This window comes from Prevotella aurantiaca, from assembly GCF_015262605.1.
GTDB classification, from domain to species: domain Bacteria; phylum Bacteroidota; class Bacteroidia; order Bacteroidales; family Bacteroidaceae; genus Prevotella; species Prevotella aurantiaca.
Genome location: NZ_JABZSJ010000007.1, coordinates 1 through 57671 on the forward strand (window position 1 = coordinate 1; position 57671 = coordinate 57671).

Sequence of the window (57671 nt, forward strand, 5' to 3'; positions counted from 1 at the left end):
CCTTTATAAACTCGCACAGCATCCTGTTAGCATAGCAAAGGTTAGTGTATGTACCTTCTGCCTTAGACTTGCCAACACCTTCCTTTACCGATTGTAGTTCTGCATTGCTAAGTTCCAACAAAGTGGTAGGAGAGGTTGCTATGCCTTGCAATCTGTTTTTAAGCAGTTCAGCACTTATCACCCCGTCTTTTAGGAGCAGTTCCTGATAGGTCTTTTCCACAAGTTCCCTGAACTCATGGAGCCTTTGACTGGTCTTCCTGTCGGTTGTCAAGCCCTGCTTAGAGTTCCACTCGGAGGGATTGCATTCCTCGCCTGTGGTAATGGTGGTACTCTTTCCGTCTATGGTGATACGGCAGAGGATGACTGTCCGCCCGTCTGCCTTTGTCTTCTGTCTGTTGATATAGAACAGTATCTTGAATGTACTTCTCATTGTCTTGATGTTTTGAAAGAAAGGATAATAAATAAAATAATTGTGATAAGGATTAGATAACCAGCTGCATGTCTTCGGTGAAAGAAAGGAAACGTTCAAATTCCTCAAAGAGTTTCTGGGGTGTTACCTTTGCGTAGCGTTCCGTCATGCTTATGTTGGAATGTCCCAACATCTTGCTCACCGTCTCTATGGGTACTCCCTGTTCAAGCGTGATGAGCGTGGCAAAGGTGTGTCTTGCGGTATGCGTGGTAAAGGGAAAGGATATGCCTGCACGCAGCCTGAGGGCTTTCAGGCAACTCTGATAGTTCTTGTACTTGATGAAGGGAAGCAGCGTTTCCCTTTCATCGCTGTGAAACCTTTCTATCAGCCGTATGGCTTCGGGCAGTAGCTTGACGCGACAGAGAACTCCTGTCTTCTGACGGTTGAACTTCAGCCAGAAGCTGCCCTCGTCATCACGGACAAGATGGGACTTGCTCAGTTCCATCAGGTCGCAATAGGCTGCACCGACATAACAGGCAAAAAAGAAAATGTCCCTTGCCGTTTCCATTTCCTCCTCCAAGTCCTCGAAGCGGAGGACCTTCAACTTGTCCAATGCTTCCCTGTCAAGAGCCTTTGGCAGTTTGTTGTCTCCCTTTGATATTTTCGCCTTGTCAAAAAGGAGCGTGTCTGCCAACCCCTCACGGTATGCCAGCCTGCATACCGTTTTCAAGAAGGTGGCGGCATTATAGAACGTACATTCCTGAAAGCCACACTCACCCACAAAGTACTGTCTGAAATCGTAGATAAACTGCTCCGTGAGTTGTGAGAAAGCCAAGTCCGATACCTTGTACTTCCTTTGTATAAATCTCTGCAAATGGATTCGGGTGGAATGGTAGCCGTGTATGGCTCCTTCCTTGATGTCTATGCCAACATGACTTTCCTTCTCCTTGATGAGCATGTCCAGCCTTTCGGTGAGCATGCAGCGTGCCTGTACGCTGCCTTGAAACAGCCCCTTCACATCGGTTGCGTCAAATGGACAACCTTTAGCTAATAAAGCCTGATAAGCAGAATGGATGGACAATAATAAGTTTTCCAGCTTTCCGTTCACTTCTACCGCCTCACGGCTCTTTCCGCCCATTCTACTTTCACGGGGATTCCACAAATCAGGGTTACAGGATAGTTTGCAGCTGAACTGCGCAATACTCCTTCCAAGCGTGATACGTCCCATGATCGGAGCCTTACCCGACTTGTCCAGACCGCTCTTTTTGAGGTAGAGCAGCACCTTCATCTTCTCTGTTTTCATACGCCTTAATTTTTATGGGCAAAGTTACCCGAATTAAAGCGTTCCTCACTTACGCAGAAAACTTCCGACCGAAGCAACAGCCACACGGGGCGAAAATAATTCAGTTACCTGACATTGCTCCGTCGTTACCTATGGCAAAATAGGGTAACGGTTTAGTAACTGAACTTTTGCCTGAATCTGCATATTGCTGCCCTTTGCGAGCAGGGCAATTTTATGCAAATCGTTCCGTTTCGTGCTCATTATCAGTAAGTTTGCACAAACTTAGATTTATCTTCATTTTCCTTGATTAGTTGCATTGCAAAACAGGCGCTTTTGCTTGGTAAAATAGGCACTATTGCAACGCAAAACAAGTACTATTGCAAAGCCAAACAATTTATATCGCTTTTTAGTAGCATTTTTATTTACAAAGCAAAACCTTTAACTACTTCGCCTTTATAAGTATCTATGTGTAGCGCTATGCTATCGCCTTTATGGAAAAAGGTTGTAGGAATGCTCACGAAAGTACGTACTGTATAATATTCGGGCACTTTGTTTTGCTTATGCAACAAACGTAACGTATATTTCTTCCCACCATTTTTCAACGACTCAACCGATTTTATTCCAACAGCCAACGACTGCAAAGGTTGCTTATCAGCATCTATTTTACCCGATTTCATCGCTAATTCTAAGTTAATATACTTGTTTGTTTTAGCAATCCAAGCACTTGTAAAGCCAACTGGATCGGTGGCGATTGTATCTGTTTCAGGCCGCTGAAGAATGGACAAAACATAGACTTTAGAAAGGGTAATAGGCTCAATGCTTACATCTTTCTTTCTGTAATATAATTGCGCCCGATAGGTTGTATCAGCCTTCTCTACCCATTTTACACGCAGGGAAGGAGACAACAAAAGTGTATCGCCATCGTCCGTAATTGCCGAAACGATAACAGAAGTATTGTTGGTGGTAGCCTCAACAAAGTCGGAACGCAAATAAGAATATTCCGAATCGCCCGTTTTAAAAGCGTCGTTGGTACAACCAGCCAATACGAGAGCAACAATAAAGCAGAATAATATATGTCTACGCATTTGCCTTTAAATAGTTACGAGTAGGGTTAGCATACATTTCAAGCATGCGTCGACGTAGGTATTCCTCGTCCTTATTGACTATTTCTATCTTTGCCAACTGCTGTTTAAGATAGGCATCGAACTTTGCTTTATCAGCATCAGTGTACTTATCAGCGTAAGTTGTAGTACCTTCGAGTTCGTCGAGAGCAATATAATTGTTGGCATAAAGATAATAGTTGCGATGTATTTGCTTGTCGATGTGAAGACAAATAGTGTCTAAGAGATCGCCATTCGATATATTTGATTTACTCTTTAACGCTTCCAAATAATCATCAATACAAGGAGCTGCATGGTAATGAATACTGCCTTTGTAACCAAAAATACCAGTTTGCATACTGATAGCATCGTCCATCGCCCCCTTTTTCCAGTTCACATCATCTCGTTTGGCCTGCATTTCAGCCGCCTTTAGATAGTCGCAAGGGTCGTATTCGTATGAAATTGTAAGCGGAACTATATGGAATTGTTGCAGCTTTTCAAGCAAAGTTCCTTCTGCTCCCAATGCAAACATCTTGAGAATAGACTTCTGCGTGAGATCATTAGAATCCTTTGCACGGCCTTCGCGCTGTGCAATCCAAATATTCTCCCGCTTTTCATTCAATGCAAAAATCATATAGTGGGCCATCTTTATACTTGCTTGCATCAGTTCACGAGGTGTCAAACCACGCTTTACTATGAAGCTTTTATTAACTCGTGCTAAGTCACGCACCCATGGTATCGATAGTAAATTATCGCCAATAGCTATTTCACAAGTTGTAGGAAAGCCTTTATCAATCTGCATTACAGACAGGAAAGCAGAGTCAAGCACTATGTCTCGGTGGTTACTTATAAAAGTATGTTGCTTCGAACTATCTATTTCCGATGCATCCATATCGCAGCCTGTGCTCGCTTTAGCAATGAGTTCTTTCAAGAAAGGATAAGCAAAAGCCTTCTGAAACTCAAGACTGGTCTTGCATTTATGCATATTCTGTCCAATAACTTCAATGGGAACACCAGGATAAAGAAAGTCTAATACTTTATGAAATTGCTCGTTTGCAAGCAGTCGGTCATATACTTCGGGCAATTCTTCAGGCGCAAAAGGCCGTATATCGTCAAATTCAGAAAGCGTTTTCATAACTTATTCTATTATGTTTTTACTAATTCTTAGATTTTCGCTATAGAGCAACAAAGGCGCAATCCTTTCGGTTTGCGCCTTATATAAAATATGTAATTAGAATTGATTTTCCACTATATCGCTTAGCACATCCTTTATATCAAGGCCCGCCGCACGCACTTGCTGCGGAATAAAGCTCGTAATTGTCATACCAGGCGTAGTGTTTACTTCAAGCATATTGATAACATCGTTGCCTTCTTTATCCTTCGTGATGATATAATCAATACGGATAATGCCGTTCGCATGGAGTATATCGTAGATTCGAGAGGTTATTTCTGTTACCTTCTCAGCCAGTTCTTTGCTGATACGAGCAGGGGTTATCTCGTCTACTTCGCCATTGTATTTAGCATTATAGTCAAAGAATTCGTTGCTCGTAACCACCTCTGTTATAGGGAATGGAACCGATTTGTCTTTCGTTTTATAAATACCTTGCGTGATTTCTATACCATCAAGGAAACTTTCAACCATTACGTCCGAACTTTCCATAAATGCTTTACGAAGAGCAGGTGCTATTTGATCTGAATTCTTAACCTTTGAAACACCAAAGCTACTGCCATCAGTTGCAGGCTTAATGAAACAAGGCATGCCTATCTTTTCCTCTATTTCCTTTTCGTCATATTCGTCTCCCAGTCGAAGTAAGATACTTTCTGAAACGTTAATACCATACGATTTAAGATATCGATTCAGCACAAACTTATCGAAAGTGAGCGCTGATGTCAGTACATCGCAAGTAGAATAAGGCATGTTAATGAGTTCAAAGTAACCTTGCATGATACCATTCTCTCCTGGACGACCATGTATTGTAATGTACGCATAGTCGAAAAAGATGGTCTGATCACCGCTATTGAACGAGAAATCATTCTTATTGATAGGTGCAACATGTCCATTCTCAAGGTTAACATGCCATTCTGTGCCCTTAATATCCACAATGTAGATATTATAACGCTCTTTATCAAAGAAGGAATAAAGCCCCTGAGCCGAACGGAGAGAGACATCGTGTTCTGAGGAATCACCACCACAAACGATGGCTATTGTACGTTTCATATCTTTCATTTCTATATCCTTTTTTTGTAACCATGCAAGAATTCTTATCGAATAAGCTTACAATAGTTCTTGTTTTCCGTTTATATAATTTCGCCATTTCTCTATTACGGCAGCTAAATCATCGGGAAGTTCACTTGTAAAGTCCATTTGTTGCTTTGTAATCGGGTGAACAAAACCCAGCGTTTGTGCGTGTAAGGCTTGACGATTGCACAACTTTAAGCAGTTTTGTATGTATGCCCTGTATGTACTTGTGCGCTGTCCGCGAAGTATTTCTGTACCTCCATAGCGTTCATCACCAAATAATGGATGTCCAATATGCTTCATGTGTGCACGAATCTGGTGGGTCCTTCCTGTTTCCAATGTACATTCAATGAGCGTAGTGTAGCCAAATCGTTCTAAAACCCTATAGTGTGTAACAGCAGGTTTACCTATTTCGGAATCTGGTGGAAACACATTCATACGCAGTCTATCCTTTGGGTCGCGCCCAATATTGCCTTCTATACGTCCTTCTTCTTCTGTGAAGTTTCCCCAAACCAAGGCAGTGTAACTTCGATGAGTAGTTTTATTGAAGAACTGCTTACCGAGAAATGTCTTTGCTTCAGGGGTTTTAGCTATCAAAAGCAATCCACTTGTATCTTTGTCTATACGATGAACCAATCCAACTGCAGGATCATTAGGATCAAAATCCTTTAGTTCTCGCAAATGCCAAGCTATGGCATTGATAAGCGTTCCATGAAAATTGCCCGCTCCAGGGTGCACAACCAGTCCTGCAGGCTTATTTATTACCATGATTTCGTTATCCTCATACACCACGTTAAGCGGTATATCCTCAGCAACAATAGTATTATCGTGCTTCGGACGATCTAGCATCAAGGTGATAACATCGTTCGGTCGCACTTTATAACTGCTTTTTACAGGAGTCCCATTTACATGAATACATCCAGCATCAGCAGCTTTCTGTATGCGATTGCGGCTGGAATGCTGCATTCTCTCAAACAGAAATTTATCTATTCTGACTGCATCTTGCCCTTTATCCACTTCCATACGAAAGTGTTCATAGAGCTCCTCGTCATCAGTAATATTGGTTTCGTCTGCGTCTAAAAGATTATCGATCAGATCTTCGTCAAAGTATTCCTCTTCGTCTATCATATTTCATTTAATCGGTAGGCTTGGGCGAATGTGGGTCTGGCGGCAAAGCAGGCGACTGTGGTGGAACCGATGGCACGGTACGTGGCGCATTTCCATCTTTAGTCTTTATTTCATTGCCATTTTCGTCTACAGGGACTTCAACCCAATCATAATACTCTTCGTATTTTGGCTCTTCAACTTCAACATCTTCATATTCAAATGCTGGGCGTTGGCTTGTTGTATCGTTAGCATCACGTGTTCCGTCACCTACTTGTAATACAATCAATGCATCGTTAGGCACACGATCTCCTGCTTGAACAGGCTTTCCATTTACTAAAACGCCATAAACCCAGTCCTTTTCACCAGGAACATATTCAGGGTCGCCCACTTTAAATCCCATAGAAAGCAACAAAGCTTGCGCTTCTCTAAGCGAACTATTGTCGGCAAGATCAGGTAAAGGAAGAGTTGGTGCAGAAGCAGCATTGATAGTAACATAGATTACACGCGTAGATTTAACACGTTTTCCACCTGCAGGTGACTGTTCAAGAATACAATCTGGTGGTAAATCTTTCACATATCCTGTATCTGCAACTTCCATTGTTAATCCTACTTTATCCATGATATCGAGTGCATCGTCATATTGTTTATGAATAACATCAGGTACAACAATAGATTCGCCAACATGCGTATAATAGTCAATTCCGTACCTAACTCCTATCGAAAGTATAGTTACAAGAATGCCTATTGCGAGGATATTTCCCCAAATGTATGTGCTAAAAAAGCTGTGGACGAAAGCTTTTGATGTCATCTTACTTTACTAATAACTTTTTATAGGGGCAAAGTTAAAGAAAAAAACGGAAAGAAGCAAAGAATAGTCTCTCCTTCTTTCCGTTTTCAACTCAATTTTCTGCAAGCCTTCCAGATTATTTTCCGTGATGCTCGTCAGATACTGTAAGTTTCTTGCGACCTTTAGCGCGACGTGCTGCCAAAACGCGGCGACCGTCCTTTGTTGCCATTCTTTCACGAAAACCGTGTTTATTTACACGACGACGGTTGTGAGGCTGAAATGTTCTTTTCATTGCTTTATATTCTTTTTATGTTATTATGCGTATAAAACACGACGTTGAGACATAATCCCACGTTATGGGCTGCAAAATTACTCAATCTTTTTTAATTAACCAAGAAAAGAAAGTTTTTTAGCAGAATTATTTATGTTTTTTTCTATATTTTGCTTAACTTTGCACCGCAAAGCAAATTATTCCGTAACTTTAAACAGGAAATTATTTAGCAATAATAAATAAACAAATTATATAAAGATTATGATTAACTCACAAGAAATCAAAATCGGAACATGTATCCGCCTTGATGGAAAGATTTGGACTTGTATTGACTTTCAACACAGAAAGCCAGGCAAGGGTAACACCGTTATGATTACAAAACTAAAGAATGTTTCTGACGGTCGTGTACTTGAGCGTACGTTCCAAGTAGGTTTCAAACTCGAAGATGTACGCGTTGAGCGTCGCCCTTATCAGTATCTTTACCAAGATCCAACGGGCTACATTTTCATGAATCAGGAAACTTTTGAACAAATTCCTATTCCTCTCCACCAAATTACTGGAGCTGACTTTATGAAGGAAGGCGACGTAGTAGAAGTTGTTACAGATACTTCTGATGGCACAATTCTTTCTGCTGAAATGCCTGTTAAGACAACATTAACAATTACACATAGTGAGCCTGGCGTTAAGGGAAATACTGCTACAAATGCAACAAAACCTGCTACACTTGAAACAGGCGCTGTAGTTCGTGTTCCATTGTTCATCAACGAAGGCGAAGTTATTCAGATTGACACACGCGACGGAAGCTATTTAGGTCGTGTAAATTCATAACACTAAAAGGACAAAAAGGTTAGGACTACAAGCCCATCTTTTTGTCCTTTTCTTTTTTCTATACCACCCCGCAACGCCCAATATCTCTTAAAGTATTATGAAATACAGCATCATTGTTCCTGTTTTTAATCGTCCTGACGAAGTAGATGAACTTCTCGCAAGCTTATTGACACAATCTTTTACCGACTTTGAAGTAATTATTGTGGAAGATGGTTCACAAAAGCCATGTGAAGATATTTGCAAAAAATATGCTGACCGCATTAATTTGCACTACTTTATGAAACCTAATTCAGGACCAGGACAAAGCCGAAATTATGGTGCAGAACGTGCAAAGGGAGAATATTTGCTGATTCTTGATTCTGATGTTGTATTACCTAAAAGTTATTTAAATGCTATTGAGGAAGAATTGAAACGAGAACCAGCCGATGCTTTTGGCGGTCCTGACGCTGCACATGAATCGTTTACCGATACACAAAAGGCTATTTCTTATTCTATGACCTCATTTTTTACTACAGGTGGTATTCGTGGCGGCAAAAAGAAATTAGATAAGTTCTATCCTCGTTCTTTCAATATGGGCATACGACGTGATGTTTATATGGAACTTGAAGGCTTTTCTAAGATGCGTTTTGGCGAAGATATTGATTTTTCTATTCGTATTTTTAAAGCAGGAAAACGTTGTCGTCTGTTCCCCGAAGCATGGGTATGGCACAAACGACGTACTGATTTTAGAAAATTCTATCGCCAAGTCTATAATTCTGGCATTGCTCGCATAAACCTTTACAAGAAATATCCAGAATCGTTGAAACTTGTCCATCTCCTACCAATGGTATTCACTGTGGGCATTATTTTTCTTACTTTACTTTTCTGCCTTGGACTTTTCTTCTCTTTTGCACCATCTCTTTTTAATGCTGCAAAAACCTTTGGCACTATCATTTGTATAAGTTCTATTGCTCCTATCTTACTTTATTCTATTCTGATTTGGATAGACAGTGCTATTCAAAATAAAAGCATAAAGATTGGTTTCCTAAGTATTCGTGCGGCATTTGTACAACTTATGGGCTACGGCTTTGGATTTCTCGAAGCTTGGTGGAAACGTTGTGTAAAAGGCAAGAATGAATTTGCAGCTTTTGAAAAGAACTTCTACAAATAATACTTTATATGATGGAAGAAAAGAAACTAACCATCACTCAATGGGCTGAAGAAGACCGTCCAAGAGAAAAACTCATGAATCTTGGAGCCGAAACGCTCTCTAATGCTGAATTATTAGCTATTCTGATTGGTTCTGGTTCGCCGCGTGAAAGTGCTGTAGAACTAATGAAACGTGTATTATCAGACTGCAAAAACAACCTTAATACGCTTGGAAAACTATCGATAACCGACCTAACTTCTTATAATGGTATAGGCGAAGCAAAAGCCATTACTATTCTTGCTGCCTGCGAATTGGGAAAACGAAGACAAGTAGCAGATATTTTAAAACGCCCCACACTTAATTCAGCAAATGCCATATACAATTATATGTGTCCAAAAGTGCAAGATAAAGATGTTGAAGAAGCGTGGATTTTACTCATGAATCAAAAGTTAGACCTTATCGAAGCTAAATGTATCTCGCACGGAGGAATAACTGGAACTGCTATTGATGTTCGTATCATATTAAAAGAAGCGTTATTAAAAAATGCTACTGCCATTGCTTTATGCCATAATCACCCAAGTGGTAATCCTTCACCCAGCAGAGAAGACGACAATATTACGACGTCTGTAAAGAAAGCTGCAGATACGATGTGTATTTATTTCGTAGACCATGTTATTGTAGCCAACCAGCGCTTTTATTCTTATCGTGAAGAGGGAAAAATATAGTTAGCTACACATGTTAAAACATCAAGACATATAGTCATTTAGTAGAATCAGCTCATCAGAAGTTCAGTAATACTCATAAGCAATAACAAGAAGATTAGGATAGTATTCTTTTTCATTCCATATTATTTTATAGTTATCTTATGTGTATGAACCAAAAGGCATTAAGTTCAAAATTAAAATAGTTATTATTCTTACATTCGTAGAACTAATAGATTGTACGAATCTTGTCAAGCATCATTCTAAACTTAAGCAAGTACGCTCCTTCAAAAATCTTTAAATATTATAAGTTGTAAATACATAAAAGTCAGAGCATTATAGACGTCCTTTTATTTATTATTAAAAATGCAATGATTTATAATTATAAATTTCAAAATTATAATAACAAAATTATTTTTTATAATTATAATTTTTCCGTGCCATTATTATAGTTGATAATAACGACTTTAAAAATCATCTAACAAACATATATAGCGAAACACATTTTAATTACGTTGCTCTTAAAATTTTTAAATTTACTGCCACAAAACTACCCACAACACTACACCTCTTTTACTTTGAATGGGCTTTTTCAGTTTGTACCTTTGCACCATCGCACGGGAAAAAGCACTTGTGTGCGACGAAAAAAGCAAGTGCAATATTTATTAATCTTAATATTTTTAATTAATGAACTATTCAATTACAAAAAGAAAGATGGGCGTTGGCCCAAAGAAAGGCACAACAATGTTTGTTGCCAGAGCAGTTTGCCAAAAGCAACGTGTAAGTTTCGACAAACTTTGTGAATTTATGGCTGATGGTTCTACTGTGAGTCAGGCAGATGTTGCAGCTGTTTTCTACAAATTTCGATCTGTATTAAACTTACTTTGTTCGCAAGGAAACATTGTAGATGCGGGACCGCTCGGCAAATTCCGCCCTACTTTTACTGCGAAAGCTGTAGAAAAAGAAGAAGACTTTAAGCCTTCCACTCACATCATTAAGACGCAGGTTTTATTTAAACCAAGTGCAGATTTTAGGACGCTACATGATGTAGAATTCTTTAAAATTACTGCAGAATCAAAAGGTAAAGGTAAGAAAAAACCTGAAAATGGCGGAGGCTCACAACCACACCCATAAAAAATGTTTTGAAATTGAAAGAAACTGAATTAGAGATGCACTAGAAATAGTGCATCTCTTTTTTTGTATCATATAAATATGCAACAATTTAAATACGAAATATGCTAATATTTATAATGAAAAGGGCGATGCTAATCTTTATTTCGATGGATATATTAAACCTGTGGGAATAGAAGATATACATGCTTACTTGTATGTTAATTATAAATTGTTAGATGCCGACGACAATATTCTTATAAGATACAGAAACGATTCGGTTGTTATTGCTAATCACTATGCAAAGGACATACAAGAAAGCAAAAATCGTTGGGTAGAGAAAAAAGTTAATCAATTAACACCACAAGACTTTAAATGGCTGCCTTATCGTTTTTACTTTGATGTAATAGATAAAAAAGTTGCAGTTTATGTGCTTCATATAAAGCTTACGAATAGAAAAACACTATAAATGCAAATTAAACAAAATAAAACTGAACAAATAAAAATAATTTGTTTTTTTTAAAAAAAGGTGTTAGCTTTGTAAGCAGATATAAATAAAATTAACATTAACTTATGAAAAGAAGATTTTTTAAAAAGAGTTTATTATTGTTTGGCATAATGACTTTTTATGCATGCTCTCAAATAAGTGATATAGAGCCGAAGAGCAAACAAACAGTAACAAATAGTTATACTACTTATCTAAACAATATAAACGTGAGACCCCAACGTTCTGCAAAAGAGGCTAAAAAATTAGCTTCTATATATAGTAAAGAATTCTATGGAGAAACTCGTGCAGGAGACAATAATATTAAAAATTGGGAAATTGAGAAGATATTAGCTAATGTTAAGCCTAGTACACGCACTATAAATGGGGAAGATTCCATTATGCCGGTAGATACTATGTTCTACATCTTAAACAATTCAACAACAAACTCATTTTGTATTGTATCGGGAGATAGACGTCTTGGTGATGATGTATTAGCATTTTCTGGTGATGGTATATTAGAATTGGATAGTTTAGATGGTTCCGAAGGTATTAATGATTTTCTATCTCGCCTTCCTGATTATTATCGTCTGCAGTTTAATTATTTTAAAAAACATGCAGATCATGAGAAGCCAGAATACCTTGAAGACGTAAAAAAGGATACAATAGACCCTTATTCTCCACTTCGTCCTAAAACTGAATCAGGACGCCCGGAAATATGTGAGAAGACAGATAAGATTATTGAGCCAGAGAAAAGTATTCCCGAAGTTCCATATGAAATAGAAGTGGTAGGACCTTATAGTTCTAACTCTTGGGGTATAGAGGCTTCTTTTGAATCTATGCGCTATTGTATGAAAAATGAGTGTTCTTTATCTGAACGTAATACGGTTGCTATTGCACAATTAGTTTCAACATTTCAATATCCAAGATCTTACAAAGGTATAGAGTTTGATTGGAAGCTTTTACACAAATACAACAGTCTTAACGATGTTCTAACAGAAAAAGAACAGTATTTTGCACAAATGCTTAAACTACATCAAAAGATAGGTGAGGCTATAGATATCTATAAAGACTCTTATAACATAGAGAATTATTTTCTAAAGATACCAAACACATTAAGGGATATGGGGTATTCTCATCCATCATCTATAACTGATTACAGTATGATAGATGTAATTCAAAGCATTAAGAATAAGTCTATTGTACCAATGTTCGGATATGCTACGAAATATGCTCACCATATTTGGTTTATTAGAACAAGTGGATACAAATATAAAGATGGTTATGTTTGGCTATGTGATGGGTATAAAAAAATGGAAATGGGTGTAAAAGCGTATACAGACCGTGGCATTGAATTCTTAGGGAATGGTAAAACTTACTACCTTTTACATATAAATTGGGGAATGGGTGGTAAGTATAATGGTTATTTTTGTGCGGATGTACTTTCGCCAGAAAGAAATGCCACTCAATATAAATATCATTTAAAGACAATTTTAAACATTAAACCTTAACGTTATGAAGAAAATATTTTTAGCTGTAATGATGCTATTCCTAATGACATCTTGTTGGGATAAAGTTTATGATGAAGGTGGTGGATATTATGACCATATCAGCTACCGAGGTTCCAACAAATATTGGTATAGTATTTATACAATTCCTCATCAAATTATGATAGATTTTCCTATTCAGGGGGAAGACAAATTGCCAAATTATGATGATAAAAAGCGGGATAGTTGTACGTTTAGAGTGGAATTTACGCGATCTACGTCAGTATATACAACACTTTACAACATTTCCGACTTTAAGAAATATGCTAATATTTATCATGAAAAGGGCGATGCCAATCTTGATTTCGATGGATATATTAAACCTGTGGGAATAGAAGATATACATGCTTACTTGTATGTTAATTATAAATTGTTAGATGCCGACGACAATATTCTTATAAGATACAGAAACGATTCGGTTGTTATTGCTAATCACTATGCAAAGGACATACAAGAAAGCAAAAATCGTTGGGTAGAGAAAAAAGTTAATCAATTAACACCACAAGACTTTAAATGGCTGCCTTACCGTTTTTACTTTGATGTAATAGATAAAAAAGTTGCAGTGTATATGCTTAATATAAAGCTTACGAATGGAAATACACTATGGAATATTTGCAATGCATGCTTACTACCAAAATCTGCTTATGTAAAACAAAATATCTATAATAAGTTGAAGCAAATAGAGCAACAACAAAACGAGAAAGAGAAAAGACATTTAGTTATACCTTAAAGGCGAAATAAAGGGCACAATTTGCTGTTTTGCATTACGAAACAGCAAATTGTGCTTTTTAATTGTCTACTATAGTTTTGAATATTCTTAGTTGCTTTTTGTATAAACCTAAATAGGGATATTATGGTTTTATAACCATTTGAGTTTAATAAAACAAAACTTTTTGTTCTAATACACATTCTCCTAACCCCGTCTCTTTGTATTCGCTAAAAAAATAGCTATCTTTGCACAAAGAGGCAATGTGTGCTGTAGTGATTCAACATACAAAAATAAAACTCTGATTATTTAGATAAACTCAATATAAACACTATAAGGATATGAGGAAACATTTAATTTTGCTATGTATAATGGTTATTTTGTTGCCGTTACACACAACAGCACAATCGTTTAAAAAAGAAATTTATGCTAAACCAGAACTTTCGGCAAACAATTATCTTGCTTATCCTACGCCATCTGGAAAGCTAACTCCACCGCCAACGGGCTATATTCCGGTGTATATTTCGCATTATGGAAGGCACGGTTCGCGTTATCTTATTCACGATTATCAATATTTACGTCCATTACAAATACTCGAAAAAGCCGATTCTATGGGTGTTCTTACCAGTAAAGGAAAAGAAACTATAGCAAAAATACGCCGTATGTATGCCGAAGCATATAACAGATGGGGCGAACTTACACCATTAGGAGCAGAACAACACAAGCAAATAGCAAGAAGAATGTACAAGCGTTTTCCTTCTGTTTTTAAAGATTCTGTATGGGTAGATGCAAAATCGACGGTTGTTATTCGTTGTATTTTATCGATGGAAAACGAACTTCAGGAACTTATAAGGCAAAACACACGTTTAAAAGTGCGTTGCGATGCCAGTGCACACGATATGTATTATATGAATCTTTCGGATAAAAAACTAATGTTACAAAAAGAAACCGAAGAAGTGAAAAATGCACAAAACGATTGGGATAAGCAACATTTAAACTTCCGTCCATTAATATCGCGACTTTTTACAGATAGTAGTTTTGTAGATAAAAACATAAACGTTGGACAATTTGTGCGCGATTTGTTTAGTCTGGCAGGTATTGTTCAGAATTCTGAAATACGCCATTCGTTATCGTTATACGATATTTTTACGCCCGACGAATTATATTCTCTCTGGCAACGGTCTAATGTTTGGTGGTATTTACATTATGCAGGAGCTCCACAAAATGGAGGAAACCAACCTTTTTCGCAGCGAAATTTGCTACGAAAAATAATAACCGAAGCCGATTCATGTTTATCGCTCCCACATCCAGGGGCAACTCTTCGCTTTGGACACGATACAATGATAATGCCTTTAACCTGTTTATTAAACCTTAACAACTATAATGTACAAGTGTTTAATCTTGACAGTTTGGAAACAAAAGGTTGGAACAGTGCACATATATTTCCAATGGCAGCAAATATTCAGTTTGTTTTTTATAAGAATCCTAAGAACCCCAAAGCCGATATTCTTATAAAAGCATTGCTTAACGAGGAAGAAGTTACAATGCCATTGCCTAAAACTTCTACTCCTTATTATTATAAGTGGAACGACTTTAAAACATTCTACCTTAAACTGCTTAATAATTACAAAGAACCGCAATAAAAATGGGTAGAAAGAGGAATAAATAAACAGGAAAGCGTATAGAAAGTTGCTTCTTAATTTACTGTTAGCAAACTTTTTATACGCTTTATATTTTTATTTTGCTATTGTTTATAGCAATTTTGGTAGTTCGTATAGCTTTGTGCCATTACTACCTTTTATTAGTATATAATGGTTTTTAGGCATATTGTGAGCTAATTCGGCTTTCACCTCTTCTACATCTTTAAATTTTTGGAATGTAGTTTTGGTTTTTCCAAATTCATCGCCCACAAGCCACACATTTGTAATGCCTGCTGCAAGCAGCAAATCTACTATTTTTTGATGTTCTTCGGCAGTAACATCTCCTAATTCTCGCATATCTCCAAGTATTGCCATTTTATTTTTTACAGCCATTAATCGGAAGTTTTCTATGGCAGCAGCCATACTTGAAGGGTTAGCATTGTAGGCATCAACAATAAGTTTGTTGTTTTGTGTTTCGGTTAGCTGAGAACGATTATTGCTCGGCACATAATTTTCTAATGCGTGGCAAATTTGTTGTGTTGAAACGCCAAAATGCAAACCTATAGCAATGGCAGCCAACATATTATCTAAATTATATGCACCTACAAGATGGGTAAGAACTTCTTTCCATTCGCCTCCAGCCTCATGCCAACGGAAGCGAAGAAAGGGAGCACAATCTACAATTTCGCCTTGTATATTTGCAGTTTCGTCTTGACCATACGAAACAATTCGTTCAAAATTGCGTTGTTCAGCCATTTCGGTAAGGTCGGTATTACTTTCGTTTAGGAAAAGTAAACAATTGTGTGCTTTCAAATAATCGTAAAGTTCGCCCTTTGTTTGTTTCACACCTTCAAAACTTCCAAAACCTTGCAGGTGAGCACGCCCTACATTTGTTATTAATCCACAGGTAGGTTCTACATATTCTACCAACTTTTTAATATCTCCTTTATGAAATGCTCCCATTTCTATTACAGCAATTTCGTGTTCGGGACGTAAACATAACAAGGTTTTAGGTATACCTACATCGTTGTTAAAATTGCCTTCTGTGTGCAATACATTATATTTCTCTGCCAAAACAGCCGAAATTAGCTCTTTCGATGTAGTTTTTCCGTTTGTTCCAGTAATACCAATCACAGGAATTTGGAATGTACGGCGAGTCAGGCAGATGTTGCAGCTGTTTTCTACAAATTTCGATCTGTATTAAACTTACTTTGTTCGCAAGGAAACATTGTAGATGCGGGACCGCTCGGCAAATTCCGCCCTACTTTTACTGCGAAAGCTGTAGAAAAAGAAGAAGACTTTAAGCCTTCCACTCACATCATTAAGACGCAGGTTTTATTTAAACCAAGTGCAGATTTTAGGACGCTACATGATGTAGAATTCTTTAAAATTACTGCAGAATCAAAAGGTAAAGGTAAGAAAAAACCTGAAAATGGAGGAGGCTCACAACCACACCCATAAAACTTTAGATTAACTTATTAAAAATGATTAGGAGATGCATCAAAAATGGTGCATCTCCTTTTTACGTCTATACGAGAAATGAGAACAAAATAATAAGAGGGTAAATCGAAACGCTTTTCCGACTACCCTCTTATTCAAACATCAGCAATTAAATAAGTCAATAACTAAACATTATTAAGTTAAGTGGCGAGTAAGTCAATAGCCCATGAGCATTTCGTTTCTTATAAATTAATAATCTCACATTTTCTTTATTTCCTAGTTAATGCTTACGCTATTTACTAAAATGTCAGTTATGATGCAAACTTATCCTTGTTATCCACTGCTGCAATAAAGGTTATGCTATCATTACCAGCTTGTACAGCTAAGTCTGAACGTGACAGCAAATTCTCTATGTTCTTATTTTCACTATCACTATCATCATTATTAACCGACATATCATTCATTATCTAGCGTCTGCTTTACAAGTATAGTCTTAAATGCGCAAAATGTTTCTAATAGAAAGATCCTGGCTTTCGTAATAGATAATAGCTTGTTTTTTACATTTACCTTATTTAGACTTATAATAATAAATTACAAAATTAGAGAATAGCTTTTCTATTAGGTTTTAATATCATAAAAGGGTTACTTAAAGCATAATAAAATCGTAAAATTGCTATTTTAATACTTTGCTGAAAATGCAAAAATACACCTAAAATCAGACTTTGAGCCTGTTTAAAATGAATTATAAATCTCTGATTAACAAATGCTTGCTTATTTAATACATATTATTTACAATATTGAGTTATGTTTTTTTAATAAAATTCGTATATTTGGCAAACAACTCATAAAAAGAGCCTATATGACAACTGAAAATTTAGTGCAAAGTATCTTAAATGCCTCATGGGGCATCTATCTCGCATTTACGTTCATATTTATATTTATGAAGATTCCTAAGCGTAAGTCTTTTGCACCTTATAAACATTCGCGTGTCTTCATGGTATTTGCTTACTTTTTTCTCTTTTTACAAATATTCATTGGATGGATGCTTCCTAAGAATTCAATTTCACCAGAAGTTCTTGCTGCCATTGATACACCTTTCTTCTATATCGAACTTATATTTCTTTGTTTAGCTTTTTTTCATTTGCTTGACCATTCTTTTGGATCTTTTAAACGAATATTGCAGGATTTATCGTCATGGTGCATAGTATGTTTTGCCTGCATAACATCGCTTACGATTAAGAACCACACAATTCAAATCGTATTGGTATTATTCAGCAGTTTTATGTTGGCCTGCTTCACTACCATTTGTGTACTTCGTTTTATTAGAATGTATAAGGTTGCACGTGTTCAACTTTCTAATTATTATACCGACCAAATGTATTACTTTGTGCTTTGGATACGTCGAAGTATTACGTATATCGCAATTTTTGGAATTGTTAGCTTTGTAGTACTCTTCGCTCCATATACATTTAGAGTGGTTTATTTTTTGGCAGCAACTATCATGAATGTCTATATTGCCAAATCGTTCATTAACTATTCTTTTGTATTTGAAGAAGTAGAACATTCACTTAATCTGAGTTTCAACCAGCAGATATTATTAAGAAACCCTCAAACTCACAAATCAAACGATACCAAAGCTGATATTTTATCTGAGTCACAAAAGGGTTTAATGCGTATATGGCTTTCGAATGAAAAATACTGCAATTCGGACTTAACTATTGATTCGGTAGCTCGCGAAATAAAAACCAACCGCAGCTATCTATCAAGATATATCAACGAAACTTATAATTCTAATTTCAGTAACTGGATTAGCAGTTTACGCATCCGTAAAGCCAAACAGATAATGCAATCAGACACAACGCTTACAATTGAAGAAGTAGCCTATAAAGTAGGTTTTTCATCAAGCAGTTACTTTATTCAAATATTCTTGCGATTGGAAGGAGTTACCCCTTTTCGTTGGCTTAATACACAACAAAGGATATAGAGAAAACGAAAGTTATTTGTAATTTTGAAAAATATAATTACAAAACAAAAAACTGTAATTATAAAAATAAAAATTGTAATTAAGTTTTTATTGAAATGTAATTAGTCGTCCCTTAAAAACTATATTTCAGCATAAAGCTTGTATTGACAGGCTCTATGCTGATTCTTTTTATAAGGTCCAAAAGAACTCTCATAGCTCTTTTGAAGTTATATGCTGCCGCAGCTAATAATACATTGATAGCATCTCCTTTCATACCTTTATAAAAGTTGCGAGATAATCGGTGGTCTGCTTTAAGATGTCCTATCGTTGGCTCTATACCTGCTCGTTTACAAAATAACTTGTGTTTCTTTCTCTTTTGGTAGTAGCTGTCTTTAGCTTTAAGAACGTCTGGAATGAGTATCTTTGTCTGCCCAATCTGCTTTATACCTCTATACCCTCTATCTCCTGCTAACTTATCAACCTTCCTTCCCGTCATCCTTTGGGTTTGTTCTAACGTCTTTTCGATAGTATGCCCATCATATTCATTCCTAAAAGAACATGCACCAAGAATAAGTCCTGACCATGAGCGAAGAATAGATACTTTATTGCCAAACTCATATTGCTTATGTTCCTTACCCTTGCTGATGCAAACTACATCTGGTTCGTGCAGAGAATATACTTTGTTCTTTGACTTCCTATTCTGAGAAAGAACTCTGTAATATAGCTCAAACATCTTCTCATATCCTTTCCTTCCCCCAAGATTACGCTCTAGCTCTCTTACTAATCTACCTGCTATGGTCTTCAGTTGTCTATCTGCCTTAAGAGCTTTCTTACGATTCTTGGGATGATTACGAAAACGTTGGGAACGGTAAATGCCTTTCAAGGTACGCGTATAACTCTGTCGTAGAGGAAGACAATTGTCATGAACTATCTTCAGAACGTTTTTGATTATCTTTTTATGCAACTTCGCATCTGTAGGATAGGTTATATTCTTCTCCTGCACGGTAGAATCAATGAAAGCCGTATCAAAATGATCTTCGTTATCATGGTCGGTATTAACGCGGATGCTCTCGGCTAATATTAACTCCATACCTTCCTCGCCTATACGATTTCTGAAGTGAACTAACTCGGAAGCGTCACAGGGTTGTTTGGGCATAAATTCAAGTCCACCACAGAAATATTGGTAGTAAGCATTCTCACTCCATTGAGAAACCACCATTTCATCTGACACATTGCGCAGATGTTTTAAAATTAAAAGACCACACATCAAGCGAATAGGATGAGCAGGGCGACCATTATTGCTGCAATACAAAGGAGAGAAAGCATTTTCAAAACATTCCCAATTAATCTTATTACTAAGTTGGAAAAGGGGATGTTCATGGCTAAGCATGTCCTCTAAAGAAGAGAACATAGAGAGCTGTTTAGATGTACGTTTAAGCATAAATATCTGCAAGATTTATAATGTAAAGGTACAAAAACTTGCAGATATAAGCAAATAATTTACAGGATAATATACTATGAATCAGGAGAATATTAGGTTTTTAAGGGAGGACTAATTACATTTTTTTCATCGGCAATTCTTGCCCATTTAAAAAGTCTTTTTACTCTTTAAGAAAGTGGAACTACTACTCTTCTACTTCTATTCTTTGTTCGTGGTCTGAATGTATTCTAATATCTCGGAACGAAGTAGGCGATACTCCAAAGAAATTACGGAAAAGACGATTATAGGTACTTCTTGAATTAAAACCAGCCATCAATCCTGTATCGTTAATATTCATATCAGGTCGTCCTACCAACAATGCAGCTGCATAACGCAGACGATAACGAGTAATAAACTCAGATATGGTAAGTCCGTCAGCATATTTCCTTATGGCACTACCTAAGTAAGTTCGGTTTGTATTTAATAGCGCAGCCATAGTATCTCGATTAAAATCAGGGTCACAATAAGGCTTATCTCTGTCCATCATTTGGCAAGTTTCTATAAACAAGCGTTCTTCCATCGTTAGCTTTTCTTCGGATAAAGTTTCCAATGAAGCAAGGTTTAAGCGTTCTGTAAGTTTAAAACGTTGTACTGTTTTAAACATTATCTTTTCTCTTTCTCGGAGCTTTCGTGTGTAAATATAATAAATCACACCTAATAATATTGACACTACCAACGCTCCCAAAGCGATAACTAAGTTCATATTAGCTTTATCTCTGTTAGCTCTTTCGATTTCCAATTGGGAGTTTACGCTCATTTCATTGATTTGGTTACGCATGTATTTTTCTTCTAAACTATCGCGTTTTTCCATCAAACTACTGTATAGTTGCGAGGCTTCCTTATATCGGCCTGCTTTATTTAAAATATTAGCGTGGTCGATTAACAAATTATTCATACCCATGGCATCGTTAATAGAGGAACTTATTTTCAGGCAAATATTACTATACTTCAAAGCTTTTTCAAAATCTTTTTTGCATACCCAAAACTGTGCTATACTATAATAATAAGCCGACTTTACTCTTATTGTTTGAGAATTTATTGTTGCAGCAACTTTCTGAAGATAAGGTTTGGCTGCATCACAGTTTCCCAATTGTACTTGTGCGTTTCCTATAGAAAGATAACAATAAGCATACCATGGTGTCAGGGGTGATAAAGATCTGCCTTCTTTTTTTAATGTTTCAGCTTGTTCATTTAGTTTTACTTCCCATTCTTGAGCAACTTGAAGCATTTGAGAATATTGCCCTTCATTATAAAGAGCGTCGGAATAATTAGAATAAATTAATATAAGCAAACGATTATTTTGCTGTAGTTTCTTGGCATATTCAAGAGCAATAGAAAAGTGTCTAAGTGATATGATACCATCGTACATGCCATCATAAATTTCTCCCAAAAGATTATTTGCAACAGCAAGGCCATATTCGCTTTTTCTTTTCTTAGCATCGGCAAATAGTTCTTTAGCTTCTGAAAGTGACCGAATAATTTTTTCTGAGTAAAAATAATGCTCCACCAAAAGCGACCATAATTCATAATAGTGCTCTATATAGCCATGACTTATCATTTTTTTCATAGCATTTGGCAACTCTTTCTGAAGTTCTGTCTGTCTGTCATAGTTATAGTAGTAAGTCATCAAACCTTTTAACCCATAGACTTCATGAGGTATTGAAGCTTGTTTTTTTGCTTCTGCAATATATAGTTTCAGTAGTTCGTATTGATTTTTATCGTCTATTCCAATAGCTTCGTCGCAAATATAACGCAAATAGGGTAATTGCTTTTCTTTCGGTAATTGCAGCATCTTACCTTGAATGGTTGCAAGATTTGAATCAGCAAACGCAACAGAAAAGCCAGCAATAAGGAAACAAAGTGCACAGAAAAAAACTTTTAAGAAATTAGGCGTAGGTATTAAATCGTGTAAAGGTAGCTTCATAATCAGAAATATTTCGTTTTTACAGCTTTTTTAGGCAAATAAATACATCGGTAATCTATTTCTGCATGTCTTCTCATACTCAACATTTAGAAAACAGCGATGCTTTTCAACTACATTTATAACTATCTGACTACAAAGATAATGATTTTATTCTAATCATTAACTATTTCCTTATTGATATTTACTAAATTATTTCTTTCCTTTTTACAACAGCTCGGGTAGTTCGTATAGCTTTGTTCCGTTGCTACCTTTAATTAAAATGTAATGTTCTTTGGGCTGACAACGTTCTATTTCAGCTTTAACAGCCTCAATATCCTTAAACTTTTTAAAAGTAGTAACAGTCTTTCCAAATTCCTCTCCAACAAGCCAAACATTTGTTATGCCTGCTGATGAAAGCAAATCCACCACTTTTTGGTGTTCTTCAGCGGTTACTTCGCCCAATTCGCGCATATCTCCAATAATTGCCATTTTATTGTCTACTGACATCAATCGGAAGTTTTCTATGGCTGCAGCCATGCTTGAAGGATTAGCATTATAAGCATCAACTATAAGTTTATTATTCTTTGTTTCAGTCAGTTGTGAGCGATTATTATTTGGTATATAGTTTTCTAATGCATCACATATTTGTTGTGTCGAAACGCCAAAATGCAAACCAACTGCAATAGCAGCCAACATATTATCTAAATTGTACGCACCAACAAGATGGGTGAGAACTTCTTTCCATTCACCTCCTGATTCGTGCCAACGGAAACGTAGGAATGGAGCACAATCAACAATTTCTCCTTGCACATTTGCTGTTTCATCTTGACCATAAGAAATTAGTCGTTCAAAATCACGTTGTTCAGCCATTTCTACCAGATGAGGGTTACTTTCGTTTAAGAAAAGTAGACAATCATGTGCTTTCAAGAAATCGTATAATTCACCTTTTGTTTGCTTAACACCTTCAAAACTTCCAAATCCCTGTAGGTGAGCACAGCCTACATTTGTAATTAAGCCACATGTTGGTTCTACATATTCCACCAATTTTTCAATATCGCCTTTATGCGATGCGCCCATCTCTATAACAGCAATCTCATGTTCTGAACTCAGGCGAAGTAAAGTTTTAGGCACACCTACATCATTGTTGAAATTACCTTCGGTGTGCAAAACATTAAATTTTTCAGCCAACACGGCCGAAATTAGTTCTTTTGAAGTAGTTTTACCGTTAGTGCCTGTAATTCCTATTACTGGAATTTGGAACGTACGGCGATGTGCCCTTGCTATTTCCTTATAGGCTACAAGGGCATCTTCAACGAGTATAATACAATCATTTCCTAACTCAGCATACTCTTTATCATCGATAATGGCATAGCTACATCCTTTTTCCAATGCTGCTTTTGCAAATTTATTACCATCGAACGACGCACCTTTTAGTGCAATAAATATACTTCCTTCAGGGCAATTTCTACTATCTGTCGTTATAACAGGGTGTTGTTCGTATAGTTTATACAATTCTTTGCTGTCCATATCTTCGTTTTTTTATACATGCAAAGGTAATGGAAATAGTATAAACTCCAAAGGAAAGAACATGCTTTTATTCGAGTTTATTCTAAAAAGAAAACTTCTTAAAACAGCTATGACTCAAATAAAAAAGTATTATAGCCTACTATCTATCAATAATCAAAACTAAATAGAAAGGCTTTACATGGTTCGAAGAAAGTGGAAGAACATAAAAATATTTGGGAAATGCAGTTTATTTTCAAAACAGAACAAGATATAAAAATAATGTATTAACTTTGTCCTATCAAACAAGAAAATCGTATGTACGTACAGATCGTGTTTGACTACAAACTAATTTAATGCAACAGAAGCTGTTATAAAGATAGAATAAAAGATTTAAAAAGCATGAAACGAACCTATTATAAAGTACCCATTATCGGGCTACAACTACTTTTATTTTTCTCTTATATTGGCTTGATTTTCTTTTATCTTTACAAGTTAGATAAGGAAGTTGCATTTTTTGATATTCCCATAAAATACACCAAATCTTCAATTTCAGATCAAACATATGGTATTGGCGTTACAGGTAGTACAGGTTCAACTACCGTATACTTTAAATCAGACAGCTTTCCCAATAAAGAATTTAGAGCACATTACTATAAATCTCTGGTTTTTACAAGAGGATTTTTTCGAGCAATTGAGAAGGAAAGATTGCCATCCTTGGGGTGTTATTTAGAACCCAGCTTCTTGCAGAGTAAGGAGAAAGAGGTACCATTCTTTTATTCTGAGCAAGAGAAAGATATCTTTTATTACTTAGGTTTAATATCTTATATGAAAGATAAATACTTTTATTTATTACTCTTGCCTTTACTTCTCATGATGCTTATGTGTTTTTTCACTAAGAAAATCAAATCATATATTTTGATAGTGATAACAGCAGTAGCTTGGTGTTTAATAATCTTTTTATAATTAAACTAGGTGAATTCATGAAAAAAAAAGATGTCAAAAGGTACACAAAACCAATACAACAGAAAATAATTATCGGAGTACAATTGCTTATCTTCTTTATTTATGTAGGTTTTCTTTTGATAGAATGCTATAAGACAAACAAAGAAGTTGTATTCGTTGATGTCCCTATTAGTTATAATAATGAGCTATACCCAACTCAAGATGTTGGAATTAGGTTTACAAAGGGTGGGTATCGTACTCCTGGCGATATGCGATTCACATCGGATAAATTCCCATATAAGGAATTTGAAGTTGATAATTTTGATGGAGTCTTATTTTTTAAAAGTATTTACTGGAATAAAGAAGAACACCCTGAATCTTTAGGTTGCTATGTAGAAAAAAAATATCTTCAAGATAAAGAGCGAATAATTCCATGCTTTCTATCTAAACAAGAAAAAGATGTATATCATTACTTTGCATTATTATCTTATGTGAAAAGCAAACATATCTTTTTCCTAATTACACTTACAATAGCTATGTCGTTGATTATGATCTTTTACGCTGTAAAAGTGAATTATTCACCTATATTATTCTTATTAGCTGCATTATCATTTATTTTTCTCTTTTTTACAATTCCAATCGCTTTGGTCGGGGCACTTTTAATATACTTTTTCCCCTCAAAAGACAAAATAAAGAAAATTATCATGGGTAAAAAACAAAGTTTTACTAAATAGATAACAAAATCTGTTTCAGCAAAAATAGATAAATCTTAACTACTATATACAATAAAAAAGCACGATTTTATCGATAAATTTAGTTAGATATGGAAAAAATCCCGCAAATCTTTTGATTTTACGGGACTTAAAACTATTATTTGTTTTTAAAACAATTTATTTACAGCTCATCAGTAAGAACGAAACCATATTATGGTTATCTTTCCCTACTAATTTATGAACGATGATTATCTTCACGACGTGGACGACGTTCGCCTCTATCGCCACGTGGACGACGTTGTGGTTCGACATATCCTTCAGGCTTTTCAAGTAAGCAACGGCGTGAAAGCTTGTACTTACCAGTCTTTGGATCAATGTCAAGAAGCTTAACCTGAATCTTATCGCCTTCCTTAATTCCTGCTTCTTCAACAGTTTCAAGACGTTTCCAATCAATCTCTGATATATGGAGCAAACCATCTTTACCTGGCATAATCTCAACGAAGCAACCATAAGGCATAATAGAACGTACTATTCCTTCGTATACTTCGCCAATTTCTGGTACAGCAACAATTGCCTTAATTTTGCCCAAAGCTGCATCAATAGCAGTTTTGTTAGGTGCAGAAACCTGGATTTTGCCAACACCATCAACTTCATCTATGGTAATTGTAGCACCACTTTCTTCCTGCATTTGCTGGATAATCTTACCACCAGGACCAATAATAGCACCAATAAACTCCTTAGGAATCTCAAGAGCTTCGATACGTGGAACCTGTGGTTTCATCTCTTCGCGTGGTTCAGCAATTGTTTCTATTATCTTACCAAGAATATGTTCGCGAGCTTGTTTTGCTTGCATAAGTGCTTTTTCGAGAATTTCATACGAAAGACCATCGCACTTAATATCCATTTGTGTTGCAGTAATACCATCGCGCGTACCTGTTGTCTTGAAGTCCATATCTCCCAAGTGGTCCTCATCACCAAGGATATCACTAAGCACAGCATACTTTTCTTCACCTGGATTCTTAATCAAACCCATTGCAATACCAGATACAGGTTTTTTAATAGGCACACCAGCATCCATTAAAGCTAATGTTCCAGAACATACAGTTGCCATAGAAGAAGAACCATTAGATTCCAAAACTTGACTTACAAGACGCACTGTGTAAGGGAAGTCTTCAGGAATCATACCCTTCAATCCACGCCATGCCAAGTGTCCATGACCAATTTCGCGACGACCAACACCACGTTGTGCCTTTGCCTCACCAGTACAGAAAGGAGGGAAATTGTAGTGAAGCAAGAAACGTTGATAGCTCTTATCAAGTACGTTGTCCACCATCTTCTCATCCAACTTTGTACCTAATGTACAAGTTGCGAGAGCCAATGTTTCACCGCGTTGGAAATAAGCACTTCCATGTGGCATAGGTAATGGATCTACTTCGCACCAAATTGGACGAATCTCGTCGCATGCACGTCCGTCCATGCGCTTACCAGTATCAAGAACACTGCGGCGCATTGAGTCGCGCTGTACATCAGCGAAATAACGTTCAATTTGTGCGTGTTTTTCCTCGAGGTCGTCTTCCGAAAGATCGGTATGTGCTGCATCGTAGCGCTCTACAAAATCTGCTTTAATCTTAGAATAAACTTCTTCACGGTGTTTCTTATCGTCATCACCGCTCTGTGCCTGCGCATAGCAAGCATCATAAGTTTCTTTCTTTACTTGTTCGCGGAGCTCTTCGTCGTTTACTTCATCGCAATATTCGCGCTTAACGTCTGTTCCAAGTTCCTTAGCAAGTTCTTCTTGTATTTCACACATTGGCTTAATAGCGTCATGTGCAGCCTTAAGAGCATTGATAAGGTCTTGTTCTGAAACCTCATCCATTTCACCTTCCACCATCATAATATTGTCTTTGGTGGCACCGACCATAACATCCATGTCGGCTTCCTTCATTTGTTCGAAGGTTGGATTTATTATATATTCTCCGTTTACACGTGCTACGCGTACCTCAGAGATTGGGTGTTCGATAGGAATATTCGAGCATTGCATAGCTACCGAAGCTGCAAAACCTGCCAAAGCATCGGGCATATCAACGCCATCAGCCGAAAGAAGCATTACACTAACGAACACTTCTGTGTGATAATCTGAAGGGAAAAGAGGACGAAGCACACGATCTACAAGACGTGATGTGAGAATTTCGTCATCATTGGCTTTGCCTTCGCGCTTTGTGAAACCACCAGGAAAACGGCCTGCGGCAGCATACTGCTCGCGATAATCTACTTGCAAAGGCATAAAGTCTGTACCTGGAACTGCCTCTTTGGCTGCACAAACTGTTGCGAGGAGCACAGTATTTCCCATTCTAATTACTGCAGCACCATCTGCTTGCTTTGCAACCTTTCCAGTTTCAATTGTGATGTTTCTTCCATCAGCCAATTGAAAAGTTTTCGTAATTACGTTCATCTAAAATTTAAATACTTATTGTTTTGACCAAACATCATAAGGAGGTGTAAAGACTATAAAAAGACAAAAGAATAACAATTGCTTTTTTCTAAAATATTTTACACATCCGCATAACTTTTTTAAAATCGCACAAATTTAAGTATTAATTGCTGAACAGACGAATAAAAGTCCATTTATTTTCTGCTTTCACCTGTTTTTCAGGCTTTTCAAGGTAACTTATTGGCGTTTATCCTTTTTTATGAAGCTTTTTCATTCAAAAGCAACAGCAACTTTGCAACTTGGTTGCATTCCTTTTTATTTATCTTTGCATCGAAATCAGTAACAAATCTAAAAAACAATGAAAAAGAAATTTATAAGAATTAGTCTAACCTCTGTGCTGTTATTAGTAGCATGGCTAACAGAGCATAACTGTAATCTACAGATATGGCAAATACTCATCATTTATCTTATTCCATATTTACTTATCAGCTACGACGTATTACACGAAGCTGTAGAAGGAATTATGGAGGGCGACCCTTTTGATGAGAATTTTCTAATGGCTGTTGCCACAATAGGAGCTTTCGTTGTGGGCTTTCTACCCAATGGAGAGCCTCAATTCTTAGAAGGCGTCTTCGTTATGTTATTCTTCCAAATTGGTGAATTATTTGAACATTATGCAGAAGACAAGACTCGTGACTCCATTTCAAACCTAATGGACATACGTCCAGACACAGCTAACGTTTTAAGAAATGGCGAATCCATCGTGGTAAATCCTTCTACTATTGCAGTCGGAGAAGTAGTTATTATCAAACCAGGCGAAAAAATTCCACTTGACGGAGAAGTGATTGAAGGTAGTTCAAGTTTAAATACAATAGCACTAACAGGAGAAAGTGTTCCCAAAGATGTAGCATTTGGAGATTCTGTCATATCTGGTTGTGTAAATATTTCGGGAGTATTGAAGGTAAAGGTGAATAAAACTTTCAGCAATTCTACTGCATCCAGAATTTTGAATTTAGTAGAAGAAGCAAGCGAAAGCAAATCAAAAAGCGAATCTTTCATTCGTCGCTTTGCACGTATTTACACACCTATAGTAGTTATTTCTGCACTCTTTTTAGCGTTTATTCCGCCATTTTTTGCTACAAGCTATACCGATGCTTTATTTACTTGGCTTTATCGTGCACTTACATTTCTTATTGTAAGTTGTCCATGCGCTTTAGTAATTTCCATCCCTTTATCGTTCTTCTGTGGTATTGGTGGGGCTGGACACGTTGGTATTCTTATAAAAGGTGGCAATTATATGGAAGCTTTAGCACGCACCAAGACAATTGTATTTGACAAAACTGGTACGCTTACTCGTGGAGTTTTTGAGGTTGAATCCATTCATCCAAATAATATTTCGGAACAGCAGCTCTTGCATCTTGCAGCCCATGTAGAGCAATATTCTAATCACCCTATTGCCACTACATTATGTAATGCCTACAAAGACAGCTCTTGCGATTGTAAAGTTGAAAACATAAAAGAAATTGCCGGACAAGGTATTTCTGCCGAAATCAACGGCAAAAATGTATGTGTAGGAAATGAAAAAATGATGAAATCAATTGGAGCAGAAATAGCAAATTGCAACAAATGTAATCACTTCAAAGGTACCATAATATATGTTGCGATAGACGGAGTATATGCTGGACACATCATTATATCCGACCAAATAAAAACTGATTCCGCACACGCTATTACAACATTAAAGGAAGTAGGAATAGAAAAAACTGTAATGTTAACAGGCGACCACAAAGAGGTTGCAAACTTTGTTGCTGAGCAATTAGGTATAGATGAGCATTATAGTGAACTAATGCCTGCCGATAAAGTTGAACATGTAGAACGCCTGCTTAACGAAAAATCTGCAAACAAAACTCTTGCTTTTGTTGGCGATGGAATAAACGATGCTCCAGTATTAGCTCGAGCAGATATTGGTATAGCCATGGGAGCACTTGGAAGTGATGCAGCCATAGAAGCTGCAGATGTAGTTTTAATGGACGACAAACCTTCAAAAATCACCAAAGCCATCGGTATTTCTCGCCGAACGATAGGCATTGCACGCCAAAATGCAATATTTGCTATTGGAATTAAGGTTGCCGTACTTGCACTTTCTACTTTTGGTATAGCAACAATGGGAATGGCTGTTTTTGCTGATGTGGGTGTTATGGTGGTTGCTGTTCTAAATGCTACCCGAGCTTTAAAAGTAAAATAAGTATATTCTTTTAACGTCTTAAAAAAGAATATGCCAATACAAAAAATATAATATCTAAAATCAAAATCGAAAGCGAATGCCTTCATATTGCAATTTATGCTTTATGAGGGCATTTTTTGTGCTTTTAAATCGCTTTATTCAATATAAATAACTACTTTTGCAAAAAATAAATAGACTTATTAAATGGGTATAACAATTTCAAAAAACGTACTTTATCGGGAAACTTTAGATTACATTATGATTGCTATCGGGTGTATCTCGTATAGCATTGGTTGGACCATCTTCTTACTTCCAAACGACATTAGTACGGGTGGTGTAGCAGGTTTATCATCTATTGTGTTTTGGGCATTCAATATTAAAGTCTCATATACCTACTTTTCTTTAAATGCACTCCTATTGGTTGTTGCCTTAAAAACGCTTGGTTGGCGATTCTGTGTCAAGACTATTTATGGTGTAATTGTAATGACCATCTCGGTAGGATTATTACGAGAATATGTTCCCGACCCTACAATCATGAAAGGAGAACCATTTATGGCAGCTCTCATCGGTTCTTTATTTTGCGGAACAGGTTTAGGATTCTGCCTATCTTATAATGGTAGTTCGGGTGGTTCTGATATTGTTGCAGCCATTGTTAATAAGTATCGAGATATTTCTCTTGGTCGTGTTCTCGTCTTAGTTGATACGTCTATCGTTACATTAAGTTATGTAGTACTAAAAGATTGGGAACGTGTCATCTATGGTTATCTTTCTTTAGTTATTGTATCTTTCGTGTTAGACCAGGTTGTAAACTCAGGAAGACGTTCTGTTCAATTCCTGATTATCTCAGAGAGATATAATGAAATTTGTAAGCAAGTTACGGAAACTCCGCCTCATCGTGGTTGTACCATTATTGACGCTCATGGATATTACAGCGGACAAACAACAAAAGTTGTATTAGTTGTTACACGCCAACGCGAAGCCAGAGTGCTCTACCATCTTATTAACGATATAGACCCACAAGCTTTTGTAACTCAAAGTCAGGTAATGGGAGTATTTGGACAAGGATTTGATAAATTCAAAATAAAAAGCAAAAACAATAATAAAAAATCAAACGAAGCAACTGCTTTAAAAACAGAATAAAGAAATAAGGTGTGTCAAAATAAAACTTGGCACACCTTATTTCTTTATTAAATGCATCTCTTCCTTTTTATCTAATTCAATGCCAAATTAAAAAGATATCGTTTTTCTCAAAGCGTCAATTCTCTACTTTACTATCCAATTCTTTATGTTTTTCCTCTATTTCCTCTTCTATCTTCTTGCGCTTTTGTTCAGCAATAGTATTGTTATATGCACGCATTATGGGGTCTTCCGTATTGATTCCATCAAACTTTTTAAATATCTCGCGTTGTTTTTTAACGTGTTCTTTATCGCGTCTAAGACGTTTGTCTAACATTAAGCCTACATCAAATTCTCCTAAAGCACGTTTTGGAGCCTTTTCAAGAATATCGCGCTTAGGCATTTGTTTTAGCAATTCTCTTCCATTTACAGTATGCTTTCCCCACACAATAACTTCTCCAAGAGACTGCTTTTCAGGAAAAAGGAAAACAGTATCCCTCTGCACTTCTTCTCGCAGTAAAGTTTCGGTGTGATACTTAGACTTAGAAAAAGTTGCAGACGTATAAATGTCAGGTAGACTTATAAGACCTCGATAATCTGTTTTACCAAAGTGTTTTCCATCTACCGAAATAGCAACATCACGTATAGGCAGACTGGTTACGCCATCGCAAACTTGCACTTGTTGGGCATGAACGCCAACAACACACATGAGAAGTACAACCAGTAGAAAAGTTTTATGTTGCATAGGTGGTCTATTTACTTTTGCAAAAGTAGAATTTATATCTCAAACTGTAAGCATTCTATCTTGCAATTACTTGTAAAAATCACAAACAAAAGTAAACTATCATCAAACTATAAATAGAATATAGCTTCGTTTCCCATATTGAAAAGTAAGTCAAGAATACTTAGATTGGCTTGGAAACCAATTTTATGTTCATACACTTGGTAGTAAGGTTTAGGCACGAATTCAATATCAACAAGCGGACGCTTCGGTCGTATTACTTCTCTAAAATCAGCATAAGGCAGAGCAGCTTCATCTGTTTTACCCATTGGTATAAATTCATCCGTTGAACGAATATCAGGCTGTATATCAAGCAATTCACACATTTTATGGGTAATTCCCATATTAAAATCGAAAAGAAACTTCCACTTCTTTTCATAGAAAGGGCGAATATCGTCTTGGTAATACTCAAAAAACGGACTTTCTCCATAAGCAGACTGCAAAGCATTCCAATGCTGATGACGCCAATTATCATGATCACTGATGCAAACATCGTGCATTTCGCACTTCACATCATCAAACTTTTCAACAGGAATTGATAAGGTTTGCACACCGTTTGCCGTAGCAATTACACAACGATTACGATAGGTTTGCTTCACAAAATTATCGTGTTGCTCTATCCAACACACATCATATCGGTTTAGTTTCTGAAACCATTGAATTGGTGCAAAGTAAGCAGAAGAAAGTAATGCTGGCATAATCAAGTCATTATAAAATCGTAGAGAGGTAAAAAAGAAGATAGCATTGCCTCAATGGTCTGATGGAATCAGATTTATAGACAATGCTATCTTGTTTTCAATTATGTTGTTACTTTATATTATCAACCCATGTAAAGAGTCTACTCCAACGTATGCCTCCTAATCCGCGACGATCGGGATCGCTTGACCACCAAATAAACAATGGTTTACCTACAATATGGTCTTCTGGAACAAAGCCCCAATAACGACTATCAGCAGAGTTATGGCGATTGTCTCCTTGCATCCAGTAATAGTCCATTTTAAATGTGTACGATGTTGCTGGTTTTCCGTTGATGTAAATCTTTCCGTTCTTTACTTCGAGAGTGTTGCCTTCGTAAACTTTTATGCAACGTTCATAAACTGGCAGGTTCTCCAATGTAAGCTTAATGCTCTTTCCCTTTGCAGGAATCCAAATAGGACCCAAATTATCGCGTGTCCATGTTTTCCAACCCAAGTCGGAATTGCGTGGATAATTAGAACCAGAGTAGATATCTTTGTCTGTTACATAACGCATTGATTTCACAATACCACGTTGTTTTAAAGCATTTGCAGCATGTTTGGTAAGTGGCATATAGCCATCGTATTGCAATGCTGCCTGATTTAATACTAATCCTTGCTCAACATCGTAACCATGAAGACGGCTCAAGCTTTGAATATCCTCGTTACTAATTCCTAATTCCTTGCGTAAGTCATCGTATTGCTCGCCCATTAAGTCGGCAGCAGTTACATTATTAAACTTAACCAAGTAGGCATATTGTACATTTTCAGGTTCTTTGTTTGGCTTTCCGTCCAAATATACAATTTTATTCTTTATCTGTAGGGTTTGTCCTGGCAGACCAACGCAACGTTTTACATAGTTTTCACGACGATCAGTTGGACGCGACTCTATATCACCATATATGGATGCATTCTTCAAAAGATAGTTTCTACCAAGCGTATAAGCTTTATCGTAAAAAGCTCGTTGCTGCAATGCATCTTTCTGAGTAGCTGCAAGTTTTGGATTTTGCTGCATTAACAAACTTGTACCTGTTTCGTAAACCATACGATAATAGTCATCAGCTTGATACTGAGGCTCGCTCATTATAGTATCACCTGCTGGATAATTGAATACTACAATATCATTCAGCTTAACTTTTCCCAATCCTGCCACACGACGATATTCCCAATGTGGAAATTCTATATAGCTCTTCATATTAAAGAACGGCATTGTATGCTGTGTAAGCGGCATTGTAAGCGGAGTTTGTGGAATACGAGGACCATAACTCAACTTCGACACAAAAAGATAATCGCCTGTTAGCAACGACTTCTCAAGAGAAGAGGAAGGAATTACATAGTTCTGGAAGAAGAATAAATTGATAAAGTAAACTGCTACAAGAGCAAACACAATAGCATCTACCCAACCCATAATAAATCTTACAGGACCGTCTGAGTTTTTCCACCATTGCCACTTTATCTTCTTCGTAATATACACATCGAAAATAAAAGGCAACACTATAAGTCCTAACCAGCTTTTCACCCAAAAAAGGAAAGCAAGGTAGAGCACTGCTACAATTATAAACTTTGCCCACTGTTTTTTGGGGTTGAGTTTTGCTTTTTCTTTGTCAATCATAGAATATAAAATTATACTTATGTCAATCCCACATTGTGGGTGCTATTTTTTAAAATTTAAATAAATCGTTTGTAGATAACAATCCGCTATGTTCCTTTGTATATTCGGCAGCCAAAACTGCACCCAAAGCAAAGCCTTTTCGGTTGTGTGCATCATGCGTTATAATAATGCCATCAGCTTCAGATTCGTAACAGATGCTATGAATTCCAGGAACTTCGTCTCTACGAAGGGAAGCAATAGGAAGAACGTCGTTAGCCATTGGTTCGGCATCAGTAACAGTGCCATCAGCTGCAATTTGTTTTCCTTTAGCCCATTTTGTCTTGCGGTCGATATTTTCCAATATATCTTCTGCCAATGTAATTGCAGTTCCTGAAGGTGCATCAAGTTTATGAATATGGTGCGTTTCTTCCATCTCCACATCATATTGTGGATATTGATTCATAATCTTAGCTAAATAGCGATTTACTGCCGAGAAGATAGCTACTCCGATAGAAAAGTTGCTTGCCCAAAATAAGGTTTGCCCGCCTTCTGTACAAAGACGTTCTACATCTGCTTTATGTTCGTGTTGCCAACCCGTAGAACCACTAACAACCTTTACATTATGTGCAAAAGCTTTTAGATAGTTGCCATAAGCTGCCGTTGGAGTTGTAAATTCTATAGCAACATCGGCAGTCGCAAATGCTGGAGAATCAAATTCTTCTTGGTTATCTGCATCTATTTTGCAAACTATTTCATGGCCACGTTCAAGAGCAACCTGTTCTATCATACGCCCCATCTTGCCGTAACCTATTAATGCTATCTTCATCCTTCGATTTTAATTTGTATCGTTCTACTTTATTGTAGAAACGTTATAAAAATACCTTTAAACTACTGCAAAGTTAGCAGAATTAGTAGATAACACAAAAAATATTCATTATTTTTAATGCTTTCACGGCAATTCAGCAATCATTTCCACCTACTTCTTATTCTCAAGCATAAAGATGCTTAGGGGCTACCTACTATGAACAGCAATTACAACTTGACCTACATACCAAAAATTGTTAATCTTCTTTCTACGCCATACGGATTTCTCCCCTACTCCCAAACATCTTTTTTCTACATTTAAGCAGTTTTTCTTCAACTCACCGCGAGTCTCTATTTTCGTACATGCTTAAAATATTTCTCCTAAAATTTGCTATTATCATATTTTCTATATACCTTTGCATCGCTTTACCGAAAGCATATTAATGCCCAGATGGCGGAATCGGTAGACGCGCTGGTCTCAAACACCAGTGGAGCAATCCATCCCGGTTCGATCCCGGGTCTGGGTACGAGGTAAAAAGCTAAGTAGTTTATTATTAAACACTTAGCTTTTTCTTATTTTATAAATGTTCCCAAAATGTTCCCAATCAGAATATTATGGGATTAAATAATAACCTAATATAAACCTATAAAATGGAAAAGTAGAAAAATTCAAGAGTCTCTGTCAAGAATTACAGAAAAGAAAATTAGATTTAGACAAAGAAGTCAACAACTATGTTAATATTGCTACAAATCTTAATAAGATTGGCATATATGTAATACAGAACGGAATTGTTGATATAAATAGCCAATTAAATGATGAAACAAAGCTGAAAATAGAGGATTATCTTCATGAAGTTGAGGGTAAGGTAAAAGAGCAAGCGGACTGGATCAAAGAAAGACAAAATGCCTTTAATGAAGCACTTACGGAAATTAAGGGTGTACTACAGAAATACCTTCCACAATCGTTTCTTGATTACTCTATCAAGGAAATACAGAATATTGCTATGTATAATGATTTATTAGCTATTGAACGTGGAGAATCCATTATAAATGATATAAAATCATCTCTTAAAACTGATTAAGATAAAGACACGAAAATGGTAATATGTCAAAACACTGTTTAGAACAAAATGCACTATCACTTGTATAGCTCAACTTCAACACACATTAAATGAAAAAGGTGCAAACAATCCTCTAATAAGAATTAATTTTGTACTTTTGTGCCGTATTCTTCGGGGCAGGGTGAAATTCCCTATCGGCGGTATAGTCCGCAACTCCTTTTTATAGGACTGAATTGGTGTAATTCCAATACCGACAGTTATAGTCTGGATGGTAGAAGAAACTGTGATGCTTAACTTTCCGTTAGGCATTTCTTTGGCTATTTATTTTCCCGAACATACATAATTGACACTATTAATTAAAGTTATGATTATGGCGAAAGTAAATTTCAAGAATCTTACAAAGTTAAAATTAGCCCTTAACTTCATAAGGGACAAGATTAAAAGAACTTCCTCTATAAAACGAGGGGTTGAAGTCCAAATGCCTACTTCCTATGGTAAATTTAAATTAATTCCTTTCTTGCAGATTGGGACAAAGAAAGAGCACGTTGTACTTTTTAAGGGCAATTTGACAGATGATAGCCCGCTCCTCGTTAGAATGCACTCAAGCTGCGCTACGGGAGATATTTTTTCATCGATGCGCTGTGATTGCGGAGAGCAATTGCATAAAGCAATGGAACTCATTGAAAAAGAGGGAAGAGGTCTAATTCTTTACCTCAATCAAGAAGGAAGAGGTATTGGATTAATGGAAAAAATGAGAGCATACAAACTTCAAGAAGAAGGTTTTGATACAATTGAGGCAAACTTAAAGTTGGGACATAACGCAGATGAGCGTGATTATAGTATAGGTGCTGAAATATTAAAACAATTAGGGGTTACAAAAATCCGCTTATTGACCAATAATCCAGATAAGTCAATAAGCTTGTCACGTTGTGGAATAATAGTTACTGATACTATTCCTTTAGAAATTGCTCCAAATAGCTACGATATAAAATATCTTATGACAAAGCGAGATAGAATGGGGCATAAATTACATTTATAGAAAAAATACCGTATAAGCAATATATAGAAATATTTCCTTATACGGTATAACTAACATTTACAATATAACTTTCAACCAAAAAGAGGAAGGAACACAATCTATCTCCTTATTCCTGAATGCTGTGTGGGTTGTTGCATAAGGTTTTGTTTCTCTTTCCATTGCTCATATTTCATTTTAAACCAATCTACCACCGGTAGTTCATCAATAAACAACTGCCATTTGTTCTTGCGCTCTGCACGAACTACATTCTTAATATAAGCAACAGATTGTTCGGTATCAAACTTGCGATTATGCTGCTTAGAATAAAGCGAGCCACTGAAACTGACCTTTTTGAAACATGCAATGGCTCGTATCAAGTGCGTAGCAAAACCCATTTGCAAACATTCACGCACGATAGCCTTAATATCAGCAAGGTAAGGGATAAGTTCTTCCAACTTTTTATCTTCCGATTGCTTGTTAGTAGCATATTGAGCTAACTTGTATTTTAGGGTCTCCACCTGCTGTTTATACACCATTTCTGAAGTTGTCATTTGCTTTTTGAGCGTAGAGATATTCCCTTCCAAAGTAGTCTTATCTGCTTTAAGCTGCTTATTTTCTTCTTCTAATCGCTTTACCTTATTACTTCCGAAAAGAGAAGATACGCTATCAGTAATGGCTGTTGTTGCATTTACGGCAGAGCTTTTGAGTTTTTCCATCTTAATATCCCGTTTTACCTCTTTGAGTTCCGACTGTAACTGTCCCTTGTTCGTTTCAAGTGTTTGTAGTTCGCTTTGCAGGTTCTCTGTTTCCCCAATGAGTGATTTATAATACTCTGAGGTAGAAATGTGTTTAGCTTCCGATCCGTCAATACCACGTTCTAAGCCATACTTATTCATCAGTTGAGCATAGCTATCTTGATAATTCTTTAATTTATTCCGTACCATCACATCATCAGCGCACAACCGAGTTGTACCAGCTTTCTTCTTTCGGTACTTCCGCTTACCGCTCTCTTCCTCTTTCTTGGCTTTCCTTCGCTCACAGGTAACAATAGGTACAATCGTAGCATGGATGTGTGGCGTGTGTTCATCCATATGCAGGACTGCCGACACCACATTATCTTTGCCGTATGTTTCCTGTAACCATTGTATATTGTCTTGACACCAACTATCAAGTTGCCCTTTATCCTCTATACGTTTCATATCCTCGAATGTACCTGTGAGTAACACACGGATAGCCCTTACTTGGTTCTTACCAATCTTGCGAGTGATGCCAGCCGTATTGATGCGATGGCTTATTGCTTCACTTCGGGAGTGGATTCCATCAGGAAACTCAATGAGTTCTTTGTTTAGATGAGTGCGACTTTCATCTGCATTCTTAGGATGAATAGTGCGCTCTATATGAGCAGACATACCCGTGTCGGCTCCTTTTGCTTTCTCTAAATGTAGTACTGCGTATCCCATAGTTGTCTTGAATTATTTGGTTTTAAGTTTAGGTTGATGATTCTCTTCGGGGTTTCAAAAGGGGCTTCCCCTTTGCTCATTGGTCATTTTTAGCAGAGGAGTGTAACGGCTGCGTAAAGAAAATGCCCTAATGAGCTATGGTATTTCGCTTGTGAAATATCCATAGGGCAGTAAGCGAGGAGTTATAGCCCTTTTCCCTTTCGTTGTTGTTGAGTGGTAATAGGCTTGTCACAAAGTAGGTCGTTAATGTCCTTATACTTTGAGTAAGCCACGGAGCCATCTTCTACCTTTGCACCTAACTCTTTAGAGAGTTCAACGTAGGCTGTTTGACCAGCCCTATCGTTGTCGAAAAGACAAACGATGTGTGCGTAGGAGGCTAAAAAGCTCTTTACCTTTTGCAAGTTGGTGACAGAGTTAAGGATAATAATGTCCGAAACTCCAGCTGGCTTGCCATCATTAAGGGTTAAGATACCCTTGCCTTGCTTTTGCAAGGTCATATAAGAAAGGTAGTCCATAAAACCCTCAAATATCAAACAGATGTTGGCTTGCTCTTGTGCCTTGACAATTGTAAATGATTTAGGTGCTATGCAGCCTTTGAAGAAAGAGTTGCGCAGTTCGTAGCCACCAATCTTGTTAGCAAAGCCTATAGCAAAGTAGGTTTTATCCTTATAGGTAAAATGTAGTTCTACACATTCCTTTTGAGCTATCGCAATATCCACTTTGCGCTCCGCGAGGTAACGAAGTAAGGCAGGGTGAGATAGTTCGCAGACTTCTATGTTCTTAAAAGCAGGTTCTTCTGGAGTAGTAATCCTTGTAGGTTGGTAGGAGTGATAGTTCATAGTGGATATGCCTGGAGCTGACTTTTCTATTTGTGCAAGCAGATAGGAAATATCTCTTGAATGATATAACTCTTCTGCAAGTGCGATGATACTACCACCTTTGCCAAGTCCGAAGTCATACCAAAGGTTGAGCTTTGTGTTTACCTTGAATGATGCCTGTGTTTCGTTTCTAAATGGCGATTTATAATATAACTTCTCGCCACTAATTTTGATAGGTGTATGCCCTATACTTTGCAGAAAGTCCTGCAATTTGATATGTTTTGCTGTTTCAATGTTCATAATTGTACGGCTTAGATGTTGTTGGAAAATTGATGATTTGATGAGTTTACTTGTAAGTGCTTGATAATGAGTGTTTATATTATACATCAACTCTTCATCAAAAAAATAAACTAAAGGGGAAGTGATGCTTGTGCAACTATATCTTTACTTCGTTATTTCACGGTTTCATCTTATCACTATTTACCAGATAAGATATTTTTTCTTGGGGAGCAAGTTGTACTTTTGTGCAGACAAAAGTGCTTGCTACTTCAAGAAGTAGTGAAATCGCTACTCTATGTTCTCAGGATTTACTGCTTACCAAAAGAGAAACTTGGCACCATAGTACACTATTTCTCTTTTGGACAGCAATTATACACTTCATCCATGATTTATTTCTGATGGATTTCTGATGAGCATTTATTCTCCTTATATTCAGTAGCTTATATTCTTGTTTCATCATTTCATCAAAATAATAGTATTTATTTCTCTGAAAGTTGTTCGAGAGTGACGGTGTAGTACCTGCCCATTCTCCTTACATCGGAATAATAGTTTGGGCGATTGAAGTCTATCTGGTAGGTGGTGTAGCAAAGTGTATTGCTTGCTGGCTGCAATTTCCAAATATCTTGTACTATCTTTCGCACATGGCTTTTCTCAGCTTTCACTTGCGTATAGTTGAGTAGCGTAACTATGTCGTTTAGGCAGAAAGAATACTCTTTAATATTCATCTGCTTCATGATGTCAATGGCAAGTTCTGCCATTTCAATCTCCAACTTGTTACGATTGCTCCTAATAATTCGTTTTAAAGCTGGTGTTTCCGTGAGTTTAGGATTGAACCACATACGGCTTTCTTCTTGGGTACTTAGTGTGCGATGCTGGAGAAAAAATAGGAAGGCAGGTATTTCTTCTTTGAGCTTCTTGAGAAAATCCGTATCATCAGATTGCAGCTTTTCTATTTTTCTCACCCAATAGCGGGTTTCTCCCATGTCTATGATAAGAGGGAGATACTCGTTGTTGGAGCAGAGTACAAATTTGGAAAAGAAAGCTATTTCAGAGCGGTCTTTTCCTTTGGCCTCCACCTTGTAGGTATGTGTGGTACTTAGGTTCTTTAGTCGTTCACTGTCTTCCCTACGGTTAAGCAGCACTTCATCTACTACGATGATGAGCTTTCCTGCCCAGTCGGCATTGAACTGACTGCGGAAGTCTTCATTGGTGTTAAAGGTTACATTGTCCTTAAAAATGGCTTTAAGGAAGTTGAGAAAAGTACTTTTACCAGTATTGCGCTCCTCTGATACCAACAGAAGAATAGGTAATTTCTGAATGGGCTTTAGATAGAGCAGCTGCAAATAATCCATTCCTAACTCGTACTGTTCACCAAATATATGCGATACAAGGGCTTCTATGTGTGAGAATGTTCCTTCTTTGGGCTCATGGTCTATCGGCTCATAGAGATTGAGGAAGTTTGCTACAACTGGTTGATAGTTCACATGGTCTGGCAAGGTACAGAAGCCATTGTACTTAGGTACACTTGCCATAAAGTCCTTGCCATGGTCTTGGCGCAGCGTTTCGTTGTTCCATACGATACGCTTGCGTACAAAGCCACCTCCTAATTTGGGTTGGTCTACCAATTTATATAAGGTGGTACCAACTCGGATATATTCTTCCTTTTCCATAGTATTAGATTTTTGAGGTTGCGTTACCTAAGATTTTCTGCACATCAGACATTCTGTATCTGACCTTGTTCCCTACCTTTATAGGCTTCAGATAGTTCTTCTTGCCCCAATGCCATAAGGTAGCATCACAGACTCCACATAATTGTTTTACTTCTTCCTTAGAAAGAAAGCGTTCCTTACGTGATTCTTCAACGATGGTTGTAAGTTCGTCTTTTGCACGGTTAATAAGGTCGTTGGAAAATGCCAACAAATCCTCACCAGACACCTCTAATCGCACATGTGCGTTAGAGCCTTGAATGATAGATAAAATATCGGTCATATTTTTTAGACTCCACCAGCTTGTTTGACTTCCTGTTGTCGGTGGCTTGCAAACAAAAAGTCGCCACCTCGGTTGAGATGACGACTGCAAATTTATATCGAAAAATGATTGATTTTCAACGAATTGCAAAACGCTTAATTCGCTTAAATATTAAACGAATTAAACGAACTGTTATTAGGATAAAAAGGTCTTGAATTCATCTATTGAAGCACGGTCTTCTCCCTTATCCATCAACCTAATTCCTGTTTTTCCAATAGTCTCTGAAAGCTCTTTATAGGCATTTTGAACACCACGAAGTCCCACTAATTGAACGTTGTAATAGTCGGATAATGCTCTATGAAATGGCGCAATATCACATTCGTTAAGTAAGCCCCGTTCTTCCAAAGCAATTTTGAGATAAACAATATCTTTCTCTTTTGGCTTGGTTAATATTCTATTCCTTATCTTAGAAAGCAACTCTTCGTTTGCTTCTGGCTTTAAAAGTTCCTTCAAATTCCTTTCATCCTTTGGTCTGCCACGCTTCTTGTTGATAACATTGTTACTGTTACCATCAGAAGTTTTCGCTTCTTCCAATGCTGATTCAACAATTGTATCTGTGGATAAGGAATGTTTATACAATCTAAATTCCTCCCAATCTTCCTTGGTTCTTTCTCCAGAAGATATACTTTTATGAATAATGTATTTGACCAACAACGACAAAATCCATCTATGAACTCTATTAGTTTTATTATTATGAATAAGGCTCTCACCCTGTTCTACCATACACTCGTAACTTCTGCCATAATACAGCCATGCAAGCATAGCTGGTACAATGGAGTGTTTATCGATGTTATGGAACTCATTCACCAAGTTCTCTGCAAGATTTGAATTAGTCAAGATACCTTCCAAGGAAGAAAAGTCTTTCAGAGTATCGTTAGATATTCTCTTTTTTACAGCATCTTTGTATTTGGGAACTAACCTCACTACTAACATGAACACTTTCTGAAATCCTGCACTATCCTTACGGTTCATTTCTTCAACAAATGAACCATACTCTTTAGGATGTGTATCAAGCCACTCTTTTATTAGGCATTTAAACTCTTCAAATTTATCTGTCATACGGATTTAGTCTAAGATTTTAACCAAGTCTTTCTTCATTTCTTCATCAATATCTCTGTATCGCCTAAAGGCTTTACTTCCCTCTTTGTGTCCTGATAACGCTGAAACCAAATTAGGGTCTTTTACTTTCTTGTAGATATTGCCGATAAATGTACGTCTTGCTAAATGGCTACTTGCAACCTCGTACAAGGGTCGCTTCACTTCTTCATGAGTCAATGGATCCAGAATTGTTACTATCCTATCAACTCCAGCTTCCTCGAAGATTCGCTTGATAGCTACATTATATTTCTGCTCGGATATGAATGGGAACAACTTTGCTCCCTTATAGTCATTGTACCGTTCCAATATAGCTTTAGCTTTATTATTCAAAGGAACTCTTACCGTTACAGGATTACCCTCTCTGGTCTTTTTGGGAATATACTCAATAGCTTCATTCACGATGTTTCTTCTCGTCAACCTATATAAGTCACTCACCCTACAACCTATCAAGGTCTGAAAGATAAAGATGTCCCTCTGAATGGTAAGCTGTGGATGTGCGGATAGGTCTGCATCAAATATTTGGTCACGTTCATCCAGTGTAATATAATAAGGTGTACCATAGGTACATTCATCTAATGGGAACTCGTCGAAAGGACGATTTGTTGTTATCTTTCTATCATAACACCAAATAAAGAACGTCCTTATGCGAGAAAATCTATCTATCAAAGTGTTCTTACCTCTTGGTAATGGAACACGCTTCTCTGGAAACGCTTCATATAGCTTGGGATATTTCTCATAATAGATATGCTCATTTTCAAAGAAATCCCACATATCCCTTAAAGTGTTAGAGGTTACATCATCTACATCAAGAATAAAATCACGATGTCCACGCTTTACGGTCTTCACATACATTTCATACCGTGCCAGTGAACGCCTAATAACCTTAAAGTTCTTTACTCGTACTGCTGATAGTTTATGTTCTATCAGAAATTTATCAAAGAGTTCCAAGAGTTTTGGCTTATTTTCCTGCATCAACTCTTCTTCCGTTTTGTAACGATTAGGATGATGGTACTTGTTGATAATCATTGCCAGCCATTCACTATCTGCTTCTTCTGTATATTGCTCTGTAATTACTGACACAATATCTTGTATACTCTGCGCCAAATGTAATTTATTCTCTTCAGAAATCAGCGCAACACGGTCTTTGTAGCCTTGCTTCTCACTACTCCAATGATTGGGATTAATTACAAGCTCACTTGCAGCCTTAATGTCTTTCTTTCCGTCACGCAAACGAAAATAGATAGTAGCCATACTATCCGTATCATTCTTTTTTGCAGTCTTTCGGATGAATGCAGTAACCTTCATAAATCAATGCTTTTAGTTCTGCTGCAAAGATACATAATTGTTCCCAAATTGTTCCCAATCATCCTAAATTTATTTTTATCACTTTCAACCAAACTAAATTAATTATTACTTTATTGCATTGATTGTTAGTTATTTATATTAAATAATGAGATTTAATAGGATTAAATAAGATGTTCCCGTATTTAATATTTCAAATGCGGGTCTGGGTACAATATAAGAAAAGGAAGTAATTGAATATCAAAAGATATTGTTACTTCCTTTCTTTTTTGTAGGAACATTGCAGAAAGTTTTTGTAGCATGTTTCTTTTTATTGATATTTATGGTGAATACGGCTATTTTATAGGATAAGAAAAACAAGTGAAATTAGCCTTAATTAAATCATAATTACCAACTCCAAAATTTTATATTATAAAAATAAAAATCATAATTATAAATTTTAATTTTATAATAAAAAACTTCATGGTTTTTCATTATAAATTTTTTCGTGCTTATTTTAGCTCTCTCTGAGAGAGGGGGTGTTTACTCTTTGAAAGTCTTTATTTCCTCTAAAAAAATGGGATATATTAGCTCATTATCATACGAAAAACGAGAAAACAAGTTGAAGGAATAGTGCGTAAGAAAATGAAAAAATCTGAAAGAATGAAATAGCTGCACCACAACGTTACATGAACTTTATTTCTTATTCTTTGGTTTGGATATAATTATAGCGTAACGAGTTTTTGTTTATTACAAAGATGATGTTGTAGTTCATAAAGGCTACTTTGCTCGGTTACGCCAACAAACAGAATTTTATCGGCAATATCACAAATATATTTATTTCTTACCAATGCTGTTTCTTTCGATTGTCGAACAGAATTACTGGCTGAAATAATTAGTAAATGGTTTTGCTCTAAGGCAGTTTCCAAATCTGCTGGAATAACTTTATACATTCTTCGTGCCAAAACAAGTATGATGGGCTGACTGCCTTTCAGCAAAAAATGAAGAACATCTTTTTCTAACTTGCTACAAAATCCGCTAACAACGCACTCTCCCCTATTACGCATATCGGTAGCCCAATCGTAAACTTTCAGCACTGTTCCCGAAGAAATTGTATTCGATGCTAAAAAAGCTACCTTTTTCAGCCGTAACAAGTCTTTATTGCCAAGATATTCCACATTGGTTATCATAGCCCACTCTCTCTATTTTTTTCTATTCGCTGTAACCTTTCTCCTTATCGTCTTTATTTTCTTTGCATAGTGCAATACGTTTTAAATCTTGGTCGAGCTGTTTTATACTCTCAAAATGTTCCTCTCTTCGCTGTTGTTCTTTATAAGCAATGTATTCCTTCGAAGCTTTTTCAACAGCCAATTTATGCGATATTGTACCAGCATGTTCAAGAATATTCTTTTCGTTCAAGGTAAGAATAAGGCGTAGTTTCTGCAACCAATCGCGCATATACATTGGTTTTTCTGCTAAAGCTTGTGCCTCTGCATAAGCAAGAAATTGTTCTACAATAAGTTTTAACTGCCCAATCTCTTTCTCGTTCAGATAGTTCTTACCTATCAGTGTATCGTTTTTGGTAACTTTTCCCTCTTGTTCTGTAGAAGTAAGTCCCATCATTGGCTGCAAAGCATTGGCACGATAATAAACAAGTTCGGCAGCTGTCTTTCCACTAACAGCCCACAACAGTTTATTTTGTACTTCTTTAAAGAAAGCCAATGTCATTTCTGCCGATGGATTATAATCTATACTCGTTGCATATATATCTTTAATTTGCTGATAGAACACTTTTTCGGAAATACGTATCTCTCGAATACGATTTAAAAGTTCTTTAAAATAATTGTAGGAAGACCCTGTTTTGAAACGTTCATCGTTTAATGCAAATCCTTTAATAATATATTCTTTTAATCGCTGTGTAGCCCAAATACGAAACTGCGTACCTTGTTGCGACTTTACACGATAACCAACCGAAATAATAACATTGAGATTATAGAACTTTACTGGTTTATCAGAATTTGCAATGTGCAAATTTTGCACATTGCTATTTTCATTAAGTTCGTTTTCTGCAAATATATTTTTTATATGTTTGGTGATAACACTACGTTCGCGACCAAAAAGCACACACATTTGCGCTTGTGTTAGCCATACAGTTTCTTTTTCAAACCTAACATCTATCTTTATTTTCCCATCTGCCGACTGATAGATAAGCATATTATCGTTATTGCTTGTGTACATAATTCTACTCTTCGTTTAATTCATCGCCCATACGATATTTTATGTCGTAGTTGATAATAAAGTCTAATTCTTCTTCTGTAAAACCATAATGACGGGCAAGAACTTTATCTATTTCGTCAATAATAGGTTTAGAGAGTTTCATATAAAACTCATCATATTCAACGCGTCCTGTTGTTTTATAAACATACACCCTTCTTTTAGATTTATTTTGAACGTCTTTTGTAAGTTCTCGATTTAGCTTTACAAGTTTTTCTTGTAAGGTTGCATTAACATTAAGATTAAAACTATATAATTCAGTAGAATTCAAATTGTAACATGATGAGTGTGTAAGCCACCATACTAAAAATAATGTACTATTGATTATAGCACAGCCAACTTCTTTTTTTTCTTTAGTTGGAAAATTCATTTTTTTAAGATGTCGTGAAATAATTTCTCCATCACGTTCACTGCAAAAATATGGAATAAATGAATGGGCACGCATCCAGTTTATTGGGGCATCATTATAAAGACAGAATTCATGACCAGAATTTACAAACAATTGAACTTTATTTTCCTTTATCTTTCTTGCGATACTAACAAACAATGGACTTGCTATTTTTGGAATAATATTCTGATAAGTATAATCTTCAATGCTGTTATAACGTACTAAGGCATTAAAAAGAATTTTGCGTTCATCAGCCAACCAACGTGTATATTTTGTAGAATATCTTCCTTTTCCTGTATCAGTAGCGATGAAAATTCCCAAACGGAATTTCACACCCTCAAAAAGTTTTTGAGGGTTTGCATCTGCACTTAAGTTTAAGTGCAGATGCAAACCGAATTTCTCATAGAAATTCGTTACAAGTGGAGCCATTCTTTCTGTACTATGTCCACTCAAAGGAACTATCATACTTATAAAGCTTTCTTGTTTCATTATTTTTTTTGAACGTTCAAGTATATAAGCATACAAGTTTCCACATGATATTGTTTTGTATCCAACTAATTTATAAAGGTCAGAAATAGCTATCCCTTGTATTTTCTTGTTATACTCTACATACGGCGGATTACCAATAATCACGTCAAATCCTCCATATTCGTTAATAATTTCGTAAAATTCGGCAAGCCAATGGAAAGGTTGATGTGTAAGAAGCCACTTTTCGTAACTGATATTCGTTTCTACTGCGCCATACATTTTATTGTTTAACAGGTGGTTTAATGCAGAAAGACGTTCGTTTAAGGCGTATTTGGCTTGTTTAAAGTCTACCATTTTATCCGATTGTTGGAGCTGAATTTCTTTAAAACGCTGATAAGCTTTAGAAATTTTCTCCATTTCCCCATTAATTTTTGCCTCAAATTCTTCCCTGTCAAACATATTTCCTTCCGCCAAATCGCGTTTTAATTCGGCTTGTGTGGCATATCCCACAAGTGTATTTCCACAACGAATATTAAAATCTATATCGGGCAAAGGGTCGAGTCCTAAATTTGGGTCGCGTTTATCTACTTCAACTACTGCAACCATCTTTAAGAACAAACGTAGTTTTGCAATTTCTGTAGCTTCAACCATTATATCAACACCATAGAGATTGCGCAGAATAATGCTTTTATAAACAAAGTATTGAATGTTGGAGCGATATTTGTGTGTTATTTCTTGCAACTCTTGTTTAAACAAAAGTGGGTTTTGCGTGTTAAATTCCTTCATTCTGTTGATACAAACCTCGTAAAGCGGTTCAAGAATGTTGAGTGCTGCAAAAAGAAAAGCACCAGAACCACAAGTTGGGTCGAGAATTGTTATGTGTTGTAAGGCAGAATAAAAATGTTTTATAAACAAATGGTCGGGAGTATCGGCAAGATAGTCGGCTACAAATTGCCGAATATCAAGGTTATAGGTTATAAAATCGTTTATAGCGGTTATTTCGCCATTCACTATTTTTTGTTTAATGTTGCTATAACGTTGGCGACGTTCTATGGTTTCTCGCCAAATTTCGGTAGGCAAGGCGAAAGTTTCGGGTGTTTGTTCGTTCCAATGTTTACGACGTTCTGACAAATTTGGCTTTGCAGTGTCTATTCCTTCTGCTATATATTCGGGAAGAGGTTCGTTGCAACCTTTCTTCATTGCATTGTAAATATACTTATCGTTGCTTTCTTGCAAGTATTGCCATAATTTGCTTTTGGGGCGGAAACATTTTTCGTCTTTGCGTTTTACGGCATCCATTAAATAAGGCAAGATGGTGTTTCTGCCAATATATTCGGTAATATCTTCTTTTGTGTAATAAGCTCCCATTTGTGCACGGTCGTTAATATATTGTTCGAATATATATCCTAACACATCTGGGTTAATATCGCGACCAGAAGCAGTGATACGGTCGTCGAGATGCCAATGCCATTTATCGAAAAAGTCGAATAAACTACAAAAAGCCTCATCTGCAATATCTAATTCAGCATAATTGCGCTCTATTTGGTGTATGTCGAACATACCACCATTTAAATAAGGAATACGACCATAAATATTTTCAAACTCAACATTATGTTGTGGTGCGTTTAGTCCGTCGTGAAAAAGATTGACGAGGAAACCTTTATAAAACTTATTAAAGAACCGATTTTCGCCTTCTTGTTGGCGTGTCCATTCTAATTTGTTGCGTAAATAATCTACATCGCCATCTAAGAAACCTTTTCTCTGAATGAAATAACAAAACATTAGTCGGTTTAGCATAACCGATACATACCATTGTTTGTTTTTATTTTCCTTTTCGCCAATATGGTCGTCAATTCCAGTAATAAATTTAGCAAAGTTGCTGTGTTCCTTTTTAAAGCCAGAATAGAAGTCTTTTGTTATTTTCTCAGAATTTACAAGGAAAGCAGCCTGAACTTTTTCTATAATATCGAGAATGTTAGGTTCGTCTTCGAGTGAAAAGGATAGTTTTTCCATTTTTTCAAACAAGAATGCAGCCTTTTCAATAGTGTCGTATTCAATTAAAACAACATCTCTTTTTTCTACTTTCTTTACTGGAGCTATCCAAAGATGATGTAGCTTTTCGGGTAAGAAAAAAATACAAATATAGTTTTCTGCATTCTTTCTAATTTTTTGGTCTATCTTTTTACATACAGCCGATGTTGGTATTTGATTAACTTTACAATTTAGAATTTGAAAACCTTTTCGTTCTGCAATCTGCTCTATATGGTAAGTTGTATCGTCTATGGTTATTTCTGGCAATTGTGTTGCACCTGTTGGATTGTTCCAAAGCATTTCGCTTATAAACAATTCTTTAAAATTGGCTGTAGAGATATATTGATTAAATAAATTCTTTTTCATTTCTTTTAGGCTTTTAATCCCATTGAACAAATAATTACAGGGTCTTTATGTTTTGTTTTGTCTTCGTCTACCCGACAAAGATTTGCGTTTTCGTACATTTCGATAACAGTATCTACAATATCGTCGTGCGTATTTCCTGTACGCATCATTCTTCCAAGGATAAATTTAGAATTCTCCAATAATGGATTATTGTAGATTTGGTCGATAGCAAATTTCAGCAACTCTTTCTTTTCTTGCGTATTAAAAAGAGTAAGTGGTTGTTCGTAATAATGATTCAACAATTCATAGATTTTACGTTTGGTACTAAATCGACTTCCGAGAATTCCTCCAACATTAGTATTTTCGTTCTTAATTCCTTTAACAGCTTTTTCTACTAATGCAAGATGATTTTCCTGTGCTGGTAGGCAAGGTTCGTTTATTGTACATGCCATTGCCTGAAGAATACGATTTTGCGACTGGCTAACTATTTTTCCTTCTGAGTTGTACCAAGTAAGAACATCGAAATCGTTATATGTGCGAGCATAAGTGATAACGCCATTTTCGCTGATATTGGTTGCAGCTTTTGTAGAATAGGCTATATTTGGTATAGCTGGAATTATATTTTTCAGTTTTGGATTGGCATCGGTAGCGTTTTTCCATATCTGATATGCAAAAGAACCTAAGTCTACATCTACATCATCGTCGTCGCCGTCTAAACTTCCACTCTTTTCATTATACATATCACGAAGGTTCTGTTCGTTTCCTTCAAAAAACACTTCGTCGCTACCCACAATTCCTGCATTTTCGTTGATACGTTCGTTAAGGCGCGTACGCAAACTAATGATTTTTTCTACCTCATCGGCTGGGAAAAATGAATAACAATAAATTTTTTCTGAACTTTGGTCGATACGATCTACACGTCCTGCACGCTGAATTAGTCGGATAATAGCCCAAGGTAAGTCATAATTAACAATGATATGAGCATCTTGTAAATTTTGTCCTTCACTTAATACATCGGTTGCTATTAATATACGCAGTTCGTTTTCTTTTTCTATATCTGCTTTATTACTTATGGGCGAAAAGCGTTCTACAATAGATGTTGAATTTTTTGTTGCACCAGTTACTTTCTCGATATTTTTAATTCCTCGTTTTTCTAACTGCTTGTAAATATAGGTAGCAGTATCAGAATATTGTGTGAAAACGACAACCTTTTCATCTTTATGAGTGTTGTTCAATAGCTTTTCTAATTCGTTGAGTTTTTGGTCGGTCTGCGGATTCCATGCTTCACAAAGTTTTATCATAGCGAGAAGTTGTTCGCAATCTTTTTTTAACCCCTGTTTCAGTGTACGTTTGAAATATTTAGAATCAATCCATTGTACATTATTCTTTCCTATCAGTCCATTGTAATATGTTTCTGCTTTTTCCATATAAGCTTTCATATCTTTAGGAATTGTCAGAAGATTGCTGTTAGAAAAAAATTCTTGACTATTTTCTGAATCTGCATTTGCATCGTTGATGTCGGAATCTTCTAAAAAGTCCTCAGGGAATGTATTTTCATCGCTAACTGGCAATTTCAACTTATTGTCGATAGCATAGATATACACAGCATTGCGCAATATGTGGCGATATAATGTGAGCAGAAATGCATAGCCACTACTATCTATACGCTTAAAGAATGTACTTTTACAGAAACCCATCATTTGTGCTCCAGCACGCGAAAGATTATCTATCAAATTACTTTCATACTTTGATGCAGCTTCGGCTTTCTTTTCATCTAAATAATGTGTCAATCCATAACGAGGCAACTTAAGTGACTCCATAAAATCTATCATTTCTTTTGAATAGAGTCGGCTATATTGGTCGCCCTCAACAGTATTAAACTTCACGGCTTTAGGGATACGATCTGGAAAATAAGATTTATGCCCATCTTTGAACTCCAAATATTTACGTTTGTTTTTAGGGTCTGTCTTTGCATAATTCTCCTTAATGAACGTGCGTGTTCTTCGGATAAGGAAAAGTTTCATTAGTTCTTGCCAGTCTTCTTGACATTCGCTTCGTTCAAAGGCTTTTATACTTCTAATAAAATCTTCATGCTTTTCGGCAAATTTCCGTTCTCCGCCAATTGCACGAATATATGCTTCAGGACGAATTCCTAAATCCATATCGTCATCTATAAAAAGTCGAAGTTGGCTACTAAGGTCTTTATATTGCTTGTTGTAAGGTGTTGCTGTTAATAATAAAACCTTACAATCTTGTTTTTGAATAAGATCGCGAATATTGCGATAGCGAATGCCTTGACTATTACGTAGGTTATGACTTTCGTCTACAATAATAAGTTTGTAATAGCGGGCATTATCTACATCAATAGGTTTTGACATTGACATAATATCTGCCTTCATATCGTATTGCTTTCGATACTTTGCCCACATATCTTGCAAATTAGCAGGACAGATAATCAATGTATTGCTGCCAAAAGTGTTTTCGTACATCTTAGCAATGGCACAAGCTGTGATGGTTTTTCCTAATCCTACAACATCGCCTATCATTGCTCCGCCACGTTTCTCATTATTAAGATGGCGTGCTGCTATCTTTACAGCAGTCTGTTGAAAGTCGAAAAGTGCACCTCTAAATTCTGTAGGAATAGAAAATTCTTTAATTCCCGAGCGTGCTTCTTCGCTAAGATGATAAGCTGTTTTTAGATATATATAATAAGGTGGTATTTCTTTGTCGCCTGCCCAACTATTGTCTATAATTTCTATTAACTCTTTGGTAATATCAAGACAAAATTTATCTTCCCAACGGTCATCAAACCAAGAAGCTAATTTTTCGGCACTGTCGCTATCGCCAAATTCTGCATTTAGCTCTCCTTGCTTTGTTAGTCCGGAATAGGTAAGATTGCTACTACCCATAATAGCTTGTATTTTATTGAAATTATCATCTGGACGATGAGCCAGGTATAATTTGGCATGAAGTGGTTCGCGAAGATACAATTTTACACATACTTTTTCGTCTTTCATCTGTGCAGAAAGACGACGAAGTGTAAATTCGTCTTGCTTTGTTGGAAAACCTAATTGTAACTGTCGTCTGAAATCGTGCGCAATAGCCAATTTGCATTGACTAACATAATTTGCATCGGGCAATTGTTGCTCGGTATATAGCTGACGTATTAGTTCATCGGAAGGCTGATGCATACCAATTAATAACCGACATTTACGAAAAATTCTTTTATCATCTTCGTAAACAAAGTCGCCAGTAATTGTATCTACCTGATCTACAACTATATTCCAACCACGTAGATTAAAATATCCTACACAGAAGTCTACTCGTTTTACTCCAACATTGGTAATTATTCCTTGAAGCCCTTCTGTAAATTTGGTTTCTATATTATCGTATATGCGCGCCATATTATTAAAGTTTCGTTGTGCAATAATATTCAGGCTATAAAATTACTCATTATTTCTTAAAGAATCTGTATTTTTAATCAAAAATGTAATTCTACTATAGGAGAATAATAGTTTTCATTCCATTTTATATCTATATCTTTAATTCTGAAAAACTTATAGGAAAAGTAAAATAGGTTAGTGCTGTGTTTGGTTTTTGTCTGATTATTCTTCATTTCAATCAATATAACCTATCTTTGCAGGAAAAATTGCAATTATAAGGTTGTGAACGAAAGAGCAAAACAATGAATTAAAGAATTGAGATTATGATAGATAAAACAAAGCTTGCACTTACTTTATTTTTAGTGATTGTAGCGATAATAACATGCATCAATCCTATTTATCCAGATGAGCAACTACTGCAACATATTGGCACTGTGCTGTTGTTAATTCCGCTAATTACAGATATTTTCAAGAAAAAGATGCCTATGTTGGCATTTGCAGGAATGGTATGTTTTACACTTTTACATATTATTGGCGCACGGTATATCTATTCGTATGTACCATATAAGGAAGTAGCGGTTTCGCTTGGAATTGTTGGTACAGACTTTTTTCAAGATTCTCGCAATCATTACGACCGTTTGGTGCATTTTTCTTTTGGCTTATTATTGTTCCCATACTTGGTATATATCTGCCGAAATTACTTTAAACAGCAGTCATCTATTTCTATTATTATGGCATGGCTGATGGTGCAAACGGGTAGCATGATATATGAAATGTTTGAATGGTTGCTTACTGTTATGATGACAGCAAACGATGCAGAAAACTATAATGGGCAACAAGGAGATATTTGGGATCCACAAAAAGATATGGGTTTAGCATTGTTAGGATCAACAATAATGCTTCTCTTTTATTATGTTTTTGGATGTGCGAGGAAGAGAAGAAGGGAATAATGAGTAAAAACAAAGGGAATTCGGCTGTGTTTACTTAAATATAGAGAAGTTTACACTGCCATAGGTGCGGTGCTCTTTAAAGTGTGGATTTGCTGAAAAATCGTTCTGTTTGCCGTGTTCAAAGACAAATATACCATCGTCAGAAAGTAGTTCTTGCTCGAAAATTAGGTTGGGAATGGTTTCGAGTTCGGGTAAAGCATAGGGAGGATCGGCAAAAATAAGGTCGAATTTTTGACGGCAAGACTTAAGGAAACGGAAAACATCGCCACGAATAAGGATATTATTTTCAACCTTTATTTTCTTCGTACAATCGGCTATGAATCGTGCATGATCGCGGTCTTTTTCTACGCTTATCACTTCTTTACAACCTCTGGAAATTAGTTCTAAGCTGATGCTTCCAGTGCCAGCAAATAAGTCGAGTGCTGTAATATCTTCGAAATCGATATATCCGTTTAGCACGTTAAAGATGTTTTCTTTGGCAAAATCGGTAGTTGGACGTGCCTTAAAAGTACGTGGTATATCGAAGTGTCTGCCTTTAAACAATCCTGTTATGATGCGCATAGCCTAATTCTTATCGTTTCTTTTTAATCTAAATACAACGCTTTTAGGTCGTATGGAATATCATTTCGCTTTGCCATCGCCGCGTTATTGAAGTCGGTTTCTATGTTCAAAATATAGTTCCTACTGATGAATTGCTGTAGTTCACTGCGCAATTCTTCTCGGTTGGGCACATTTCCGACCATATACAATTCGTTATCGCTGCGGTCCATACCCATCAGTTTCCATACATAAAGCAGATAATAGAGTATATCGCTCGTGTTTATTGCTTCGTACGAGTTACTAAATTCAAATCTGTTACGCTGAAATCGCATTACTTCCATGCGCTTATCGTGGAAGAAAACGAAGAGTTTTTGGCGTGTCCCAGTAAACGCTCGCCTATATAAATGCAACCATACAGATTGCATTAAAGGTTGTAAACGTATATCATCGAAATGGTCGTCAACCACCATTTTCAAATCTTTGTTTACTGCAAACACTGCCACAGCGTTTAATTCGGGCAGCACACTCGTTACTATGTCTTCGCTACGTTGCCATTTAAAGGTGTGTTTGTATAGCGATTCCACGTCTTGTTCCCTATATTCGTCTAACGGAACAAGCATCGTGGGCGTGTCTACGACTAATAAAACGCGCTTATAACCACTCTGTAGAAGTTCCGACTTCTTGAAAGCTTCGCGCAAATTGGCTGCTATGGCCATGCTATTATTTAGTTCGTAAGGCTCAAACACGATGTTATCGTCAGCTTGTGGGTCGCCAACTGCAAACAACATGTTACCTTCTCCAATGCGAATGGTAAGGCGTATGCGCTTATCGGATGTGTAATTATCTATCTGAACCATTGTCTATTACTGCTGCAAACTTACACATTTTTTTTCGATTATTCTGCCTTTCGCATTACAAATGTTGCAGATAGCCGTTGCAGGATAGACTTTTTTACAGTCTTATAGTAGGCTTTTCATTCAGCGATGAAGTTGTTTTTCAAGCATTTTACGATACAAAAGTAAGGCGACCCAATAAAAATCGCTAACTTTGCACGGCAAGAAAGAAGTGCATTAAGGAATGATACAAGACGAATTGGTTTACCAAATATTGCAAGATTTCGGCTTTGAGCCTACGCAAGATCAGGGAAAAGCCTTGCAAACTTTTGCTCGTTTTATGACCGACAGAAGCGAAAATGCGGTCATGATACTACGCGGAAGTGCAGGAACGGGCAAGACTTCGCTTGCTGGAGCCATTGTAAAAGCGGTTATCCGATTGCGTTTTAAGGTGTCGTTGTTAGCTCCTACGGGAAGAGCGGCAAAGGTTTTCTCGCTTAATGCAGGCTTATCTGCGTCTACTATTCACCGAAAAATATATCGAGAAAAAGCCTTTAATGGTGCAGATGGTCAATTTTCGCTGAACAATAATATGTTTCGCGACATGCTTTTTATGGTAGATGAGGCTTCAATGATTAGTCTTTCGCAAAGCAATACCACCTTTGGCAGCGGCAGATTGCTCGATGATTTGGTGCAATATGTTTACAGTAGTGGTGCAAACTGCCGTCTTTTGCTCATCGGCGATAAGGCTCAGCTGCCTCCAATAGGCGAAGAAGAAAGTCCAGCACTGCGTTCTGACGTATTAAAATCTTATGGATTGGAAGTTTACGAATGCGATTTGAACGAGGTTTTGCGCCAAAGTCAACATTCAGGAATACTATGGAATGCTACTGCTATACGTGAAATGATTACCCGAAACACAGCAACCCAGCTGCCCAAAATAAAGCTAAAAGGATTTGCCGACATCTCTATTGTGCCAGGAAACGAACTGATTGAGAGTCTTGCATCGAGTTATTCAGCAGTAGGAATAGATGAAACAATGGTCATAACACGTTCTAACAAACGTGCAAACATCTTCAATCAAGGCATTCGCAATACTATTTTGGGTCGTGAAGAAGAGCTTACAACGGGCGATTTGGTGATGGTTGTAAAGAACAAATACTTAGAAAAGGATCGCAGCACCGATATTTCGTTTATTGCAAATGGCGATCATGCGGTGATACGTCGTGTACGTAACATTCGCGAACTATATGGTTTTCGTTTTGCCGACGCCTCTTTAGAATTCCCCGACTATAACAATACTGAGTTAGATACAGTTGTCGTGCTGGACACTCTTACGACGGAAGCCCCTGCATTGACACGCGAACAGAACGACAAACTATTCCAAAGTGTTATGGAAGACTATGCTGATGTGCCCCGAAAAGCCGATCGCATGAAGCAATTACGCGAAGATGCATACTTCAACGCTATGCAAATAAAGTTCGGTTATGCCGTTACTTGCCACAAAGCGCAGGGTGGACAGTGGGCACATATCTATCTCGACCAGGGCTATATGACCGATGAAATACTTACGCCCGACTATATTCACTGGCTGTACACAGCTTTTACGCGTGCCACCGAGCATCTTTACTTGGTAAATTGGACTCAGAAACAAACTGCAGAATAATGGAAATTACGATAGCATATCTTCAAGAAGCCTTTCGAAAATATAACGAAGAGATATTCGAAAACACTCTTCCTATGCCTAATTTAAGGGTCTCTAATGCCAAGCGAAGGCTGGGTTCTATGCACTATCACATACAAAAAGCATGGGGAAAAACACGCCGCAATTTCACTATTGTGGTATCTAACTATTACGATGTGCCACTACCGCTCATCGAAGATACCCTTATTCACGAAATGATACACTACGAAATTGCATACAAAAAACTGAAAGACACATCGGCACACGGTATATTATTCCGCCAAAGAATGGACGAAATAAACAGCAAACACCATCGTAATATTACCATTAGCAAGCGAATGACAGAGCATGCGCCACGCAAAAGTAATTCATCAGAAACCTATTTGGTCTTAGCAATAGAAATGAACGATGGCTCATACCTGCTTAGTTCCGTTGCACGCACAATGCTGGCAGACTTAGAAAGGCAAATAAAAAGAGTGGAAAAGATAAGCAATTACGCTTGGTATATTACACAAGATGCTTACTTCCGCAACTTCCCGAAGGTGCGAACTCTTCGTGCTCGTTCAGTTTCGGCAGAGATTTTTACCAATCTAACTGCTCAAATGACATTGGTAAAAGATAAAAATGGGTGGGTTGAAACGTTGTAAAAGTTGGTTTTTCCAACTTCTTTGACAGATAATCTATACAGGTTTTAAGTCTTCAATCAACATATAGCATGTTCTAAAAACTATATTATTGAGTTTTTAGAACATGTTATTTAGTGG

General features: G+C 36.7%; 46 protein-coding genes, 1 tRNA gene, 3 pseudogenes and 1 riboswitch. Of the genes and pseudogenes, 20 read left to right on the top strand and 30 right to left on the bottom strand.

The window, feature by feature from the left end; translation table 11 throughout:
- Nucleotides 1–430: Arm DNA-binding domain-containing protein (locus HXN26_RS02475; RefSeq protein ID WP_273158494.1), on the bottom strand; the 430-nt coding region annotated here is incomplete at its 3' end.
- A gap of 52 nt (nucleotides 431–482) precedes the next feature.
- On the bottom strand, nucleotides 483–1712 hold the full coding sequence (locus HXN26_RS02480) for a site-specific integrase (RefSeq protein ID WP_273158456.1): 1230 nt from the start codon (nucleotides 1710–1712) through the stop codon (nucleotides 483–485).
- Nucleotides 1713–1726: 14 nt separating this feature from the next.
- Here HXN26_RS02480 and HXN26_RS02485 point away from each other — a divergent pair, with 14 nt between their 5' ends.
- Nucleotides 1727–1855, top strand: coding sequence for a hypothetical protein (locus tag HXN26_RS02485; protein WP_273158457.1), 129 nt, complete (start codon nucleotides 1727–1729; stop codon nucleotides 1853–1855).
- Between the two features lie 258 nt (nucleotides 1856–2113).
- Here HXN26_RS02485 and HXN26_RS02490 read toward each other — a convergent pair whose 3' ends face one another.
- The 6 genes from HXN26_RS02490 to rpmH all read right to left on the bottom strand — a co-directional run bounded on the left by HXN26_RS02490 (nucleotide 2114) and on the right by rpmH (nucleotide 7216).
- Nucleotides 2114–2776, bottom strand: a complete 663-nt coding sequence (locus HXN26_RS02490; RefSeq protein WP_273158458.1) for a NigD1/NigD2 family lipoprotein — start codon at nucleotides 2774–2776, stop codon at nucleotides 2114–2116.
- Nucleotides 2769–3926, bottom strand: a complete 1158-nt coding sequence (locus tag HXN26_RS02495; RefSeq protein WP_273158459.1) for a 1-acyl-sn-glycerol-3-phosphate acyltransferase — start codon at nucleotides 3924–3926, stop codon at nucleotides 2769–2771. The genes HXN26_RS02490 and HXN26_RS02495 overlap by 8 nt, the downstream gene beginning before the upstream one ends.
- Nucleotides 3927–4022: 96 nt before the next feature.
- A complete protein-coding gene (locus HXN26_RS02500; RefSeq protein ID WP_024999822.1) occupies nucleotides 4023–5018 on the bottom strand; it encodes a D-alanine--D-alanine ligase in 996 nt (331 codons plus the stop codon).
- A 48-nt stretch (nucleotides 5019–5066) separates the two neighbouring features.
- A complete protein-coding gene (locus HXN26_RS02505) occupies nucleotides 5067–6158 on the bottom strand; it encodes an RluA family pseudouridine synthase (RefSeq protein ID WP_273158460.1) in 1092 nt (363 codons plus the stop codon).
- A gap of 7 nt (nucleotides 6159–6165) precedes the next feature.
- The gene (locus HXN26_RS02510; RefSeq protein WP_024999823.1) at nucleotides 6166–6945 is read right to left on the bottom strand and encodes a PASTA domain-containing protein; all 780 of its coding nucleotides are present in this window, start codon (nucleotides 6943–6945) and stop codon (nucleotides 6166–6168) included.
- 115 nt (nucleotides 6946–7060) lie between these two features.
- Nucleotides 7061–7216 (bottom strand): 50S ribosomal protein L34, encoded by a 156-nt coding sequence (gene rpmH / locus HXN26_RS02515; RefSeq protein ID WP_004354441.1) that lies wholly within the window; start codon nucleotides 7214–7216, stop codon nucleotides 7061–7063.
- Between the two features lie 240 nt (nucleotides 7217–7456).
- Between rpmH and efp the strand changes: the two genes are divergently transcribed.
- The 8 genes from efp to HXN26_RS02555 all read left to right on the top strand — a co-directional run bounded on the left by efp (nucleotide 7457) and on the right by HXN26_RS02555 (nucleotide 15343).
- Complete coding sequence (gene efp, locus HXN26_RS02520; RefSeq protein ID WP_024999824.1) at nucleotides 7457–8023, top strand: elongation factor P; 567 nt, start codon at nucleotides 7457–7459, stop codon at nucleotides 8021–8023.
- 97 nt (nucleotides 8024–8120) lie between these two features.
- Nucleotides 8121–9173 carry a glycosyltransferase family 2 protein gene (locus HXN26_RS02525; RefSeq protein WP_273158461.1) on the top strand — a complete coding sequence of 351 codons (1053 nt, stop codon included), beginning with the start codon at nucleotides 8121–8123 and terminating at the stop codon, nucleotides 9171–9173.
- Nucleotides 9174–9181: 8 nt separating this feature from the next.
- Nucleotides 9182–9877, top strand: coding sequence for a RadC family protein (gene radC / locus HXN26_RS02530; RefSeq protein WP_273158462.1), 696 nt, complete (start codon nucleotides 9182–9184; stop codon nucleotides 9875–9877).
- Nucleotides 9878–10540: 663 nt separating this feature from the next.
- A complete protein-coding gene (locus HXN26_RS02535) occupies nucleotides 10541–10987 on the top strand; it encodes an HU family DNA-binding protein (RefSeq protein WP_273158463.1) in 447 nt (148 codons plus the stop codon).
- A gap of 163 nt (nucleotides 10988–11150) precedes the next feature.
- On the top strand, nucleotides 11151–11432 hold the full coding sequence (locus HXN26_RS02540) for a hypothetical protein (protein ID WP_273158464.1): 282 nt from the start codon (nucleotides 11151–11153) through the stop codon (nucleotides 11430–11432).
- Between the two features lie 104 nt (nucleotides 11433–11536).
- Nucleotides 11537–12958 (top strand): Spi family protease inhibitor, encoded by a 1422-nt coding sequence (locus HXN26_RS02545; protein ID WP_273158465.1) that lies wholly within the window; start codon nucleotides 11537–11539, stop codon nucleotides 12956–12958.
- A gap of 4 nt (nucleotides 12959–12962) precedes the next feature.
- Nucleotides 12963–13724: a hypothetical protein gene (locus tag HXN26_RS02550; protein ID WP_273158466.1), complete on the top strand. Its 762-nt coding sequence runs from the start codon at nucleotides 12963–12965 to the stop codon at nucleotides 13722–13724.
- A 317-nt stretch (nucleotides 13725–14041) separates the two neighbouring features.
- Nucleotides 14042–15343: a histidine phosphatase family protein gene (locus HXN26_RS02555; protein WP_273158467.1), complete on the top strand. Its 1302-nt coding sequence runs from the start codon at nucleotides 14042–14044 to the stop codon at nucleotides 15341–15343.
- A 108-nt stretch (nucleotides 15344–15451) separates the two neighbouring features.
- Here the strand turns inward: HXN26_RS02555 and HXN26_RS02560 are convergent.
- Nucleotides 15452–16495 (bottom strand): annotated as a pseudogene (locus HXN26_RS02560) (UDP-N-acetylmuramoyl-tripeptide--D-alanyl-D-alanine ligase); the annotation flags it as partial.
- Here HXN26_RS02560 and HXN26_RS02565 point away from each other — a divergent pair.
- A pseudogene (locus HXN26_RS02565) lies at nucleotides 16490–16801 on the top strand (HU family DNA-binding protein); the annotation flags it as partial. The pseudogenes HXN26_RS02560 and HXN26_RS02565 sit on opposite strands and share 6 nt — an antisense overlap.
- A gap of 290 nt (nucleotides 16802–17091) precedes the next feature.
- On the opposite strand, the gene HXN26_RS02570 reads toward HXN26_RS02565, so the two are convergent.
- Nucleotides 17092–17244 carry a hypothetical protein gene (locus tag HXN26_RS02570; protein WP_273158468.1) on the bottom strand — a complete coding sequence of 51 codons (153 nt, stop codon included), beginning with the start codon at nucleotides 17242–17244 and terminating at the stop codon, nucleotides 17092–17094.
- A gap of 395 nt (nucleotides 17245–17639) precedes the next feature.
- On the opposite strand from HXN26_RS02570, the gene HXN26_RS02575 reads away from it, so the two are divergent.
- Nucleotides 17640–18764: a helix-turn-helix domain-containing protein gene (locus HXN26_RS02575; RefSeq protein WP_273158469.1), complete on the top strand. Its 1125-nt coding sequence runs from the start codon at nucleotides 17640–17642 to the stop codon at nucleotides 18762–18764.
- Between the two features lie 112 nt (nucleotides 18765–18876).
- Here HXN26_RS02575 and HXN26_RS02580 read toward each other — a convergent pair whose 3' ends face one another.
- From HXN26_RS02580 to HXN26_RS02590, 3 genes are all read right to left on the bottom strand, one after another.
- The gene (locus HXN26_RS02580) at nucleotides 18877–20184 is read right to left on the bottom strand and encodes an IS5 family transposase (RefSeq protein WP_273158470.1); all 1308 of its coding nucleotides are present in this window, start codon (nucleotides 20182–20184) and stop codon (nucleotides 18877–18879) included.
- A gap of 184 nt (nucleotides 20185–20368) precedes the next feature.
- Nucleotides 20369–22147, bottom strand: coding sequence for a helix-turn-helix domain-containing protein (locus HXN26_RS02585; protein WP_273158471.1), 1779 nt, complete (start codon nucleotides 22145–22147; stop codon nucleotides 20369–20371).
- 204 nt (nucleotides 22148–22351) lie between these two features.
- The gene (locus HXN26_RS02590; protein ID WP_273158472.1) at nucleotides 22352–23653 is read right to left on the bottom strand and encodes a UDP-N-acetylmuramoyl-tripeptide--D-alanyl-D-alanine ligase; all 1302 of its coding nucleotides are present in this window, start codon (nucleotides 23651–23653) and stop codon (nucleotides 22352–22354) included.
- Nucleotides 23654–24031: 378 nt separating this feature from the next.
- Here HXN26_RS02590 and HXN26_RS02595 point away from each other — a divergent pair, with 378 nt between their 5' ends.
- Together HXN26_RS02595 and HXN26_RS02600 are read left to right on the top strand one after the other, a co-directional pair.
- Nucleotides 24032–24595 carry a hypothetical protein gene (locus HXN26_RS02595; RefSeq protein WP_273158473.1) on the top strand — a complete coding sequence of 188 codons (564 nt, stop codon included), beginning with the start codon at nucleotides 24032–24034 and terminating at the stop codon, nucleotides 24593–24595.
- Nucleotides 24596–24612: 17 nt separating this feature from the next.
- Nucleotides 24613–25308: a hypothetical protein gene (locus HXN26_RS02600; RefSeq protein ID WP_273158474.1), complete on the top strand. Its 696-nt coding sequence runs from the start codon at nucleotides 24613–24615 to the stop codon at nucleotides 25306–25308.
- Between the two features lie 214 nt (nucleotides 25309–25522).
- On the opposite strand, the gene pnp is transcribed toward HXN26_RS02600, so the two are convergent.
- Nucleotides 25523–27739, bottom strand: a complete 2217-nt coding sequence (pnp, locus tag HXN26_RS02605) for a polyribonucleotide nucleotidyltransferase (RefSeq protein ID WP_273158475.1) — start codon at nucleotides 27737–27739, stop codon at nucleotides 25523–25525.
- Between the two features lie 337 nt (nucleotides 27740–28076).
- On the opposite strand from pnp, the gene HXN26_RS02610 reads away from it, so the two are divergent.
- Together HXN26_RS02610 and HXN26_RS02615 are read left to right on the top strand one after the other, a co-directional pair.
- Nucleotides 28077–29963: a heavy metal translocating P-type ATPase gene (locus HXN26_RS02610; RefSeq protein ID WP_273158476.1), complete on the top strand. Its 1887-nt coding sequence runs from the start codon at nucleotides 28077–28079 to the stop codon at nucleotides 29961–29963.
- 183 nt (nucleotides 29964–30146) lie between these two features.
- Nucleotides 30147–31082: a YitT family protein gene (locus tag HXN26_RS02615; RefSeq protein WP_024999835.1), complete on the top strand. Its 936-nt coding sequence runs from the start codon at nucleotides 30147–30149 to the stop codon at nucleotides 31080–31082.
- A gap of 115 nt (nucleotides 31083–31197) precedes the next feature.
- Here HXN26_RS02615 and HXN26_RS02620 read toward each other — a convergent pair whose 3' ends face one another.
- The 4 genes from HXN26_RS02620 to dapB all read right to left on the bottom strand — a co-directional run bounded on the left by HXN26_RS02620 (nucleotide 31198) and on the right by dapB (nucleotide 34990).
- Nucleotides 31198–31803, bottom strand: coding sequence for a hypothetical protein (locus HXN26_RS02620; RefSeq protein WP_273158477.1), 606 nt, complete (start codon nucleotides 31801–31803; stop codon nucleotides 31198–31200).
- Nucleotides 31804–31910: 107 nt separating this feature from the next.
- Nucleotides 31911–32537, bottom strand: coding sequence for a WbqC family protein (locus HXN26_RS02625; protein ID WP_273158478.1), 627 nt, complete (start codon nucleotides 32535–32537; stop codon nucleotides 31911–31913).
- Between the two features lie 109 nt (nucleotides 32538–32646).
- The gene (locus HXN26_RS02630) at nucleotides 32647–34185 is read right to left on the bottom strand and encodes a S26 family signal peptidase (RefSeq protein WP_273158479.1); all 1539 of its coding nucleotides are present in this window, start codon (nucleotides 34183–34185) and stop codon (nucleotides 32647–32649) included.
- Between the two features lie 49 nt (nucleotides 34186–34234).
- Complete coding sequence (gene dapB, locus HXN26_RS02635) at nucleotides 34235–34990, bottom strand: 4-hydroxy-tetrahydrodipicolinate reductase (protein WP_273158480.1); 756 nt, start codon at nucleotides 34988–34990, stop codon at nucleotides 34235–34237.
- Nucleotides 34991–35413: 423 nt separating this feature from the next.
- Between dapB and HXN26_RS02640 the strand changes: the two genes are divergently transcribed.
- A tRNA-Leu gene (locus HXN26_RS02640) sits at nucleotides 35414–35495 on the top strand.
- A gap of 697 nt (nucleotides 35496–36192) precedes the next feature.
- Nucleotides 36193–36313: riboswitch (FMN riboswitch) on the top strand.
- Nucleotides 36314–36438: 125 nt separating this feature from the next.
- Nucleotides 36439–37068 (top strand): annotated as a pseudogene (gene ribA, locus HXN26_RS02645) (GTP cyclohydrolase II); the annotation flags it as partial.
- 98 nt (nucleotides 37069–37166) lie between these two features.
- Here ribA and mobV read toward each other — a convergent pair.
- From mobV to HXN26_RS02695, 10 genes are all read right to left on the bottom strand, one after another.
- The gene (mobV, locus tag HXN26_RS02650) at nucleotides 37167–38507 is read right to left on the bottom strand and encodes a MobV family relaxase (protein ID WP_004342660.1); all 1341 of its coding nucleotides are present in this window, start codon (nucleotides 38505–38507) and stop codon (nucleotides 37167–37169) included.
- Nucleotides 38508–38689: 182 nt separating this feature from the next.
- Nucleotides 38690–39625, bottom strand: a complete 936-nt coding sequence (locus HXN26_RS02655; protein WP_004342659.1) for a toprim domain-containing protein — start codon at nucleotides 39623–39625, stop codon at nucleotides 38690–38692.
- A gap of 458 nt (nucleotides 39626–40083) precedes the next feature.
- Nucleotides 40084–41274: a primase-helicase family protein gene (locus HXN26_RS02660; protein ID WP_004342658.1), complete on the bottom strand. Its 1191-nt coding sequence runs from the start codon at nucleotides 41272–41274 to the stop codon at nucleotides 40084–40086.
- A gap of 4 nt (nucleotides 41275–41278) precedes the next feature.
- A complete protein-coding gene (locus tag HXN26_RS02665; RefSeq protein WP_004342657.1) occupies nucleotides 41279–41593 on the bottom strand; it encodes a helix-turn-helix transcriptional regulator in 315 nt (104 codons plus the stop codon).
- A gap of 174 nt (nucleotides 41594–41767) precedes the next feature.
- The gene (locus tag HXN26_RS02670; RefSeq protein ID WP_004342656.1) at nucleotides 41768–42691 is read right to left on the bottom strand and encodes a DUF6043 family protein; all 924 of its coding nucleotides are present in this window, start codon (nucleotides 42689–42691) and stop codon (nucleotides 41768–41770) included.
- A 6-nt stretch (nucleotides 42692–42697) separates the two neighbouring features.
- Complete coding sequence (locus HXN26_RS02675; protein ID WP_004342655.1) at nucleotides 42698–44035, bottom strand: site-specific integrase; 1338 nt, start codon at nucleotides 44033–44035, stop codon at nucleotides 42698–42700.
- A gap of 701 nt (nucleotides 44036–44736) precedes the next feature.
- Nucleotides 44737–45201, bottom strand: coding sequence for a DNA-processing protein DprA (locus tag HXN26_RS02680; RefSeq protein ID WP_273158481.1), 465 nt, complete (start codon nucleotides 45199–45201; stop codon nucleotides 44737–44739).
- A gap of 22 nt (nucleotides 45202–45223) precedes the next feature.
- Entirely contained in the window at nucleotides 45224–46249 is a 1026-nt protein-coding gene (gene rhuM, locus HXN26_RS02685; protein WP_273158482.1) for a RhuM family protein, read from the bottom strand.
- A 4-nt stretch (nucleotides 46250–46253) separates the two neighbouring features.
- Nucleotides 46254–49538, bottom strand: coding sequence for an Eco57I restriction-modification methylase domain-containing protein (locus HXN26_RS02690; RefSeq protein WP_273158483.1), 3285 nt, complete (start codon nucleotides 49536–49538; stop codon nucleotides 46254–46256).
- Between the two features lie 5 nt (nucleotides 49539–49543).
- Nucleotides 49544–52921: a helicase-related protein gene (locus HXN26_RS02695; protein WP_273158484.1), complete on the bottom strand. Its 3378-nt coding sequence runs from the start codon at nucleotides 52919–52921 to the stop codon at nucleotides 49544–49546.
- Nucleotides 52922–53223: 302 nt separating this feature from the next.
- On the opposite strand from HXN26_RS02695, the gene HXN26_RS02700 reads away from it, so the two are divergent.
- Nucleotides 53224–53850, top strand: coding sequence for a DUF2238 domain-containing protein (locus HXN26_RS02700; protein ID WP_273158485.1), 627 nt, complete (start codon nucleotides 53224–53226; stop codon nucleotides 53848–53850).
- Nucleotides 53851–53880: 30 nt separating this feature from the next.
- On the opposite strand, the gene HXN26_RS02705 is transcribed toward HXN26_RS02700, so the two are convergent.
- Together HXN26_RS02705 and HXN26_RS02710 are read right to left on the bottom strand one after the other, a co-directional pair.
- Nucleotides 53881–54411: an RsmD family RNA methyltransferase gene (locus HXN26_RS02705; RefSeq protein ID WP_273158486.1), complete on the bottom strand. Its 531-nt coding sequence runs from the start codon at nucleotides 54409–54411 to the stop codon at nucleotides 53881–53883.
- A gap of 23 nt (nucleotides 54412–54434) precedes the next feature.
- Nucleotides 54435–55247: a DUF3822 family protein gene (locus HXN26_RS02710; protein WP_273158487.1), complete on the bottom strand. Its 813-nt coding sequence runs from the start codon at nucleotides 55245–55247 to the stop codon at nucleotides 54435–54437.
- Nucleotides 55248–55467: 220 nt separating this feature from the next.
- Between HXN26_RS02710 and HXN26_RS02715 the strand changes: the two genes are divergently transcribed.
- A complete protein-coding gene (locus tag HXN26_RS02715; RefSeq protein ID WP_273158488.1) occupies nucleotides 55468–56889 on the top strand; it encodes an ATP-dependent DNA helicase in 1422 nt (473 codons plus the stop codon).
- Entirely contained in the window at nucleotides 56889–57554 is a 666-nt protein-coding gene (locus HXN26_RS02720) for a SprT-like domain-containing protein (protein WP_273158490.1), read from the top strand. The genes HXN26_RS02715 and HXN26_RS02720 overlap by 1 nt, the downstream gene beginning before the upstream one ends.
- Nucleotides 57555–57671 lie beyond the last annotated feature (117 nt).

Coding starts and splice junctions, on each gene's coding strand:
- rhuM (WP_273158482.1), bottom strand. CDS start 46,249: ATGTACACAAGCAATAACGATAATATGCTTATCTATCAGTCGGCAGAT.
- HXN26_RS02595 (WP_273158473.1), top strand. CDS start 24,032: ATGAAACGAACCTATTATAAAGTACCCATTATCGGGCTACAACTACTT.
- mobV (WP_004342660.1), bottom strand. CDS start 38,507: ATGGGATACGCAGTACTACATTTAGAGAAAGCAAAAGGAGCCGACACG.
- HXN26_RS02695 (WP_273158484.1), bottom strand. CDS start 52,921: ATGGCGCGCATATACGATAATATAGAAACCAAATTTACAGAAGGGCTT.
- HXN26_RS02630 (WP_273158479.1), bottom strand. CDS start 34,185: ATGATTGACAAAGAAAAAGCAAAACTCAACCCCAAAAAACAGTGGGCA.
- HXN26_RS02680 (WP_273158481.1), bottom strand. CDS start 45,201: ATGATAACCAATGTGGAATATCTTGGCAATAAAGACTTGTTACGGCTG.
- HXN26_RS02625 (WP_273158478.1), bottom strand. CDS start 32,537: ATGCCAGCATTACTTTCTTCTGCTTACTTTGCACCAATTCAATGGTTT.
- HXN26_RS02580 (WP_273158470.1), bottom strand. CDS start 20,184: ATGCTTAAACGTACATCTAAACAGCTCTCTATGTTCTCTTCTTTAGAG.
- HXN26_RS02715 (WP_273158488.1), top strand. CDS start 55,468: ATGATACAAGACGAATTGGTTTACCAAATATTGCAAGATTTCGGCTTT.
- HXN26_RS02490 (WP_273158458.1), bottom strand. CDS start 2,776: ATGCGTAGACATATATTATTCTGCTTTATTGTTGCTCTCGTATTGGCT.
- HXN26_RS02720 (WP_273158490.1), top strand. CDS start 56,889: ATGGAAATTACGATAGCATATCTTCAAGAAGCCTTTCGAAAATATAAC.
- rpmH (WP_004354441.1), bottom strand. CDS start 7,216: ATGAAAAGAACATTTCAGCCTCACAACCGTCGTCGTGTAAATAAACAC.
- HXN26_RS02585 (WP_273158471.1), bottom strand. CDS start 22,147: ATGAAGCTACCTTTACACGATTTAATACCTACGCCTAATTTCTTAAAA.
- efp (WP_024999824.1), top strand. CDS start 7,457: ATGATTAACTCACAAGAAATCAAAATCGGAACATGTATCCGCCTTGAT.
- HXN26_RS02570 (WP_273158468.1), bottom strand. CDS start 17,244: ATGAATGATATGTCGGTTAATAATGATGATAGTGATAGTGAAAATAAG.
- HXN26_RS02495 (WP_273158459.1), bottom strand. CDS start 3,926: ATGAAAACGCTTTCTGAATTTGACGATATACGGCCTTTTGCGCCTGAA.
- HXN26_RS02705 (WP_273158486.1), bottom strand. CDS start 54,411: ATGCGCATCATAACAGGATTGTTTAAAGGCAGACACTTCGATATACCA.
- HXN26_RS02510 (WP_024999823.1), bottom strand. CDS start 6,945: ATGACATCAAAAGCTTTCGTCCACAGCTTTTTTAGCACATACATTTGG.
- HXN26_RS02485 (WP_273158457.1), top strand. CDS start 1,727: ATGGGCAAAGTTACCCGAATTAAAGCGTTCCTCACTTACGCAGAAAAC.
- HXN26_RS02690 (WP_273158483.1), bottom strand. CDS start 49,538: ATGAAAAAGAATTTATTTAATCAATATATCTCTACAGCCAATTTTAAA.
- dapB (WP_273158480.1), bottom strand. CDS start 34,990: ATGAAGATAGCATTAATAGGTTACGGCAAGATGGGGCGTATGATAGAA.
- HXN26_RS02500 (WP_024999822.1), bottom strand. CDS start 5,018: ATGAAAGATATGAAACGTACAATAGCCATCGTTTGTGGTGGTGATTCC.
- HXN26_RS02480 (WP_273158456.1), bottom strand. CDS start 1,712: ATGAAAACAGAGAAGATGAAGGTGCTGCTCTACCTCAAAAAGAGCGGT.
- HXN26_RS02700 (WP_273158485.1), top strand. CDS start 53,224: ATGATAGATAAAACAAAGCTTGCACTTACTTTATTTTTAGTGATTGTA.
- HXN26_RS02575 (WP_273158469.1), top strand. CDS start 17,640: ATGACAACTGAAAATTTAGTGCAAAGTATCTTAAATGCCTCATGGGGC.
- HXN26_RS02555 (WP_273158467.1), top strand. CDS start 14,042: ATGAGGAAACATTTAATTTTGCTATGTATAATGGTTATTTTGTTGCCG.
- HXN26_RS02590 (WP_273158472.1), bottom strand. CDS start 23,653: ATGGACAGCAAAGAATTGTATAAACTATACGAACAACACCCTGTTATA.
- HXN26_RS02655 (WP_004342659.1), bottom strand. CDS start 39,625: ATGAACATTGAAACAGCAAAACATATCAAATTGCAGGACTTTCTGCAA.
- HXN26_RS02660 (WP_004342658.1), bottom strand. CDS start 41,274: ATGGAAAAGGAAGAATATATCCGAGTTGGTACCACCTTATATAAATTG.
- HXN26_RS02620 (WP_273158477.1), bottom strand. CDS start 31,803: ATGCAACATAAAACTTTTCTACTGGTTGTACTTCTCATGTGTGTTGTT.
- HXN26_RS02535 (WP_273158463.1), top strand. CDS start 10,541: ATGAACTATTCAATTACAAAAAGAAAGATGGGCGTTGGCCCAAAGAAA.
- HXN26_RS02610 (WP_273158476.1), top strand. CDS start 28,077: ATGAAAAAGAAATTTATAAGAATTAGTCTAACCTCTGTGCTGTTATTA.
- radC (WP_273158462.1), top strand. CDS start 9,182: ATGATGGAAGAAAAGAAACTAACCATCACTCAATGGGCTGAAGAAGAC.
- HXN26_RS02675 (WP_004342655.1), bottom strand. CDS start 44,035: ATGAAGGTTACTGCATTCATCCGAAAGACTGCAAAAAAGAATGATACG.
- HXN26_RS02615 (WP_024999835.1), top strand. CDS start 30,147: ATGGGTATAACAATTTCAAAAAACGTACTTTATCGGGAAACTTTAGAT.
- HXN26_RS02670 (WP_004342656.1), bottom strand. CDS start 42,691: ATGACAGATAAATTTGAAGAGTTTAAATGCCTAATAAAAGAGTGGCTT.
- HXN26_RS02665 (WP_004342657.1), bottom strand. CDS start 41,593: ATGACCGATATTTTATCTATCATTCAAGGCTCTAACGCACATGTGCGA.
- pnp (WP_273158475.1), bottom strand. CDS start 27,739: ATGAACGTAATTACGAAAACTTTTCAATTGGCTGATGGAAGAAACATC.
- HXN26_RS02600 (WP_273158474.1), top strand. CDS start 24,613: ATGAAAAAAAAAGATGTCAAAAGGTACACAAAACCAATACAACAGAAA.
- HXN26_RS02550 (WP_273158466.1), top strand. CDS start 12,963: ATGAAGAAAATATTTTTAGCTGTAATGATGCTATTCCTAATGACATCT.
- HXN26_RS02505 (WP_273158460.1), bottom strand. CDS start 6,158: ATGATAGACGAAGAGGAATACTTTGACGAAGATCTGATCGATAATCTT.
- HXN26_RS02710 (WP_273158487.1), bottom strand. CDS start 55,247: ATGGTTCAGATAGATAATTACACATCCGATAAGCGCATACGCCTTACC.
- HXN26_RS02545 (WP_273158465.1), top strand. CDS start 11,537: ATGAAAAGAAGATTTTTTAAAAAGAGTTTATTATTGTTTGGCATAATG.
- HXN26_RS02525 (WP_273158461.1), top strand. CDS start 8,121: ATGAAATACAGCATCATTGTTCCTGTTTTTAATCGTCCTGACGAAGTA.